A 44174-nucleotide genomic window follows, 5' to 3' on the forward strand; every position below is an offset into this window, starting at 1 on the left:
CGTCGCGGCCGCGGGCCGCTCCTACGGTAGGAGCGGCCCCGGCCGCGACGAGTGCCGGCTTGGGTCTGGCCGGATTAATGATCAAGGCCGATGTTTCATGGGTACCAAGGCCTGCGCAGAGGTGCGGGGGACGCGTCGTGCAATCGGATGCACGGGATGGATTTCGCTGCGCTCTGCCCATCCTCCAGGTGACTTTCCCGGTCCCGAAGCGACCTGATCCAAAGGGGGGGAACGACGACCGACGGCAGTACGCGTGGACCGATGCTATCCTGTGGTTGACGAGTGCGACCTTAGAGCAACGGCCCGAACGATCGCTTGAGTCAACACTCACGTCTTGATGATTTCAAAAAGTGTAAGCATTCTGACGCCCGGAAGGAAGGTCGGAGCCGAAACCGCTGCGCTCGTGCTCAGCCGCACCGATCAACCGGAGTAAAGGTACCGGCAACGGGTCGTTGCGCAACCTGCCGGTGCCGCCCCGGACCGGCAACACCATACAGCACAACAGGAGTCGATCTCATGTCAATCAGGTCCCTGCCCGCGGCCTTGGCCGCAGCGCTGCTGAGTCTGTCCGTCCTGCCGGTCTTGGCGGCAGAGACGGCGCCCGCCATGGTGACCTTCACCGGCGAGGCGAACATGCCGTCGCTTAAAGACGCGAAACAGCGCGACAAGTTCACCATCGGACTCACCGATAGTCAGGTGATCAGCACCTTCAACCTCGAGTGCAGAGCCGGCACCAGCGCGCTCGGCGGACTGGTCAAGGGCAATGAGGAATGCGCAATTTCCGGCAACGGGGCCATCATCAACCCGCGCGACGCCAGCCAGCGCTTCCCACGCGCCCAATACACCGGCGGATTCGTCGTCGAGACCGATGGGACGACGGATATGTCGAAGATCCTGGTGACCTATCTCCCGGTCGGCAAGGTTCCGGCGTCCTCCAGCAGCGTGGCCGGGATGATCAAACTCAAGCCCGAGAATCCGTCGGCCACTGCCGGGATGCTCAAAGACTCGGTCCTCAAACACCTGCGCGATACGGTCGGTGATGCCGGAACCATGGTCGATACCCGCGTCGACACGGTCGAGATACCCGATCTCTTCATCCCCTCCGCCGGTTTTGCCAGCGACAAGGGCTGCACCTGGCGCGGGAGTATGGCCTTCGCGTACCAATCGAAGAGTTGGTTCATGGATTTGACCGCCACCTGTGGCGACAAATCCTATGCCTTGAAAGGGAACATGCCGTGGGTCGACGTGCCGGGCGTCAAGGACCGCACTCAATACAATCTGGTCCTCACGCTCCCCAGTGCCGAAACGGCGAGCGACGATGCCATGTTTGCCGCGCCGACCGGGGACGGCGACATGTTCGCGGCGGCCGACGGTCTCGGCGGCGCGATCATGATGGACCAGGGCATGTACGTCGAGACGCTGGTGGACGGCAAGACCGAGCGCCTGCCCATGCACACCAAGATCAGCGGCAGCCTCAGCGGACAGGGCGTTCCGCTTGAAACGGTGCGTTCCTTCAGCCAACTGATCACGCTGCTGGCACGCACCTTTTTCGGTGCTTGAGCAATCGCGTTGAGGGCGGACATAGCCTTGATCTAGGGGCGGGTTTAAAACCCGCCCCTACGTCAGGTTATCACGTCCGATGGCTATATGATCCAGGCCCTGCGATCAAGACTCCGGCAACCAGTCCTCATCCAGGATTTGCTCGAGGCGATAGGGGCATACCACCGGAAACAGATGCTGCTCCAGATCCGTTTCAATCACCGTATCGCGCACCGCTTTACCGTAGACCTTGACGAGCACATCGGCGTTGAGTAAGTTGTTCAAACTTGGCGACTGTTCCAACAAACGCTCGATGGCCGTGCGTTGATGATTGATGGTCAATCGCCAACTCTTGCTGCGGCGCTCCGGCTGATACTGGTGTTTCAGCAGATGCAGAAGCAACACTTGCAAGCGGCTCAGCAACTCACGACGTTCGCTCGCACTCATGCCTTCCAATTCCTCGGCAATATGCTCGGTATCCAGTTGTGTCAGCTTGCCTTCACGCAGCAACCGAGCGCTCTGTAACGCCCACGCGTGGAAGTCGGTGTCATAGCGTGCCGTCTCTATCATGACTACCTCTATGCCAAACTTGAATCGCTTATCCGATTACGACAACGACAACGATTGTGTTTAAGTTGTTCTTGACTCGTTGCTAATCTTCCAAGGTCTTTGCCGCCACCTCATAGACATCCTTCGACAGCGCATCGACCGCCAGGATGCGCGCGATCTCGGCACGCATCAGGGCCTGACGCGCCGGGTCATAGCGCCGCCAACGACTCATCGATTTGAGCAGTCGCGAGGCGATCTGCGGATTCAGCGGATCCAATTCGAGAATACGGTCAGCGAGAAAACGGTAGCCTGCCCCATCAGCGGCATGGAAGCGCACCGGGTTGGCGGTACAGAAGGCGCCGATGAGACTGCGCACCCGATTGGGATTCCGCATCGAGAAATCAGCATGCGTCATCAGTCCCACCACGCGCTCCAGCACATCCGCGCGACTGCTGGTCGCCTGAATACTGAACCACTTGTCGATCACCAGTGGCTGCGCGGACCAGCGATCGTAGAAAGCGGCCAACGCCTCCTCACCCGCGGAACCGCCGTGGTCGACCAGCAGCCGCAGCGCGGCCATCACATCGGTCATGTTATGGGCGGCGGCGAATTGGTCATTGCACAATGTCAGGGCGTCCGGCGTGTCGGCCGCCATCAGATAGGACAGTGTCAGATTGTTCAGAGCACGCCGACCGATGGCCTCCGGAGTGAAGGCGTAGGGTCCGGACTCCGTCTGGGCCCTGTAAACAGACAGCAGGTCCGTACCGAGTTCTTCCCCGATGCGACGGCGCAGCGACTCGCCGGCACGGTGGATACCGTCGACGTCCACGACCGCCATCTGATCCGCCAGGTAAGACTCCCCAGGCAGAGTCAACACTTCGGCGCGCAGGGCCGGCTCGCCCCGGGCGTCGAGCAAGGTGTCACGAAATGCCGCAAAGAAGGATGTCGGCACCGACTTGTGCGGACTTGCGACCAAGCCGAGCAGAATGCGCTGCATCAGCGTCTGAGCGGCATCCCAACGGGCGAAGCCATCGGTGTCCTGTGCCATGAGGAACTGCAAGTCGTCGTCACTGAAGTCACACTGCAGCTTGACCGGGGCGGAGAAACCACGCAACAAGGAGGGGACTGGCCGCTCTTTGAGTCCGACGAAACGGAACCGCTCCAGTACGGCGCGGACCTCCAGCATCCGGGTACCGTGCGTGGCGGCGGCTTCGTCCTCGCCATCAAGACGCAATGGCAAGGCCTCACCGTCGCGACCCAGCAGCCCGACCGCGAACGGCAGGTGCAGCGGCCCCTTTTGCGGTTGACCCGGTGTGGCCGGGGTGTGTTGACGCACGGTCAGCGTATAGCTGCCGTCCGCCGCGACATAATCGCCTTTTACCCGCAGTTCGGGCGTTCCCGCCTGCGCGTACCACCGACGGAATTGCGTGAGATCGCGACCGCTCGCGTCTTCCATGCAGGTCACGAAATCATCCGTGGTCACCGCCTGACCGTCATGCCGCTCAAAGTAGAGATCAGTCGCCCGCCGAAAGATCTCGGGGCCAAGCAGATTCGCTTGCATGCGCACGACCTCGGCGCCTTTCTCATAGACCGTCGAGGTGTAGAAATTATTGATCTCAATGTATGACGTCGGTCGCACCGGGTGAGCCATCGGCCCCCCGTCCTCGGCAAACTGCGCCGCACGCAGCGCGCGAACATCACTGATGCGCGTGACCCCCCGCGAGCCCATATCGGCCGAAAACTCCTGGTCGCGAAAGACGGTGAAGCCCTCTTTGAGACTCAATTGAAACCAATCGCGGCAGGTGATCCGATTACCCGTCCAGTTATGGAAATACTCGTGGGCGATGACCCCCTCGACACCCAGAAAGTCCTGGTCGGTCGCGGTCTCCGGGCGCGCCAGGACAAACTTGTCATTGAAGACATTGAGCCCTTTATTCTCCATGGCCCCCATGTTGAAATGACTGACCGCCACGATCATGAAGAGATCCAGGTCATACTCACGGCCGTAGTGCTCCTCGTCCCAGCGCATCGCCTTCTTGAGCGAGCGCATGGCGTGATCGCACTTGTCCAGATTCTGGGGCTCGACATAGATGCGCAAACCGACCGGCCGACCGGAAGCGGTGGTGAAAGTGTCCTCGACCACGCCCAGTTCCCCGGCAATGAGCGCGAAGAGATAACTCGGTTTCGGGAACGGATCCTCCCAACGGACCTGATGCCGGCCGCCCTCGAGATCACGTGCCTCAAGCAGATTCCCGTTCGACAGGAGCACCGGGAACCGCGTCCGGTCCGCCGCCAGGGTCACGGTATAACGCGCCATCACGTCCGGCCGATCGAGAAAATAGGTGATGCGCCGGAAGCCCTCCGCCTCGCACTGGGTGCACAACATCTCACCGGACTGGTAAAGTCCCTCCAGCGCGGTATTCTGAGCGGGATGGATATGCACCCGGGTCTGCAGGCGGAAGCGATCCGGCACGCGCAGCAGCGTCAGGGACTCGGCGTCCACCCGATATTCCGCCGGGGTCAGGCGATGCCCGTCGATGGCGACCTGATCCAGCGCCAACTGCTCACCGTGCAGGGTCAGGCTGCCGTCGCCGCGGGTTGCCGCCGGATTGCGGCGGATTGTCAACTCCGCCGCGACCCGCGTGAAAGCCAGGTCCAGGTCGAAGTGCAGATCCACCTGGTCGATCAGAAACTCCGGCGGGCGATAATCTTCCAGGCGGGTCGGATGGGGGGCGTCTCGATACATGCTGCACTCGTATGGTCCTTGGCAGAGACAGTCTGCCTTGGGACAATTGTATTCCGGGCGCGGCAACCAGATTTCAAGATTCCGTACAAAATGCCGGCTCGGACCCTTCAACTTGCAACCACGAACCATCAACCAAGAAGCAACGACAGGGAGCGCTTCGATGCCCCAGATCGTGATGTACGCCAAGGCGTTCTGCAGCTACTGCACCCGCGCCCGGAAACTGCTGCATGCCAAAGGGGTCGAGTTCGCGGAAATACGCGTCGACGGCGACCGCGACCAGTTGCGGATCATGATCGAGCGCAGCCGCCGCCGCACCGTGCCCCAGGTCTTCATCAATGACCGGCACGTGGGGGGCTATGACGATCTGGCCCGACTGGATGCGCGGGGCGAACTCGATACGCTGCTCGGACGATGAACAGTGCCGCGCCACCCGACGAGGTTCGCCTGGACAAGTGGCTCTGGGCAGCGCGCTTCTTCAAGACGCGCCGGCTGGCGGTGGAGGCCATCAATGGCGGCAAGATCCAGGTCAACGGCCAGCGCGCCAAGCCCGGACACGGCATCCGTGCCGGCACCCGGCTCTCCATCCACAAAGACACCTTTGCCTGGGAGCTCGACGTGCTGGCGGTCAGCAACCAACGCCGCCCCGCCAGCGAGGCCGTGCTGCTGTACCGCGAGGATGAATCCAGCGTGCTGCGGCGCCAGGATCTGCTACGCCAACGGCGTGAGGCCGGGCCTGTCGATACCACGGGCGAGCGGCCCACCAAACGCGATCGGCGCCAGATCCAGCGCTTCACGAGCGCGGACTAGCGAACGCCCCGCCATGGACAATGACGCCTTCCGTGACACCTACCGAGCGGTCAACACCCGCGCTTGTGTGTTTGAGAAAACCATTCTGACCAGCAATGGTGCCTGTTCCCTGGCCCAAAAGTTCTGTATCGCCGAACGCGAGGGCGTCCGTTGCGCAGCAGACCAAGCACTGGCCGACTGCACCGAACTGCTGAGCACCCTGCGGCGTCAGGCGCGCTTCGCCCTCAAGACCCCCGCGGGTGTCGGGACCCCCGACGCCGCCGCCCTGCCCCACACCAAGGCCATGCGCATCCAGGTCGGCGGACTGCGCGGACTCCAGGCGGCGCTGACGCCGGACCAACCCATCCCCGTGCGTATCGCCGATATCCACGATACCGTCCGCACCGCGCTGGTCCGCTTCGGTGGACTGGACGCCCTACCCTTTCAGGACATCATCAAACAGATCGCCGCCTACCAGGGGCGTCGCCGCCGGCTGAAGAAACGCAAGTGACGCCCTAAGGCGACTTCCGGCAAAGGGTCTACCGATCGGTAGGGGCGAGATTAGCTGTCGGACGTGATAGCCGGACTTAGCGGCGGGTTTTTAGCCCGCCCCTACACGAGTGTCTGTCCGGATATCAGGTACGAGGGCTAATGTAGGGGCGACTTCAGTCGCCCCTAATGCCCTACCAATCGTACAGAAATGCGCTGTCGTGATATTGCCTCCCAGGAATCGCGTAAGGCGATTTTCATGAAAAGGTTTGGGCGCGGTGGCGCGCCCGCCGCGACGCAGCACCAAGCACGCTTGGTTTTGCCGCCTGAGGACGTCGGTCAGCCGGATCTGACGAGATCCCGAAACCTTCATGCCGCAGCAGGTGGGATCCAGATCGTCCAGGTCGCCAAATTCGCCGACCCCGTCGGTGCGTGCAGGCGGCCTCAAGCCGCACCTGGACCCGCAATCCGCCGCCGCGATAATCCCCCCCGACTGGCACGCGCCACCCGCGCCTTGGCCGTGGCCAGCAGGCGCCGATCCTCGTCGGTTTGAACCATGCCTTCCAGACTGGCGATCAGGGCATCGGCGGACGCGTACTCGCCCGTGGCGCGGTTGAGCATCGCCAGGACACCGTAGAGGGCAAACGCCTCCTGAATGTGGAGCCGCGGGCGGCTCCCAAGACCGCTCAGCAAGGTCTTGGCCTCCTCCAGATCCCCGTCCTCGATCAATAAGCCGGCCAGATTCACACGGGCGAACAAATAGTCGGGATGCGCCGTGATCGTCCGTCGCAACTGGTCCCGGCACTCCGCATCCCGTCCCTGCATGGAGCGGATAGCCGCCAGGTTACCCATGGCAGCCTGATGGTCCGGGACGCGCCCCAGGACCGCATGGACACAGGCCTCGGCGGCCACCAGCTCGCGATCGTGAATCAAACCCACCGATTCATCGAGCAGGGCCTGAAGATCCTCCGGCAGATCGGGCGGATCAGGCTGGCGATAGATTTCGGTCTCCAGCAGTCTGGCCTCACGCATCGCCGTACTGCCCCAGTATTGAACGGTCTCATGGTCCCCGACCAGACCGCACTCGCGGAGCGCGCGCAGCAACCCGAGGCGCTCTTGCTCGGTACCGACCGGCAACCGTGCCAGGTCGCGCAGGATGGTTGCCGCGCGCCGTTCGGGTTGACCGTCCGCCGGAGGCTCGGTCTGCGACTCGCGCGTCAGCCGATGCTTCAGCAGTTGCGTGGCGAAGAAACGCACCAATGAGTCGCCGGCCAGATAGCTCGCCTCCAGATAGGTGTCGGTCGCGCTCAGCTCGTCGAAGCAGGTATCCACGGACGCTGGGTCCGCCGCGCGCAGTCGGTTCACCCAATCGATAGGCAGCACATGGGTCCAGTTGAACAGTGCCGGGTGAGCCGGGGGCCCCCCGTCCCGTTCCAGGATGGCCAGATTCTCTTCCGCCGCCGCATGATGCGGGGCACGCTCCAGAGTCTGCCGCCACAACGCCGCTGCCTGCTCGGCCTGTCCCAGCCGACTGGCGGCACCCGCTCCCAGGTTGAGCCGTTCGGTAACCAGGGGATCGGTCTCGCTGTTGATCCAAGCCGCCTGATCGGCACCCGCGAACGCCTCCCAGGCGGCTTGGTCCTCCCGGATCAGCAACAGGCCGGAGAGCTGACCATAGGCATCCTCGACACGGCGCGCCTGGACTTGAGCCAAGGGGGCAACGAGCGCGCGGACGCCGGTTTCATCGCCCTGATACAGCCGCAGCCGCAACGCCCAACCCAGGGCGAAAAGGTTGCCCTGGTCGTGCTGCCAGGCATCCAGGAAACACGCCAGCGCCTCCGCGATACGGTCCTGGTGAAAGAAGGCGACCGCCCGGTTGTTGCGGGCCGAGGTGAGGGCAAGACCGTCCAATGCCCGGACGGCACCCGCGAAATCATTGGCTTCCAGGTACAGCTTGCCGATATCAAACTGTTCCATCTGCGCGCGGGTCGCCCGCGAACCGTCGGGCTGTTCCAACAACGCATCCAGGTTTGCGATGTCGGGGAGCGCACTCCCGGCCAGAGCACCCAGGTCCCGTAACTGGTCCGCGACCCGATTGGCCAAGAACAGATGATGGCCCGCGAGGGCAAACCGAAACAAGGTTTCCAGCGCCCGCGGACTCCGCGGCCGACGTTCCGCCCAATGATATGCGGCCAGGGTCGCCGCGCCGCGACTCTGACCCCGCTCCAGGGCCTGCAGCAACAGATGATTGGCGCCGCCGTGATCGGGAAACCGTTGGACCAGGATCTGCGTCCGCTCGACCGCCCGCTGGTAGTCACCGTCCCTGAGCAACCGTTCGATGGCCTTGAACTGGGCCGGCTCGGGCTGCGGGGTCTTGGCTTGCTGGGTCTTCGACGGCTTTTTCGGCACTGCGGTTTCTCCGGCGGCTTGGGGTTGAACAGTGTACTACCCCCGCGGCACCCCGTCCGCTCGGTGCGGCACCCTGAGCAAGGCGGTGAGGTTCTCGATGAAAGGCCGCCCGTCGGCATCCGCATCAGTCGGCCTTGTCGCGCCGATCTTTTGTCCCTAAGCTCACCCCATTCACAACAATTGAGGTGATTGACATGGTTCGTGAAGCCCCGGCGATGACGGTCCGGCAGAATCTCGGGGAGTTACTCAACGAGATTCAGTACCGTGGCGATTCGATCGTCATCACCAAGAGCGGGAAGCGGGTCGCGGCAATCGTCGATATCGCCCTCTTTGAGCGGTTGCATACCATAGACGAGGACCGCGCCCTGCAGCTTGGCAACCGCGCTCAGACACTCCCCCCTGCCCCGCCAAACGAGCACCTGGTCAGCATTGATGCGGCGCAAGCGGACGCTGAGGGATTCGGTCGCCTCGCGGCCCTGCTGGCCCAAATCGACCTGATCCCGGAACGAGAGGACGCCTATGATCCTCTGCCCTGGGATGAGCATGGCCTGCCGCAATGATCGTGGTTGATATCCGGCCATCAGGTGTGAAGGCTCTACTTCCCCCGCAGCACTGCGTCCGATTGGGGCGGCACCCTGAGCAAGGCGGTGAGGTTCTCAATGAAACGCCCCATAGGCGGCGTGGCCAGCGCCACCCGCGCCTTGGCCAGCGCGAGCCGGTGTCTGTCATCATCGGTTTGGGCCAATTGCTCCAGATTGGCAATGAGCGCGTCGGCTGATGCGTCCTCGCCTTGGGCACGGTGCAGCATGGCCAAGGCACCATACAAGGCAAAGACCTCCTGCAGGTGGAGCCGCGGCCGTTGCAGCAGACCATCCAGTAACGCCCCGGCCCTGGCCAAGTCGCCATCCTCGACCAGCAACACCGCCAAATTGCAGCGCGCGAACAGGTAGTCGGGGTGAGCCGTGACCACCCGAGCGTAGAGTTCCCGGCACTCGGTGTCCCGACCCTGCCGGGCCCGGAGTACCGCCAGGTTACCCAGCGCGATCGGATGGTCCGGAACGCGTTCCAGAATGGCGTTGAGACGCGCATCAGAGGCCGCGAACTCACCCATCCGAGTGAAGTCCGCGGCCTCGATGAGCAGCGCCTCGAGGTCGGCTGGAAGATCGGTCGGCCGCGGCGCCCGATCGATCTGGGTCGAGACCAGTTGAACCGAGCGCAACACCTTGCCGTCCCAAAACTGCACTGTCTCGTCACTGTCGACCACACCGCTCTCGCGTAGCGTGCGGAGCAATTCGCCGCGTTCCTGCGGGGTGCCGACGGGCCGGCGCGCCAGATCCCGAAGAATGGCTGCGGCGCGCCGTTCGGGCGGCCCGCCTGGGATGGGCTGAACCGGTGACTCGCGCGTCAGCCGATGGGTCAGCAATTGTGCGCCCAAGGCACGCACGGTCGCATCGCCGGCCAGATAGATCGTTTCCAGATAGGCATCGCGGGCGGTCAAGGCGCCGAGCGCTGACTCCAGGTGTGCCTCGTCAGCCTCCGACAGTCGACGCATCCAGTCGATCGGCAGCACCTGGCGCCAACCGAAGAGCACCGGACAGCTCAGGGGTGCCGCATCCCGTTCCAGGACGGCGAGGTTTTCCGCGGCGGTCGCATGCCGCGGATCCTGCTCCAGCGCCTCCCGCCACAGCGTGCGTGCCTGATCGGCACGCCCCAGCCGACTGGCCGCCCCGGCAGCCAGATGGAGCCGTTCAGCGACCCGGTGACGGCGCTCGCTCGCGGCCCACGCGGCCCGCTCCATACGCTCGAAGGTGTCCCAGGCCGCCTGATCTTCGTGGATCAACAGCAGCGCGGTGAGCTGCCCGTAAGCATCCTCGGAACGGCGGGCAGGTGCCTGAGCCAAGGGGACGCCAAGCGCCCTGGCGCCGGTCTCATCGCCCAGATACAGGCGCAGCCGCAGTGCCCAGCCCAGGGCAAACAGGTTCTCCGGATCTTGCGCCCAGGCCTCCAGAAAAGCGGTCAGTGCCTCCTCGACGCGGTTCAGATGAAAGAGCGCGAACGCGCGGTTATTGCGGGCGGAAAGAATGCTGCAGCCGTCCAGCACCCGCACCACGCCCTCAAAATCATCGGCATTCAGATGCAATCGACCGATATCGAACTGCTCCGCCTGCTCGCGGGTGATCTGCGAGCCGTCGGGCTGGCGCAGGATCTCCTGCAGACCCGCGGCGTCGGTCAGGTCGACCCCCGATAAGGCGCCCAGGGCCCGGGCGCGCTCCGCGACGCGGTACGCCAATGCGAGATGGCGGGCCTCGATCGCCAACGGGAAGAAGGTCTCAAGCGCACGTGGACTGTTGGGACGGCGTTCCAGCCACTGATAGGCGGCCAGGGCCGCCGCACCCCGGTCGCGGCCCAGGTCCAGGGCATCCACCAGTAATTGGTTGGCGCCGCCGTGATCGGGGAAGCGCTGGACCAGGACCCGTGCCCGCTCGATCGCCCGCGGATAGTCCCGGTCGCGGAGCAGCCGCTCGACGGCCTTGATCTGAGCCGGCTCGGGCGGCGGGGTCTTCGACGGCTTTTTCGGCACCGCGGTTCCTCTGGTGGGTTGGTGTTGAACAGGCGTCCAGTGTAGCGGAACTGGGGCGTTGCGCTGTCGTACCGGCACCGTAACGCGCCCGGCGTCTTCGGACACCGTCTTGCGTCGGCTAGGCCTGCAGCGACGCCAGATCGATGACGAATCGGTACTTGACGTCGCTCCTGAGCATCCGCTCGTAGGCCGTGTTGATCTCCTGCATCTTGATGACTTCGATGTCCGAGGTGATGCCGTGCTCGCCGCAGAAATCGAGCAACTCCTGGGTCTCGGGGATGCCGCCGATCACCGACCCGGCCACTGACTTGCGACCCAGGATCAGCGGAACCGTGCTGAGGGCGGGCTCCAGGTCGCCCACGAGCCCGACCAGCACCAGGGTGCCGTCGAGCGTCAGCGTGGACAGATAAGGGTTAACGTCGTGAGCATAAGGGACAGTGTCGACGATCAGATCGAAACGCCCTTTCGCCGCCTCCATCTGCGCCGCCTCGGTAGACAGCACGATGTGCTCGGCACCCAGTCGACGGGCATCCGACTCCTTGCCGGGGGAGCGCGTGAAGAGCGTCACCTCGGCCCCGAGGGCTTTGGCCAGCTTGAGCCCCATGTGTCCCAGACCGCCCAATCCGATGATGGCCACCCGGCTCCCCGGACCGACCTGCCAATGCCGCAGCGGCGACCACAGGGTGATTCCCGCGCAAAGCAGCGGCGCGGCACCGGCCAGATCGAGCCCCGCAGGTACCTTCAGCACGAACCTCTCGGAGGCGACAATCCGCTCCGAGTAGCCGCCATAGGTGGGGCGCTGATCATGGCGGTCGTACGAGCTATAGGTCAGGGTGTGTCCCTGCTCGCAATACTGCTCCAGCCCCTGTTCGCAGGGCGTGCAGTGCCGGCAGGAGTCGACCATGCAGCCGACGCCGACGGCATCCCCCGGCTGGAAGCGCGTGACGTCGGCGCCAACGCTGACCACCCGCCCGATGATCTCGTGACCGGGAACCAGCGGATAGAAGCTCCAGCCCCAGTCGTTGCGGGCCATGTGCAGATCCGAGTGACAGACGCCGCAGTAGAGGATCTCGATCACCACATCGTCGGGACGCGGATCGCGGCGCTCGAAGTGGTATGGCGTCAGATCATCGGTGGCGGATTGGGCGGCATAGCCGAAGACGTTCATCGTCATGGTCATTTCCCCGTAGAGACAGGTGTTGAAAGTGAGCGGCTGGAGTGCGGGCGCGGCGGCGGCAAGCCCGCGGAACGGGAGGCCGAGCCGGACGGCTCGGGATACTCACACGCGAGCCCGTAGCCCGTAGGTTGGGGTGAGGAACGAACCCCAACATCCCGGCCGCCGATCGTTGGGGTTCGTTCCTCACCCCAACCTAACAGGCTAGCTTAGGCCGCCCGGCTACGATTGCGAACCTCCCAGCCCTCGCACGCCAAGCCAATGTAGATCGGGATGGGCTTTTGACCGGTGTTGTAATAGACGATGGTTCGGCGGGACAGCCCGAGCGCTTGAGCCGCGGCGCTCAAGGTGAGCCCGTTGCGCTTCATCCAGGCATTGAAGCCTGCGGTGGGGAAGGCGGTGCCGGCCTGTTCGCGCGCCATGCGATTCATGGTCTCGACCGACAATCCCTGGTCAATGGCTGGCCATTCGATACCGTGGCCCCAATCCGCTACGACGATATTCGCGAAGCAATCAGCGTCCGTCAGCGCCTCATAGCCGGCAGAGCCGATGATCGTCGCAACCTCCAATTAACGTTCTGCCGTCGGAAAGGGTAGCTTCGATTGTCGCGGGCGCAACGGCCTTGACGGAAATAACGGTCAGCATCAGCGAATACCTCATAACTGAGGGTTGAGCTTGCGCCATTCGGCAAGCAGGTCGACCGTGTGTCCAGCGGACCATTGCCTAGCCTCGGCCAGCCCGTAGGTTGGGGTGAGGAACGAACCCCAACATCCCGGCCGCCGATCGTTGGGGTTCGTTCCTCACCCCAACCTACCGCGCTCCAGGCGCGATAACGGCGCACCTGCATCTCGATATTGCATTGGCGGCCCGCGGCGTCTTCGGCCCGCAGGTCCAGAATGATGTATTTGCCGTGCAGTTCCGCGGCATCGATAGCCGGATTCTTCACCGCGATGTGCGTGATCGGCGCCGCGCAGCGGCGCACGGCATTGATCAGCGCCACCAGCAGGTCCGGAGCGTCGGCGAACAGACGCTTGAATACATAGTCATTCTTGGGGTCGAGCAGGTCGCACATCGCAACGGATGACGCCGGTACGCGTGTGGCGTCGCGCTGTCACAGCGTCAGTGAGGCCGGGCGCTCGAACACTGATCGCAGCGATCGGCAGCGACGAACTCGATAATGGCACGCGTGTCGTCCGAGCAGTTCATGAAGACGATGCGGTCAAGAATATCGGGACCATGACGCAGGATCAGTGCGCCGATCAACTCATCAACAAAGGACTGGGTCACCGCCAGACCGGCGAAGTCGAAAACCACCTCATGGCCTTGCAGCAACGCCTCTTCAGCCTGCTGTCGAGGGGGCACGGCAACAGAGCGCAGGCCCGCAAAACGACCCTTCGATTGGGCGCTGAGCAGCAGATGTTTACGGTGGGTGGGCGTGTCCATGGCAGGATAATGGGGTCGAAGCCAGAGGAAAGTAAAGCACCTACGAAGAACGCAGCGGTCTGCGCACCCCCTCCGCGCTCGGCAGAAGTGTGGCAATGCGGATATCTCTGAGCCTATCGCGTCGTAACTCCAGCCCGATGGCAACCCCTTGCCAGAACGCCTGGTTCGTCAGCAACCCGGTCGCGCTCGTCGGATTGTGATAGGCATCGCCGCTGACGATCAATGCCTTGCCGCCCGCGCTCTGCGCAACACCGTTGTCAACCCGACCCCCTCGTTGGTCGTGTCCTCGCGAAGCCCTAAGTCCCGGTTGCAACTCACCCGCGGCTTCATCGCGGTCAGGATCGCGTCACGGTGGGTCTCCCCCCGAAGATCGGGATGATTCCGCAGGGTCGCCAGAAACCCGCAGCCGTTATCAGTGACCGCCAACCGCACCAGGTCATTGGTTGGGTAGTATTGCCCGGCGACCCAGACACGCGCCCCCTGGTACCCCACGCGGCGCGCGTGGGTCAGGGCATTTTCGAGCAGTTCGCTCAGGACGTACTGAATCGGCATGCCGAGTCGGTCCACTTCGGTAAGTCCGGTCATCTGGTCAGGCGCCTCGTCGCGATCGACGCCAGGAACGGCCCCAACCAAGGCGTTCGTCAAGCGCCCCGCCGCATCGCTGGCCGTGTCTCTGTCAAGAATACAGGTCAGTTCGACCAGCGCGTCTTGGCGATTGCGGCGTCGGGTCATGACAGGAGCGCAGTCGCGCAGTTCCACGCCCGCAAACAGGTCCATGCGCCGTAGATAGCCGCCCACGTCGGCGCTGAGCCCATGGACGACGACCCTCTGCCCCCATGTGATCAACTCCTGGAAACCGGCACCGAGGAGGGTCAGACCAAAAGGATCAACGAACTTTAGTCCGGAGGCATCAAGGACCACATCGTCCTCCGCTGCCTGAATCGCCCGGCAGATCGAGATGGTTTGCCCGCACGAGCGGGCGGACAGGAATGTGGGTAGGCGGATCACAACTTCAAACGCTCTGTTGCCTACGTTGATTGCAGCGCATCAGGGCCGGCATGTCATGGACAGAATGAGGAGATTCGCGGTTTCCATGATGGATATGTGCCATAAAATGCGCGGTTTCTGAAAGAGCAGGCAGTGTTCGCTATCCCCGGCGCGCCCGGTTAAACGTCTGCGGCCTTGGCCATGGTTCCGGCCAGCTCAGGCGCCGCCCGGCTGGTGTCCCTGGCTTCAGCCTTGGATCGGCAGGGTAAGGCTGGAGCCTTCCTGCCCAACTGAACGAGCAGGCTCGCCGCCACAGATCGCCGACTAGGGTTCGGTATCCTACGAATACAACAGTTGATTGACAGTACTCAGATCACCCGCAAGATGAGTTACCGAACGGCTATAGCACAACAAGAGATATTGCCGGGCCTGGCGCCTTGGCGCAACAACTTATCTTTCAAGGACTCGCGATCCGGCACCAACTGTTAGAGGGTCATACCATGTTACACTCCACCCTGGGTCACGTGAGAGAATCCGATGCCTCGGCGGAGAGGACGCTTGCGTGACGAAAAGTGACAGGTGATTCAGTCTGTGCGGACAGACAGGCGTGGTACCAACCTGCGTTCAATTGCGTTTATGGTGGGGGTCAGGTTAGGATGGCCAGCAAGGACCAGAGCATCCGTTTGGCGGCATTCACTCAGTGCGCTCGGCTGATGCAGGAATATAGTGGAACTGTGCCCTGGGCAGCGATTTCGCAGGGTTTCGACTTCGAGGGTGAACGGGTCTACCTCGGCAGCAGACCACGTGGCATCCACAGGCCGACCCAGATGACATGCGGCGTCCTCAGCATAAAGACAAACCAACCGCGGCAAGGTCGCAGCGCCCGCTATGACGACGCGCTAAGCGGTGATGGCTATTTCGTTTACGCATTCCAAGGAACCGACGCCGCCAATCGTGATAATACTTGCTTGCGGGAAGCGTTCGATGATCAGACGCCACTCGCATATTTCTATGGCATTAGCCCCGCTGTATACCAGATACTTTTCCCCTGCTATGTGACAGAATGGCAACCAACTCTGCTATCCTGCATGGTTGCTGTAGGCAGTCCGTATGAAATGAATCAGCGAGAGCCAGATCCGCCGGCATATCGAATCGACCGGCGATACAGCACGATCGAGGCAAAGGTGCGACTGCACCAGGCGGAGTTCCGTGAGTTGGTGCTCACCGCGTACGGACGGCGCTGCGCGATTTCCGGATTGCCGATCCCTGGTTTGCTGGAAGCCGCGCACATAGTCCCGGACCGAGATGAACGCGGGCACCCGGAAGTGAGCAACGGACTGTGCCTCTCGACATTACACCATGCCGCCTACGACCGAAACCTGCTGGGCATTGATCCCGATGGGGTAGTCCATATACCCGCCGCGGTCTTAGCGCAAAAGGATGGACCAACGCTCGAAAAGGCGATAAAGGCTTTCAACGGCGCTAGAATCTTTCTTCCGCACCATCCCTACGATAGACCGAATCAGGACTACCTGGCAGAGAGATTTGATGCTTTTCGACAAGCGTCGTAGTTAGGCAGACCGAGTCGGCGGCGGTTATTCAAGTTGAAGGCGCAACGACTGGGCTAGCAGGCGGCGCATCGGCGCGGGTCGAGCCAAGGGGTGGCGCAGGACGCGCGGATGAAGACAGTGGCGCAGAAAAACATACTAAGGCGATTTCCGACAATTTGGATACCGGTCAGTGTAGGTGCGACTGAAGTCGCATCGACATCCGAGCCGATGGTTGGTGGTATCCGGTGTTCCGGAAATCGCCTAAGTTATCGATAGATGTCACACAGGGACGAGCGAAGCGGCAGGGTGTTGAACAGATGCGTCAAGCGTATAAGGAAGTGTCCTTGCGCCAGTGCTTTGGGCCTCAAGCTGGTATCCCCCTACCCCTTTGAGGTGCTAATGATCGTCACTTGAAAGCATGGCGAACCCGCGGCCCGTGTCTGGAAAAGATCACCAGATGCGCGCAACCCCGTAGGCATTAATGTTCATCGCCGATCCGGCGCCGGGCCTCCGGGGAGAGTTGCGGGTCTTCGTCCCCCCACTACAGGAGGCTGTGGATATCAAGCAAGAGCCGCATCAGGTGTAATCCTTGAACTCTTCAGGGATGGCATCGAAATCCGTCGCCATCCAGAGCAATTGCCCTTTGCCTGAACCGGGCTGCCTGGGTCGCTTGGGTGGCTGAACCGGCACAAGCCGGACCAAGGAAACGCTGTCTCGGGCTATAACGATCTCTTCCCCGGCCAAGGCGCGGCGGGTCAATTCGGAAAGTTGGGTCTGGGCTTCGGCGATGTTGTACTGGCTCATGGTGGAGTCTCGGTGAGCATCTTTGCTCACCATTCTAACCTAAGCGTAACATCCTAGTTTATTCTACTTATAAGATCATCCACTTACAACGGATAACATCGCTAAGTGGCACTACAAGAGCGCGGCCTTGATCATGGTTACGGCGATTTCGGAACCGGTCACGACCCTGACCAGTTCCGAAATCTCTTGACAGGATTAACAAGATTTACAAGATTGAAAATGAATAACATCTTGTAAATCTTGTTAATCCTGTCTAGATGCATTGGCTTCGGCCTCGCCGTGCTGGCCTCGATCAAGATTCCGGCCACTTGAACTCGCCGGGTGCGTGGTCAGGCCATCCTGGCCTGACACCGTCAGGGCTGGAAGCCCTGACTACGCACGCCGCTGGCCGGGATTACGATCAAGGCCGCCGTGCTGTTCGGGATCGCCCCTAAGACGATTTCTATCATGTAGGGGCGACTTAAGTCGCCCCTACACGTCGGTAGATCATGTCCCGGAAATCACCTTAGACATGGGCGGTTGATGTTCGAGATGGCGGCGGCCGACCGGCCGCGAACAAGGCGATCAATGGACCGGCATCAACCAGGATGGTTTTCACGGAGCCTCGCTTTGACCTTGTCCGCGATGTTCTCCGAGGCGCTTGGATCGCCCATCGGCGTGAAACTGCACACCTGACGATAGATCTCGGCAGGGTTCTTCATGCCGAGTGCCCGCTCCAGAACCTCGTTGATGAAGTCCGATGGGCTGACACCGAGACGGCGCGCCTCCTCGGCGATGCGGGACTCCAGCAGTGGATCGAGTTGGAGATAGCGTCATGGCGTTCTCCCGTGCAGCAATTCCAAATTTGGGCGGCATCGCGCGACCCCTGGTGGATGCGGCGCGCGCGACCGCCGTGCCGGATCCCTGACACCGAGCGGCGCGCCTTATCCACCCTACAGCGGTGTCGGTTTTGTAGGGCGGATAAGCGCAGCGCATCCACCTTCAGCCTCGCCGCTGGCACTTTGGAACTGCTGTCTCCCGTGTTGCCCGCGATGGTTATTGGGGGTAGTAATCCAGGTCGCGGGTCTCTGTCAAAGAATAGGGGCAATCCCGCGGAAAGGTGCTCTCTTCAAGATTGGTCTCCTTGACCGCAAGCAGACGGGCCAGGCGGTACGCCTTTGGGATCGCCTGCTGCTCCAGCAGCGCCTCGAAGCTCGGATTTTCATCCACCAGATCTTGGAGCGACAGGCGCTGCTCCTTGATCGTCGCTTCCCAGCTTCGGCTGCGCAGGTGCGGTTGGAATTGCCATTTGAGTAAATGCGCCAGCAGCACCTTCAGTCGACTGATCAATTCCCGACGCTCGCGCGCGCCCATGGCATCGAGCTCCTCGATCAGATGATCCACATCGATCTCGGCGAAGCGCTGTGCGCGCAACAAGTCCGCCTGCTCCTGCGACCAGGCATGGAAATCTCGGTCATAGGTCGAGGTGGTCATTGGCTCACCGGCTTTAGGGACCGTTCACTTAGGTGATTTCCGACAATTTAGCTACCGGTCAATGTAGGTTCGACTTCAGTCGCACCTGCGTCCGCGCGTTGACGGCATCGCAACGACTCGTTGGTCCCGCTTGGCCTGGTACACCCCAGCTACGTCGCGAATCGAAACCCAATAGACATCGGGCTGCTCCATGCCCAAATGGAATCGCCTCTTCGATTACGACAACGACAACGACAACGACAACGACAACGACAACGATTGTATTCGTTGGTTATCCGATTTCCGACTCGCCACTGACCAGCCCAAAAACAAAGGGCGCCCTGAGGCGCCCTTCATTTTTTTTGGCGCGAGCCAAAAAAAGACTACTTGATCTGGGGATCAAGCTCTCCCTTGGCGTAGCGAGTGGTCATGGCATCCATGGAGAGCACCTTGATCTTGCCGGCGTTGCCGGCGGTACCGAAGGCTTCGTAACGATCCTTACAGATGCCCTTCATCGCCTTGGTGGCGACCGCGAGGAACTTGCGGGGGTCGAATTCCTTCGGGTGTTCCGCAAAGAACTGGCGGATGGCGCCGGTGGAGGACATGCGCAGGTCGGTGTCGATGTTGACTTTGCGCACGCCGTGCTTGATGCCCTCGACGATTTCGGAGACGGGCACGCCGTAGGTCTCACCCATGTCGCCGCCGAACTTGTTGATGATCGCCAGCCATTCCTGGGGCACCGACGAGGATCCGTGCATCACCAGATGGGTGTTGGGGATGCGGGCGTTGATCTCCTTGATGCGCTCGATCGCCAGGATGTCGCCGGTGGGCGGACGGGTGAACTTGTAGGCGCCGTGGGAGGTGCCGATGGCGATGGCGAGCGCGTCGACTTTGGTCTTGGCGACGAAGTCAGCAGCCTCTTCGGGGTCCGTGAGCAACTGGCTGTGGTCCAGCGTGCCCTCGGCGCCGACGCCGTCCTCTTCACCGGCCTGGCCGGTTTCGAGCGAGCCCAGGCAGCCCAGTTCGCCTTCGACCGAGACGCCGCAGGCGTGGGAGATGGCGACCACGGCCTTGGTGATGTCGACGTTGTACTCGTAGGAGGTGGGCGTCTTGCCGTCCTCGCCGAGCGAGCCGTCCATCATGACGGAGGAGAAGCCGAGCTGGATGGAGCGCTGGCAGATGGGCATGGAGGTGCCGTGATCCTGGTGCATGCACACCGGGATATCCGGCCATTCCTCGATGGCGGAGAGGATCAGGTGGCGCAGGAAGGGCGCGCCGGCATACTTACGGGCACCGGCGGAGGCCTGGACGATGACCGGAGAGTTGGTCTCGGCGGCGGCCTCCATGATCGCGCGCATCTGTTCCAGATTGTTGACGTTGAACGCCGGGACGCCGTAGCCATGCTCGGCGGCATGGTCCAGCAGTTGACGCATTGTGATCAAAGCCATGGTGGTTCTCCTCGTTCTTGGTGGAAAGGTGGGTTAGGGTTGGATTCGGGGGTTCGTCGGGCCGAGCTAGTCCCGTACCAGCAATTTGTGTTCGCCGACCCGCATGATCTTCATGATGTTGGTCTGGCTTCCGACACCGGAACGGTCACCCTTGGTGATGATGACCAGGTCGCCGTTGCGCACGGTGCCGCGCCGCAGCAGTTCCTCGACGACCTCCATGTTCAGTTCGTTCACGTCCTTGCTCGCCAGCTCGAAACTAACCGGGTAGACCCCGCGGAAGATCCGCACCTTACGGCGGGTCTCGGCATTGCGGGCCATCGCCAGGATGGGGATGCCGGAACTGATGCGGGACATCCATTTCACGGTGGAGCCGGTCTCGGTCAAGGCCGCGATCGCCTTGACGCCCAGGTGATTGGCCGTGTACATGGTGGCCATGGCGATGGCCTCGTCGACCCGGCCGAACACCGTGTCGATGCGATGCCCGGAGCGGGTGACGTGCCGCTCGGCCTCGGTGCAGATGCGGTCCAGTGCTTCCACCACCCGGGCCGGGTCCCTGCCGATGGATGACTCGGCCGAGAGCATCACCGCGTCGGTGCCGTCCAGCACCGCGTTCGCCACGTCGAACACCTCGGCCCGCGTCGGGATGGGGTTGTCGATCATGGACTGCATCATCTGGGTGGCGGTGATCACCACGGTGTTGAGTACGCGGGCGCGGCTGATCAGGTGCTTCTGCACCGCGGGCAGCTTGGCATCGCCGATCTCCACGCCCAGATCGCCGCGGGCGACCATGATGACATCCGCCGCCTGGATGATCTCGTCCACCGCGTTGAGCGACTCCGCCCGCTCGATCTTGGCGACGATGCCGCCGCGGCCGCCGGACGCCTGAAACAGCTCGCGTGCAAGCTGCACATCGGCGGCGTTGCGCACGAACGAGACCGCCAGGTAGTCCGCACCCAGTTCGGCGGCAAGACGGATGTCGGCTTCGTCCTTCTCGGTCAGTGCCGGGGCGGAAAGACCACCGCCCTTCTTGTTGATGCCTTTGTTGTTGGAGAGCTTGCCGCCGGCCACGACCGTGCAGTTGATGCGTCCGCTGCTGACCGATTCGACCCATAGTTCGATCGCCCCATCGTCCAGTAACAGGGTATCGTCCGGGTAGACGTCATCCGCCAGGGTCGCATAGGTGGTGCCGACCCGGGTGCGGTCGCCCTCGGTGAGCGGACAGGCGGTATCGATGGCGAAGGCGTCGCCCAGCGCCAGGTCGATCGGCCCGTCTTTGAAGCGGCCGATACGGATTTTCGGTCCCTGCAGATCCAGCAGGATCGCGATCTCCTGGCCGGCCGCCGCGGCCCGCTCGCGCACCAGGGCCACCCGCTCGCGGTGACGCTCATGGGTGTCGTGGGAGCAATTGAGCCGCACCACATCGACACCAGCGGCGATCATTGCGTCCATCATGGCCGGCGGATCCGTGGCCGGCCCCAGGGTCGCGACGATCTTGGTACGTCTGGGTATGCGCATGGTCATGCCCCCCCGGCGCGCCGCGCTCAGCCCTTGGCCCGCGCTTCGAGCATTGCCACCGCCGGCAGCGTCTTGCCCTCCAGGTACTCCAGGAAGGCGCCGCCCGCGGTGGAGATGTAGGACACCTTGTCGTAAATGTCGTACTTCTGGATGGCCGCGATGGTGTCGCCGCCGCCCGCCAGGCTGAAGCCCGCGGCATTGGCAATGGCCATGGCGATGGTCTTGGTGCCGCCGCCGAACTGGTCGAACTCGAAAACGCCGACCGGCCCGTTCCACACGATGGTCCCGGCCTTGGCAATGATGTCGGCCAACTGCTGGGCGGACTTGGGGCCGATATCGAAGATCATGTCATCGTCGACCACGTCGTTGGCGTCCTTGGTGACGGCCGGCTCGGTCTCAGCGAAGTTCTTGCCGGTGACCACGTCGACCGCGATCGGGATGGTGGCGCCGCGTGCCGTCATCTTTTCGATCAGCGCCTTGGCCGTGGGGATCAGGTCATGCTCGCACAGTGAATGACCGATGTTGTGACCAGTCGCCGCCAGGAAAGTGTTGGCGATGCCGCCGCCGACCACGAGTTGGTCGACCTTCTCCGACAGGGCTTCGAGCACCGTGAGCTTGGTGGAGACTTTGGAGCCGCCGACGATGGCGACCATGGGCCGGGCCGGATTGGCCAGGGCTTTCTTCAGTGCATCCAGTTCCTCGGCCAGCAGCAAGCCGGCGCAGGCGGTCGGCGCGAACTTGCCGACGCCGTGGGTGGAGGCTTGGGCGCGATGCGCGGTGCCGAAGGCGTCCATGACGAAGACATCGCACAGGGCGGCGTATTTCTTGGCCAGTTCCTCGTTGTCCTTACCTTCGCCCTTGTTGAAGCGGACGTTATCGAGCATGACCAGTTCGCCGTTCGCGACCTCCGGCGCATGCTCGAAATAGTCACGAATCAGGCGCACCGGCTTGCCGAGCTTCACCGCCAGGTCATCGGCCACGGGCTTGAGCGAATCCGCCTCGGAGAAGACGCCCTCCTCCGGCCGGCCCAGATGGGACATCACCATGACCTTGGCGCCGGCCTTGATGCAGTGCTCGAAGGTGGGCAGGGAGGCGGTAATGCGGGCATCCGAGGTGACCTTGCCGTTCTTGACCGGGACGTTCAGGTCGGAACGGATCAGCACCCGCTTGCCGGCGAGGTCCAGGTCGGTGAGCTTGATGAAGGACATGGGGGCAACCCTCTTATTTGGTGGTGAATCGAGCCATCTGGAAAGCCGCGGGGCTTTCCGGAGGACTCTCCGGCCTGGTCGCAGAGCGCGCGAGGTGCTCCGCGATCAGGCCGGGACGTCCGTGCCGGTGGTGGGTTACGGCGCGCACAGGACTTGGAGCTAACCCCAAGCCTGGTTCCGGCGCGCCTAACCCGAATCGGCGGGTTACGGCGCGCGCGGAACTCGGAGCAGATCCCAAACCTTGTTCCGGCGCGCCTAACCCACCCTACGTTACTTTGCGACGTGCTCGACCAGGCGCAGCATGTTGCAGGTGTAGCCGTACTCGTTGTCGTACCAGGAGACGACCTTGACGAAGGTGGGGTCCAGCGCGATGCCGGCGCCGACGTCGAAGATCGACGGGGTGCCGCAGCCGCGGAAATCGGTGGAGACCACCTTTTCCTCGGTGTAGCCGAGCACGCCCTTGAGATCGCCTGACTCGGAGGCGGCTTTCATGGCGGCGCAGATTTCCTGGTAGGAGGCGCCCTTGTTCAGCTCGACGGTAAGGTCGACCACCGAGACGTCGGAGGTCGGAACGCGCAGCGCCATGCCGGTCAGTTTGCCGTTGAGTTCAGGCAGCACCACGCCGACGGCCTTGGCCGCACCGGTGGAGGACGGGATGATGTTCTCCAGGATGCCGCGGCCGCCGCGCCAGTCCTTGGAGGACGGGCCGTCGACGGTCTTCTGGGTGGCGGTGGCGGCATGAACCGTGGTCATCAGACCGCGCTTGATCCCCCAGTTGTCATGCAGGACCTTAGCGACTGGAGCCAGGCAGTTGGTGGTGCAGGACGCGCCGGAGATGATGGCCTGACCGGCGTACGTCTTGTGGTTGACGCCGTAGACGAACATCGGAGTGCTGTCCTTGGAGGGGGCGGACTGCACCACCTTCTTGGCGCCGGCGGCGATGTGCTTCTGGCAGCTTTCTTCGGTGAGGAAGAAGCCGGTGGACTCGATGACGAGGTCCGCTCCGATGTCGCTCCACTTCAGGTTGGCCGGATCCTTTTCCGCGGTCAGGCGGATGGACTTGCCGTTGACGATCATGGTGTGGCCATCGACCGAGATGTCGCCGGGGAAATTACCATGGACCGAGTCGTACTTGAGCATGTAGGCCAGGTACTCGGGGTCCAGCAGGTCGTTGATGCCGACGACCTCGATGCCGGGGAAGTCCTTGGAAATGGCGCGGAAAACCATACGCCCGATACGACCGAAGCCGTTGATGCCAACTTTGATTGTCATGCAGTCTCTCCTGTGGAGTGGTAAAAATCGTGCCCCGCCGACGGACGGGGCTGAGTAAATCGTGCGACTATAGCCTTACCGGATATCCAGGCAGACCCTTGGTGTAGGGGCGGGTTTGAAACCCGCCTCTACGTCCGGTTATTACGTCCGACGGCTATAAGCCCCAGGCCTGCGGCTTAGAGCCCGGCCGCAAAGGGGGTGAGGTTAGAGGACGCGCCGGACCGTGGCAACCACATTGTCTACGGTGAAACCGAATTCCTTGAACAGCGCACCGGCCGGCGCGGACTCGCCGAAGCGGTCGATGCCGACCACGGCGCCGTTGGAGCCGACATATTTCCACCAGCCGTCGGTCACCGCGGCCTCCACGGCCACCCGCGCGGTCACGGCCTTGGGCAGTACGGATTCCTTGTAGGCGGCGTCCTGGGCGTCGAAGGCGTTGGTGCTGGGCATGGAAACGACCCGGACTTTCTTGTCGGTCATGGCCTCGGCTGCCTTCACCGCCAACTCCACCTCGGAGCCGGTGGCGATCAGGATGGCGTCCGGGGTGCCGGCGCAGTCGCGCAGCACATAACCGCCGCGGGCGATATCGGCCACTTGGGCCGGGGTCCGCGCCATGTGGGCCAGGTTCTGACGCGAGAAGATCAGGCAGGAGGGCCCGCTGCGCCGCTCGATGGCAAGCTTCCAGGAGACCGCAGACTCCACAGCGTCGCAGGGGCGCCAGACGCTCATGTTGGGGATCATGCGCAGCGTCGGGATCTGCTCCACCGGCTGATGGGTGGGGCCGTCTTCGCCCAGACCAATGGAGTCATGCGTATAGACGAAGATCGTTGGGATCTTCATCAGTGCCGCCATGCGCAGCGCATTGCGGGCATACTCGGAGAACATCAGGAAGGTGGCGCCGTAGGGGATGAAACCGCCGTGCAGCACCAGGCCGTTCATGATGGCCGACATGCCGAACTCGCGCACGCCGTAATAGACATAGTTGCCCGAGGCATCGGTCTTGCTCACGCCCTTGCAGCCCTTCCACAGGGTCAGGTTGGAGCCGGCGAGATCAGCCGAACCGCCCAGAAACTCGGGCAGCAGCGGGCCGAAGCCGTTCAGGGCGTTCTGCGAGGCTTTGCGTGAGGCGATGGTCTCGGCCTTCTCGACGACAGCGGCGATAAAGGCGTTGGCCTGCTCATTCCAGTCGGCGGGCAGTTCACCGGCCATGCGGCGCTTGAATGCGGCAGCCTCCGCCGGATGGGCGGCGGCATACGCATCGAGCCGCGTGTTCCACTCCGCCTCGGCCTTGGCGCCGCTCTCCTTGGCGGACCAGCCGGCATAGATGTCGGCCGGGATTTCGAAAGGCGCATAGGGCCACCCTAAGGCCTCGCGGGTCAAGGCAATCTCAGCGTCGCCCAGGGCCGCGCCGTGGCATTCTTCCTTACCCTGCTTGTTGGGCGAGCCGAAACCGATGATGGTCTGACAACAGATCAGTGAGGGCCGATCCTCGACCGCCCGCGCCTCTTCGATGGCCGCCTTCACGGCTTCGGCGTCGTGCCCGTCCACCTTGGGGATGACATGCCAGCCGTACGCCTCGAAGCGCTTGGGAGTGTTGTCCAGGAACCAGGCGGGGGTGGTGCCGTGGCCGCGCACCTCACCGTCGATGGAGATGTTGTTGTCGTCGTAGACCGCGATCAGCTTGCCGAGCCCCAGGGCGCCGGCCAGCGAGCACGCCTCATGGGAGATGCCTTCCATCAGACAGCCGTCACCCAGGAAACAGTAGGTGTGGTGATCGACGATCGTATGCCCCGGCTTGTTGAACTGGCCTGCCAGGATTTTCTCCGCCAGGGCCATTCCCACCGCGTTGGTGATGCCCTGACCCAGGGGACCGGTGGTGGTCTCCACGCCGGGGGCGTAGCCGTACTCCGGATGACCGGGGGTCTTGGAGTGCAGTTGGCGGAACTGCTTCAGGTCCTCGATGCCGAGCCCGTAACCGGTCAGGTGCAGCAGTGAGTAAATCAGCATGGAGCCGTGCCCGTTGGAGAGCACGAAGCGGTCGCGGTCAGCCCAATGCGGGTTGCCCGGATTGTGCTTCATAAAGTCGTTCCACAGAACCTCGGCGATGTCCGCCATGCCCATGGGTGCGCCGGGGTGGCCGGAATTGGCCTTCTGGACCGCATCCATGCTGAGCGCGCGGATGGCGTTAGCGAGTTCTCTGCGTGAGGACATGGCCCCTCCTGATCGTTGTAAGCTGACTCATTAAATTATGCGGCCCGTCGCCCCCGACCCGACAGGTCGGGGGCGACGGCACGAATGCGGGTGGCGCAGTGCGGGAAGTCTGAGGCCGGGCGCTCGGCCGCGACCGACGCCGGGCCTGCCCGTTCGCGGCCCACGGGCCAAAACGGGATGACCTATCGCCGAGCGGACTCAACGGCGACCTTTCCAGCGGCCCGGTATTGTGACCGAAAGGCCGTATCCGGAACATCAAAACAAATTGATGCCGGCACAAGACGATTCATCATATCAGAATATTCAATATTGACAAAGATCATGGCGAATTTTGGAATCAGCGCGACAGGCGGGCGCGCGTGCCGCGCCGGCATCAGGTCTTCCACTTGATCGAGCATCCCATACTCGGGATTTGATCGGCGGGTCCGCGCCCGGTTGCGGCGACCTCCCGCATCGCCTCGAACAGGTCCCGCCGCACCCCGGCGGGCGCGGCTTCCTTGCGGCTCTCGTCGAGCCGCCCGCGGTACTGCAGACCCAGGTCCGCGTTGTAACCAAAAAAATCCGGGGTGCACACCGCGCCATAAGCACGGGCGACCGCCTGCGTCTCGTCGAACAGGTAGGGGAAGGGATAACCGAAGGTCTCGGCCACCTGCCGCATGTTCTCAAACCCGTCTTCCGGGTAGTCGGCGGGATCGTTGGACATGATCCCGACACAGCCGATGCCAAGCGCCTGAAGCTCCCGGACGTCCCGCACGATACGCTCGCGCACGGCCTTGACGTAAGGACAATGGTTGCAGATGAACATCACCAGCAACCCACGCTCACCTTTGCACTGGTCGCGGGTCCAGATCCGGCCGTCCACGCCGGGGAGTGAGAAATCAGGCGCGGCAGCGCCAAAGTCACAGACTGGGGTTTGCAGTGAAGCCATGGCAGTCCTCCGGGCTCTTGAAGTGACGGTCGGGGCCGGGCGACCCAGGTTCCCCATGGTAACCAAATTGATCGGGATTCCAAACCCCGTGCGCGCGGCACTGCAACAGTCTCCCGTGGGAGCGGCCTCCGGCCGCGATGAGGTGCCGCGGTCAGCGCCCGATGCTCGCTCATTCGCGAGGCCCCATCGCGGCCGGAGGCCGCTCCCACGGGGTCGCGGTGTGGTGTGACGGCCGCCCTACTGCGTTTTTGGATGTTCCGGCCGAAGCCGGGCGCGGCGCACCGCGGCGGCGTTCATGTGCGCGAACAGTGCCCGATAGAGCGCGCAGTAAGGGTCCTTCTCGAACAGGGTGCCATGGACGGTGAAGGCCCGCACCGGGCATCCGCCGTGGCAGAGCGCCAGGTAGTCGCAGGCGATGCAGTCGCCCTGCAGTAAGGCTGCGGGGCGTTGACGGAAACGCTCCCTGGCGGGGCTTCCGGCCAGCAGCGTCCCCAGGTCCGCATCGGCGAACAGGTTACCGAACCGGTGCTCGGGGTAACTCGTGACCCAGCAGTCGCATTGGGCCACATGGCCGTGCGGGTCGATGGCGACCAGATGGTTGGTGCAGTCGTCGGTCCAGATACAGGGAAGGACCGCATGAGCGCCGCTGAAATACCGCAGCAATTCGTCGAACGGGCCGACCCGGACGCCATCGGCCTCGCCGCGCTCCAGCCAGACGTTTGCCAGTTCGATGAAAAAACGCACCAGCGCCTCGGTCTCCAGGGGTAACAGCCGTTTGACCGCGTTGGCTTGCCCCCCCGGAAAAGGCGTGTTGACCTGGAAACTGTCGACCCCGAGTGCTTCGACGAAATAGCGGTAAAAGCGCTCGGCACCGATCTCCAGGGTGGCGGGGTTCGCCACCGCGATGACCTGGACCTCGATCCCGGCGGAACGGGCCAGGCGGACGTTACGCTGCAAAATCCGGTCATAGTCGGCCGGGTCCCGCCCCCGCCGATGTCGGTAGTGATTGGGATAGTCCAGCGAGGTGCTGACGCTGTTGTCGAACATCGCACGGATCACGCCGTCCCAGGCCGGGCTGTAGCCGATCATGTTGGTCTGCAGCGCATGGATTACCGTCCGCCCGCGCGCGGCTGCGGCGGCGTCGATCAGATCATGCGCCTGGGAGAACCAGGACGGCGGCAACGTCATGACCTCGCCGCCCTGCCAATGGATCTGGAGTTCGGCGATGCCCTTGGCGACCAGATGATCCAAGACTTTGCCGATCAGCACCGGCAGACGGTCCAGGGTGATCCAGCTCCCGTCCTTGTCCTCGAAGCAATAGTCGCAAGCGGCATTGCACCGCAGCGTCGGCAGCAGGATCAGCGAGAAGACCCTAGACCCCATCGCCGGACCCGTCCCGCTCCGCGGCATAGGCCGCCAGACTCTGGCGCAGTTCGGCGGCGGCGGCATCGAGATCCGCGAACAACCGCTTGACGCCGTCGCAGGCAAAATCGATCCGTGGCCACTTGAAATAGCCGCCGCAGGAGGCGAGCCACGGACACGCGCAACACTCGGCGGCGGCAGCGCGCAGCGATTCACGGAAGCCGGACAGGGACTCAGGCCCCTGATCGGACAGCGGTTCACCGCGCTCGTCCAGGACGCGGATCTGTGCCGGATCGCGCTCCAGCAAGTCCCAGAGATCGACCGGCGTCTGGTGGAGGAACGCGATGAGCAACCCGTGAAACGGCTCCACGGGCTGGGCCACGGTGGGGTTATGCAGGAACATGTCGAGTGCCTGCCGCGCCTCTTCGACTGTTGCCGCAGACGGCTGAGAACCGACCAGACGGACCGCAAAGCCCAGTGAGACCGCCAGCTTGACGGCCCGGGCCAGACCCGGAAGCCAGGGAATGGTCACGCGCACGGGATGGCGTGCCAACAAGGGCGTGCAGCGGTAGAGCAAGGGCAACTCAGCCTCGGGATCGGCCATGACCAGATCGACCGCCAGCCCGTCGCCCCAGTCCGCAAGCGGTGCCAGGTCCCCGGTGAGGGCGGTGAGTTGCACGAACGCGACCCCGTCGGGGATCTCAGCCCCGAATGCGGCCCGCAACTGCCCGCCGGCAGCGGCGCGCACAATGACGGGGCGATCGGGAAAGGCGCGAAACAGGGCCGCGGGGATGTTGTGGACCATCATGACCAGCCCCTTCAGGATCGCGTCCGGTGCCGCCGTTCGACCGGATGATCGCGGTGGCCGCAACGGCGATCATGACCGTGGCGGCACCATCGAGTCGGAGACCAGGACAAAACCCAGGTCAGTCCGAGCCGCGACGATCAGCGCCGGTTGATCCAACTGCCGCCGCCACCACCCCGGCGGTTGATCCAACCGCCGCCCCCGCCATTGATCCAGCCACCGCCGCCGCCCCCATTGACCCAACCGCCACCACCGCCGCGGCGATTGATCCAGCCGGCCTCGGCGTCCGTCCCGCCCCCGGCCATACCGCCAAAGACCGCGACACCGATCGCGATCTTCGACCAGCGACCCAGGCCGATCAGGAAGTCCCGACGGCCTGGTTCGTCGAGGTGATCCAGGTCGGGATCGGGCACGGTTACAGGCTTATCACTCATCTCGGTTCTCCGCAACGGACTTCTGTTGGCCTCACAATTGGACTCCCGATTGGCTTCTAAGGCGGAGTCGGATTGGAGTAGTGCATGGTGCGCAGCTTCCAGGCCCCGTCCAGTCTCTGGAGGAGCGCCGAGACATTCAATGCAAAGGTGCGGGGTGCACCCTTCAGCGAGTCCTGATAATCGCAGGTGGCCGTGAGCCAGCCGACATCGCCGCTGCTGTCGCTGATCACCCAGGGGCAACTGCGCTTCAGGGTGCCGGCGTCGAAGTCCGCGAAGAAATTCCGGTACGCCTCCTCGATCTGCGTCGTGCCGACCCAGCGCTCGGCGGGGATAGTACCCATGACCACGGTCGTCTCGCCCGGGGCATACAGCTTCATCACGCCGGCCAGGTCGTGGGCGTCGAGTGCCTGTTCGTGGGCCTCGAACACCTCACCCAAGCCAGGTACCGGTGCGTCCGCGGCGATGGCCGGAACCCAGCACGCCGAGAGGACGGCCGCGAGCAATAAGGGTCTGGAAGTCATATCTTGCACCTATGGTCGACTGGGACCGGCCATTGCCGGAAACCCCGGGAAGCGGTTGGCAGTCCGGCCGGCGTCGAATCGGCTGCACGACGGGTCTGCGCCGGCTCGAAATTCGTTGCCCCGACTGTGTGAATCAGCATAGCAGTATTTCCGGTACTGAACCTGAAAGCGCACCGGGCACCCTCAGGGGCACGCATCAGGTGCGGCGCAGGTCACACGATTGCGCCCATTCTGTTTGGATGCATAAAGGGCGCCATCCGCAATCTTGAACAGCGTCGTGATATCGCGCCCCTGAAGCGCGGGGACAGCGGTGATGCCGAAGCTCAAAGTCAGGTTCAAGGGGTCACCGCCCCCATCGGTCAGGACGGTCGCGGCGATGATCGAGCGGGCCCGCTCGACCCGCTCGCACAACTCGGCCGGGGTGCCGTTGCGCAACAACAGCCAGAATTCCTCACCGCCCACGCGAGCGACGATCCCGTCAGGTTCGAACAGCCCACGCAGCAGCTCGGCGATCTGCTTGAGCACCAGATCGCCGCGATCGTGCCCGCGGGCATCGTTGATTCGTTTGAAGTGGTCGATATCCGCCACCACACATCCGAGCGGTGCGTCCGCCGAACCGCTTTGCGCCAGCGTTTCTTGCAGCCCGCGCCGATTCAGCAGCCCGGTGAGGGGGTCGGTCATCGCCAGGCGTTCCAGCCGCTCGGTGAGTTCGATAATGCGCTGTCCGGCGCGGATGCGCACCGCCAGTTCCTCGTTATCGAAGGGTTTGTGGATGAAGTCGTCCGCACCCGCGTCCAGCGCTTCGACAATACCCGACTTCTCGTCGCGGGCGGTCAACAGGATCACATAGACCCAGCGGTCGAGGCTGCGCCCGCGGATGGCGCGGATCAGTTCCAGTCCGCTCATACAAGGCATCATCCAGTCGGTGATGACAAACCGGATCGGTTCGCGGGCCAGCACCTCCATGGCCTCGCAGCCGTCCTGCGCCTCCTCCACCGCGTAGCCCGCGTTGGTCAGAAAGCGCACCAGCATACGCCGGGTGAAGCGCTGATCTTCAACCACCAGGATCTTCATGACGGCGCCCCGTCCAGATACGCGCGCAACCCGGCAAGCAGGGCGTCGATACGCCGGGCGGCCCGTGTCACCAGGGCCTCGACCGTCCCGTCGACACCACCGGCGCCCAGTCCCTCGAGGCGGCTGAACAGCTCACCCAACTCGCTCAATCCGACGTTACGGATCAGCCCCTTGAGCGAGTGTGCAAGCCGCACGATGGTGGCGGCATCGCCGACCGTCACGGCCGCCTCCAGCGCCGCCAGATCCCGCTCGGCATCTTCGATGAAAAGTGCGACCAGTCCCGCCAGGCCCGACGGATCGTCGCCGAAGGCCGCCGCGATCCGCTCAATGGCCACGGCGCTGTCCGGATGCATCGGCGCCACCGCCGCCCCCGGCGATGGCGTCTCGATCCCCGCGGACACCGGCGACGGCACCCCCTCCGAGCGCCCTGACCACAGGCGGACCTTCTCGCAAAGCCGCTCGGCATCAATGGGCTTGGTCAGGTAGTCGTCCATGCCGGCGGCCAGACAGCGCTCGCGATCACCCTTCAGCGCATGCGCGGTCATCGCGATGATCGGTGTGCGACGCCGGGGCCGCCCCGGCTGGCCGACGGCCGTGGCGGACTCCCGCTCCCGGATCGCGCGGGTGGCGTCAAAACCGTCCATGACCGGCATCTGCACGTCCATCAGGATCAGATCGAAGGGCACCGACGCGTGAATCTCCAGCGCCTGCCAACCGTCATCCACCGTGGTGACCAGGACCCCGCGCCGGGCCAGGAGTTGGACCGCCAGACGCTGGTTGAAAGGTTTATCCTCGGCCAGCAGGACGTGTAACCCGGCGAGACTGGTATCGCGGCCCGCACGCACGGGCCCGGCGAGCGCCGGCGGCACGCTCCCGGCCGTCCCCAACGCGGGCACCCGCTGCATGGCCTGGGTCAATGTCTCAAAGAGCAGGGCGCGACGGATGGGTTTGAGCAAACAGCCAACGACACCCTGACCGGCCAGACGCTGCGCCTCCCCGCGATGACCGACCGAGGTCAGCACGATGACCCGCGGCCGGCCGCTGGCGGGATCGGCCTGAATCAGGCGGGCGGTCTCCTCGCCGTCCAGATCCGGCATCATCATGTCCAGGAGCACCAGATCATAGGGCGTCCCCGCCGCGGCCGCCCGCTTCAACTCGGCCAGCGCGTCCCGCCCGCCGGTCACCGCGACGGCGCGGCAGGACCAGGCACTCAGGGTCCGCTCCAGCACCAACCGATTGGCGCGATTGTCGTCGACGATCAGACAGTGCGCCCCCGCGAGCACGGCGGCCGCTCCCTCCGTCGGCACGACCGGCGCCTCGGCCGACCCGAAACGCGCCGTGAACCAGAACCGACTCCCCCCCTCCGGACGATCCTCCAGCCCGATCTCCCCGCCCATCATCCGCACCAACTGGCGACTGATGGTGAGGCCCAGCCCGGTTCCCTCATAACGACGGCGCGTCGTGTTGTCGGCCTGGACGAAGGCCTCGAAAATGGCAGCGCGCCTGTCCACCGGCACGCCAACGCCGGTGTCGGTAACCGTGAAGCGCAGCATCAGGCCCGGACCATCCTGAGCCGCCGGAGTCACTTCGAGCAGGACTTCGCCCGTCTCGGTGAACTTGAGTGCATTGCCGATCAGGTTGACCAGAATCTGGCGCAAGCCGCTGGGGTCCCCACACAAATTGGCCGGCACCGCCTGCTCGATCAGGTGAACAAGCTCGACTCCCTTCTGGGCGGCGCGGTAGCCGAAGCTGTCCATCACGTCCTCGACCACCGCGGCCAGTTCGAAGTCCACCGCCTCCAGTTCGACCTGGCCGGCTTCGATCTTGGAGAAATCCAGCACGTCGTCGATCAGCGACAGCAGGGCCTCGGCCGAAGCCTCCACGATCTCCAGGTTCTCCCGCTGCTCGGCGTCCAGATCGCTATCCAGGGTGAGCTTGGTCATGCCGATGATCGAGTTCATGGGCGTGCGGATCTCGTGGCTCATCTTGGCCATGAACTCGCTCTTGACCAAGGCTGCCTGCTCCGCCTGTTCCTTGGCGGCACGCAGCTCCTGCTCGGCCCGCTTGCGTTCCGTGATATCAACGAAACTCTCCACCAGCAGGCGCCGCCCGTTCAAATCCAGAGCGACCCCGCTCTTCAGCACGGTGATCGCGCGCCCATCAAGACCACGCAGGCTGATCTCGCTCTGCCTGCGCTGGTGAAGGTCGGACAGGAAGGGACAGGCGAGCGGGTCGGTGCAGAAATGCTCGTAGCAGCGCGTACCCACCAGCGCCTGACGGTCGATCCCCAAAATTTCAGATGCCTTGTCGTTGGCGTCGACGACGCGGTGCGCCTCCAGATCGATGATGGCGATCCCGGTCTGCACGGCGGTGAAGACCGCATGCAGGCGGCGCTCATTCTCCCGGAGCTGATCGGCAACGCGCTTGCGTTCGGTGATATCCGTGTGGGACCCGGCCATGCGCAGAGGCCGGCCGTCGGCATCGCGCACGCAGGCGGCACGCGCCAGGATCCAACGCCAGGTGCCGTCCTTGTGGCGCATCCGGAACTCGATGTCGAGGTGATCGATGGCGCCCCGCAGATGGGCATCGATAGCCGCCAGCGCACCCGCCAAATCGTCGGGGTGCACCCGCGTGCGCCATTCCTCGAAGCGGCTGGGAAGCTCCGCATCGTCATAGCCCAGTATCGCCTTCCAGCGCGGCGAGTAGTACACCTGATCCTCGGGAACCTTCCAATCCCACAGACCGTCGTTCGCACCGGCCACGGCCAGGGCGTAACGCCCCTCGCTCTCGCGCAGCGCCGCCTCGACCGCCTGCGCCTCGGACAGGTCGGCGATCACCCAGACCACCCCGCTGCCCAGATCGTGGCCGTTCAGCGGCTTGCCGGACAACTCGGCCGGGAACACCGAGCCATCCGCGCGCCGCATGGGAAAGCGGATATTGACGACGCCCGCCTCGCCGACCTGTGCAAAGAACTGGACGCCGAAGCGCCGGTAATGTTCGGGGGAGCAATGCAGCAGCGCGACCGAACTGCCGACCGCCTCCTCGACGCTAAAACCGAAGATCTCACAGGCGCGCTGATTGATCTCTTCGATCACCCGCTCGCGATTCACCGTGAAGATGCCGATCAGGCTGTTCTCGAAGACCGACTGGTAGCGGTTGCGGATGGACACTTGGGCGCGATCCGCCGCCACCCGCGAGGATTGATCCTCGAATACTGTCGCCAGTTCCCCCGAAGCCAGGCGGAACACCCGGTTGGCGGCCCACAACTCCAAGTGATCGTCCTGATACCGGCTGGCTTCGAGCAGCCCGGGCTCGCCGGTGGACTGGACCTGCCGCAACAACTTCAGCAACCCCATGGCTGCCGCACCGGGGAAGGCCTCGCGCAGTGTCTGCCCGATCAGTTCGGCAGGGTCGCGGCGCACCAGGCGAGCCGCCGCTGGATTGAGGTAAGTCAGCAAAAAATCCTGACCATCGGCGGTCGGTCGGTAAACCGCCACGCCCTGAGTCAGACCCTCGATGATCTCTTGAGTGAAATGCACTTGAACTCCCCGTCGCCCGAGCGCAAAACGCACGACGCCCAGACCGGACGGCCCGATTTGGCGACAAGCATAAGCCACCCGAGGGACAAAATGGCAGCCGCGATGCGCCTTCAATGCATCATTCGGCGGTTGTTGCCGATCAGGCAGGCACATTTCCAAGTTCGCCGGGCTGGAATCTGCATCGGCTAACCGTTATCATAATCGGCTGAATGTCAGTACCACAGCACCCCACACCAGTTTCAAGCCAATGAGCAAAGACTACATCTTCACCTCCGAGTCCGTTTCCGAAGGCCACCCTGACAAGATGGCTGACCAGATCTCCGACGCGGTGCTCGACGAGATCTACCGGCGCGACCCTAACCATACTAAGGCCCGGGTGGCCTGCGAGACCCTGGTGAAGACTGGCTTCGTCATGCTGGCCGGAGAGATTACCCTCACTGACGCGGACCTCAAGATCGACTACGAGCGGGTCGTGCGCCAGGTCGTCAACGAGATCGGCTACGACAACTCGGAGGTCGGCTTCGACGGTCACACCTGCGGTGTACTGGTCGCCCTCGGCGAGCAATCCAAAGACATTAATCAGGGCGTGGACCGGGAGACCGAGGAAGCACAGGGGGCCGGCGACCAGGGGCTCATGTTCGGCTACGCAACCAACGAGACCGACCTGTTGATGCCGGCGCCGATCGACTACGCCCATCGACTGTGCAAGCGCCAGGCCGAGGTACGCAAGAACGGCACCCTGCCCTGGCTACGCCCGGACGCCAAGTCTCAGGTTACCTTCCGCTACCAGGATGGCCGGCCGGTAGCGGTCCAGGCCGTCGTGCTCTCCACCCAGCACAGCCCCGACGTCAGCCAGGAAATGCTCCACGAAGCGGTGATGGAAGAGATTATCAAGCCCGTACTGAGTGAGACCGGCTGGCTCAAGGGCGAGACGCAGTACCACATCAACCCGACCGGCAAGTTCGTCATCGGCGGCCCCGTCGGCGACTGCGGCTTGACCGGACGCAAAATCATCGTCGACACCTACGGCGGTATGGCCCGGCATGGCGGCGGCGCCTTCTCCGGCAAGGACCCATCCAAGGTCGACCGCTCGGCGGCTTACGCCGGGCGTTATGTCGCCAAGAACATCGTTGCCGCGGGCCTGGCCGACAAGTGCGAGATCCAAGTCTCCTATGCGATCGGCGTCGCCGAGCCGACCTCGGTCTCGATCGACACCTTCGGCACCGCCAATGTCAGCGAACACCGGATCATCGAGCTGATCCGCGAACACTTCGATCTGCGGCCCTACGGTATCATCCGCATGCTCGATCTGGGCAACCGCGACCTGATCAAGTACCGCACCACCGCCGCCTATGGTCACTTCGGACGCACCGAGCCGGGTTTCTCCTGGGAGCGCACCGACAAGGCCGAGGCGCTGCGCGCGGCGGCAGGAATCTAAGGCGGTCGCAACGAAACCCCATAGAGAGATACGGGGCGGTAGGGTGATTTTCGGGAAAGGATCTGCCGAGGTGTAGGGGCGACTTAAGTCGCCCCTACAGTCGCCCCGACAACCCTGCGGATTTTGCGGACCTGCGCAGTCGGGACATGTACTCCCGGGAATTGCCCAGCAGCCGCTTACCGTCACGACGTCGCCACCAGCGGGTGTCGGATGACAAGCCCAGACTTGAATTGCGCTGATTAGCGTCCATTTGCGGATTGACATTTTTCCAACACCTCGCCACCGAGGAGCGTTGCGACCTGGGACCTGGCGGTCCCAGGCCAGGCTCGGCGGCCGGGTCGACTCTGACAACGGCGCTCACTCACGTTTAACACTGGAGCTTAAACCCATGAGTGAGTTCACCGACTACAAAGTGGCGGACATGTCCCTGGCCGATTGGGGCCGCAAGGAAATGCGCATCGCCGAGACCGAGATGCCGGGCCTGATGGCCCTGCGCAAGAAATACGGTCAGTCCAAACCGCTGACCGGGGCGCGCATCACCGGCAGCCTGCACATGACCATCCAGACCGCGGTGCTGATCGAGACCCTGGTCCAACTCGGCGCCCAGGTCCGCTGGGCTTCCTGCAACATTTTCTCCACCCAGGATCACGCCGCCGCCGCCATCGCCGCGGCCGGCGTGCCGGTCTACGCCTGGAAGGGTGAGAGTCTGGAAGACTACTGGTGGTGCACCGAGCAGGTGGTCAACTGGCCTGACGGCGGCGGCCCCAACATGATCCTGGACGACGGCGGCGATGCGACGCTGCTGGTCCATAAAGGCGTGGAATTCGAAAAGGCCGGGCGCGTCCCCGCCCCCACCGCGGACGACAACGAGGAATGGACCGCCATCCTCGGCGTGCTCTCCCGCACCTTCCAGCGCGATCCGCGCCACTGGCACCATCTGGCCGAGGCGATCAAGGGCGTGACCGAGGAGACCACCACCGGAGTGCATCGTCTCTATGAGATGGCCAAGGCCGGGAACCTCCTCTTCCCCGCCATGAACGTCAACGACTCGGTCACCAAGTCCAAGTTCGACAACCTCTACGGCTGCCGTGAGTCGCTGGTGGACGGCATCAAGCGCGCCACCGACGTGATGATCGCCGGCAAGATCGCCATGGTCTGCGGCTACGGCGACGTCGGCAAGGGCAGCGCGCAGTCGCTGCGCGGTCTGGGTGCCACTGTCTGGATTTCCGAAATCGATCCGATCTGCGCCCTGCAGGCCGCGATGGAGGGCTTCCGCGTCGTCACCATGGAGGAAGCCGCGCCACTCGCCGACATCTTCGTCACCGCCACCGGCAACCTGGGCATCATCACCCACGATCACATGGCCGCCATGAAGGACCAGGCGATCGTCTGCAACATCGGTCACTTCGACAACGAGATCGACATCGCCGGCATTGCCAAGTACGAGTGGGAGAACATCAAGCCGCAGGTTGACCACATCATCTTCCCGGACGGCAAGCGGATCATTCTGCTGGCCGAAGGGCGTCTGGTGAATCTGGGCTGCGGCACCGGGCACCCGAGCTTCGTCATGTCCAACAGCTTCACCAACCAGGTGCTGGCGCAGATCGAGATCTACGCCCACACCGAGAAGTATCCGGTCGGGGTCTATATCCTCCCCAAGCAGTTGGACGAGGAAGTCGCGCGGCTGCACTTGGGCAAGATCGGCGCCAAGCTCACGACGCTCTCCAAGACACAGGCGGACTATCTTGGGATACCGGTGAACGGGCCTTACAAGCCCGAGCACTACCGGTACTGAGGCAACGCCGCCAGCCGCCGACGGGCCGCACGGCCCGGTCGGCCGCAGCTGGAACTGGCACCACCGATCGCTTAACCGCCGGCCACCCGCAGCCACGCGGGGCTCAGGGTTTCACCCCTGATCCCGAGTCGGCGGCTGGCGGTCGGCGGCTGGAGGCTCTCCACGTATGTCCTCGCCAACCGGCTCCAAACCCTCGTTCAGTTTCGAACTCTTCCCGCCCAAGACCCCCGAGGGTATGGAGAAACTCAAGGGCGCGATTGCGGAACTCAACGCCGTCGGTCCTGAGTATTTCTCAGTCACCTACGGCGCCGGCGGCTCCACCCGCGACGGTACCTTCGAGACCGTCGCCTGGCTGCGCGGCCAGGGTATCGAAACCGCCCCGCACCTCGCTTGCATCGGCTCGAACCCGGACGAGGTCCGCGCCATCCTCGATCGCTATCACACGCAGGGAATTCACCGCATCGTCGCGCTGCGCGGCGACCTGCCTTCCGGCACCGGAACCGGTACCGCCGGGGCCTTCCGCTACGCCAATGAACTCGTCGAATTCATCCGCGCCGAGCGCGGCACGACCTTCCATATCGAGGTCGCCGCCTACCCCGAGTACCATCCCCAGGCAGCCAACCCGGCGCAAGATCTGCAACACTTCAAACACAAGGTCGATGCCGGGGCCGATTCCGCCATCACCCAGTACTTCTACAACGCCGACGCCTATTTCGGCTTCGTCGACAACGCCCGCGCCCAGGGCATCGCGATCCCCATCATCCCGGGCATCATGCCGATTACCAACTACACCCAACTGGCCCGCTTCTCCGATGCCTGCGGCGCCGAAATCCCGCGCTGGGCACGGCGTCGGCTGGAAGGCTGCGGGGACGATCTGGACGCGGTGCGCGCCTTCGGACATGAAGTTGTCCTGCGCCTATGCCGCAACCTGCTGGCCGGCGGCGCGCCGGGTCTGCACTTCTACACCATGAATCAGTCCGGTCCGACGCTGCGATTGTGGAATGACCTGGGCCTGGCGGCCTGACGAAGCCAAGGAGTCCAAGGCTTCAGCCTTGGCGCCCCATCACCGGGGGCTGCCTGGCTATCAATAATCCCGGGCCAAGGCTGAAGCATTGGACTCCTGCGACGGCCTGGTCTCTACTCCTCGGTCCCGCCGCAGGCCGGATTGCCGCAGTACAGAAACTTGAGATTCCCATTGGTCTCGTCGTAATAGCTCACGATCGGCAGTCCATCGGCACCGATGGCGATGCTGATATGCCACCCCACGGACCCGTCGGTGTCCGGGGCGGAGATCCGCACACGGGCACAGCCAGGGTCTTCGCAGTAAGCGATCTTGAGGTCACTGTTGGTGTGGTCGTGATAGCTGATGATGGGATTGCCGTCGCGGCCCAGGGCAATGGCGGCGTTGGAACCGACCGCTCCGGTGCTGTCGATGACCCGCAACTGTGCCTTGGTGCACTCCGGGTTGGTGCAGCGTGCGAGTTTGAGGTCATCATTGAAGAAATCCCAATAGACGATGAACGGCAGTCCGTCGCCAGGTACGATGATGCCGGTTCCCAGACCCACACCGCCGGTATCCAGCACCGTGATGGTCGCGGACGAACAGGCGGTGTTCTCACAATGAGCCACCTTGAGGTCGCGCCGCGTCACGTCGAAATAACTGATGATCGGGTAGCCCTTGGCACTGATGGCCATGCTGCCGTACCAGCCCACGTTACCCACGCTGTCCACGATCGAAAGGGTGACCTCCGCGCAGTCCGGATCACCGCAATGGGCCACCTTCAGATCGCCGCGGGTCTTGTCGTAATAACTGATCACCGGCAACCCGTCGCTTCCCAGCAGCAGTGAAATATGCTGACCGACCTGACCTTCGGTATCGATCGACCGCGGCTGGAAGTCGCGGCACTCCGGGTCGCGACAGCGTGCGAACTTCAGATCCTTGAGGGTATTATCGAAATACGCGATGCGCGGCAGGCCATCGGCCCCGACCACCACCGCGTTGCACCAACCCTGATCTCCATCGCTATCGAGCACGCGCGGGCTCGCGCTGCCGCACGCCGGAGTCCGACACTGGATGAACTTCAGGTCGCGCTTGGTGTAGTCGAGATAGGCAACCAGGGGATTGCCGTCGGCGCCCACCGCGGTCGCGGTGTGCCAGCCCACATCCCCGGCCGAATCCAGAACCTGGATCTGATTCTGCCGGACGGGCGCCGGGCGCGTGACCGCCGCGGATGGTTGGCCGATGATCAGATTGTAGACATCAAAGCGGGTCCGGTCGTTACCCGCCACCACCGTCACCAGATGGGTGCCGACATCCAGTACCTGCGGCAGCGGGTCGGTGACCAGCATGTTATCGGTGGAGCGGGACAGGCTCAGGAAAAGCGAATCCAGCTTGACCGTCGGCAGACGGTGACCGCCGAAGTTCTGGCCATTGATGGTCAGCCGCCGCGTCTCCGGGTCAAGCGTGACGGCGGTGATCAGCAGTTGCGGCTCATCCGACCAGAACTCGTCCGCGGGCACACGTTTGCCCTCCGGCACCGTAGCCGCCGGGGCACCGTCAGAGGGCGCGGCGACGGTGTACGCCATCACGGCCGCCAAGATCAGACAGATACTGCGCATCTGTAACCAGTCGACGATTAGGGATGAAGATCTTTGATGGATGTTAGGCCGTCAATCATTCGCGGAGTGTCGCCCAGGTCTGCTATTCAGCGAATAATCGCTTCTTTTTCCGCATCGCCGAGGCCGATCGCGCCTGGCGCGGTTGCATCGGGGCGACTCCTGTCCGGTCAGACGCGCTGACACGGCCGCGTCGCTGGGCATGCGCGCGACTGCCCAACACGCGACCGCCATGCTACCGTTGTATCTTAACCCGCGAGGACTGCGTCCATGGCCGCCAAATATCCCCTCCTGTTGATCGACGGTTCAGGCTATCTGTTCCGCGCCTATCACGCCCTGCCCAAGCTGACCAACGCCCGGGGCGAACCCACCGGCGCCGTCGTGGGCGTGCTCGCCATGCTGCGCAAGCTGATCGAGGCGCAGCGCCCGGAGTTCATCGGCGTGGTCTTCGACGCCCCCGGCCAGACTTTCCGCGACCAGATCTTCCCCGCCTACAAGGCCCAGCGGCCGCCGATGCCGGATGAACTGCGCGCCCAGATCGAACCATTGCAGGCCGTCGTCCGCGCCATGGGGCTGCCGCTGCTGGTCATCCCCGATGTCGAGGCGGACGACGTGATCGGCACCCTGGCCACTCAGGCCGCCGCGCAAGGCATCCCGACCCTGATCTCCACCGCGGACAAGGATCTGGCGCAACTGGTCGACGCGCAGATCACCCTGGTCAACACCATGACCGACACCCTGCTCGACCGTGCCGGGGTCATCGCCAAGTTCGGCGTGCCCCCGGAGCGGATCATCGACTATCTGAGCCTGGTTGGCGATACCGCCGACAATATTCCTGGTGTTCCTAAGTGCGGTCCGAAAACCGCCGTTAAATGGCTCCAGGACTACGGCGATCTGGACGGCGTCATCACCAACGCCGACCGGGTGTCGGGCAAGGTCGGCGAAAACCTGCGCCAAGTGCTCGACCAACTGCCGCTCGCCCGCCGCCTGACCAGCATCAAGCGCGATGTCGCCCTGGAATGGGGGCCGACCGACCTTAAACCCACGGCGCCGGACAACGCCGCCTTGCGCACCTGGTTCGAGCGGCTGGACGCACGCCGGCTCCTGGCCACCCTGAACGATGTTCCGGCCGACAGCGGCCCGGACGCGCCCGCCGCGTTCGCCGGCCCGACCGCGGATTACGAGACCGTACTCACCACCACCGCACTGGACGCCTGGATCGAGCGCCTCACCGCGGCCGACCTCTTCGCCTTCGACACCGAGACCACCGGTCTCGACTACATGCGCGCCGAACTGGTTGGGCTCTCCTTCTGCATCGAGCCCGGCCGCGCCGCCTATGTGCCGGTCGCCCATGTCTACCCCGGCGCACCGGATCAGTTGCCCCGCGAGCAGGTTCTCGAACGCCTCAAGCCGCTGCTGGAGGATCCGCGCCGCCCGAAGGTCGGCCAGAACCTCAAGTTCGACATGAGCATCCTCGCCCGCCACGGCGTCAACCTGCTGGGCATCGCCCATGACACCATGCTGGAGAGCTATGTCCTCGACAGCACCGCCACCCGTCACAACATGGATGCGCTGGCCAAGAAATACCTGGACTATGACACCGTCCAATTCGAGCAGATCGCCGGCAAAGGCGCCAAACAGCTCAGCTTCGACCAGATCCCCCTGGAACCGGCCGCCCACTACGCGGCCGAGGACGCCGACATCACCCTGCGTCTGCACCAGGCGCTGTGGCCGCGGCTGGAAAGCACCGGCCGCCTGGCGCTGCTCTACCAAGAGATCGAAGTCCCGCTGATCCCGGTGCTGTCGCGCATCGAGCGCACCGGCGTGCGCATCGACTCCGACCTGCTGGCCGAACAGAGCCAACAACTGGCGGCGCGCATCCACGCGCTGGAGTTGCGCGCCTATGAGAGCGCCGGACGCCGCTTCAACCTGGGCTCACCCAAGCAGATCGGCGAGATCTTCTTCACCGAACTCAAGCTCCCGGTGATCGCCAAGACCCCCACCGGCGCCCCGTCCACCGGCGAGGAGGTTTTGGAGCAACTCGCGGCGGACGGGCACGAACTACCCAAGCTGATCCTGGAACACCGCGGGCTGTCCAAGCTGCGCTCGACCTATACCGACAAGCTTCCGCAGCAGATCGACCCCGACACCGGCCGCGTCCACACCTCCTATCACCAGGCCGTGGCGGCGACCGGCCGGCTCTCCTCCACCGACCCCAACCTGCAGAACATCCCGATCCGCACCGAGGAGGGTCGGCGCATCCGCCGCGCCTTCATCGCCGAGCCGGGCTACCACATCCTGGCCGCCGACTACTCACAGATCGAATTGCGCATCATGGCCCACCTGTCCGGCGATGAACGCCTGCTTGCCGCCTTCGCCGGCGGCCAGGACATCCACCGCGCCACCGCCGCCGAGGTGATGGGCATTCCCCCGGATCAGGTCACCACTGATCAGCGCCGCTCGGCCAAAGCCATCAACTTCGGACTGATCTACGGCATGTCGGCCTTCGGCCTGGCCCGCCAGCTCGGCATCGAGCGCGGTGCCGCCCAGGACTATGTGAACCTCTACTTCCGCCGCTATCCGGGGGTGCGCGCTTTCATGGACAACATCCGCGCCCAGGCGCGCACCGACCGCTATGTCGAAACCGTCTTCGGCCGCCGCCTCCATCTTCCCGAGATCGGCCACAGCAATCAGGCGCGCCGCGCCGCCGCCGAGCGCACCGCCATCAACGCCCCCATGCAAGGCACCGCGGCCGACATCATCAAACGCGCCATGATCACCGTCGACCACTGGATCGAAACCGAACGCCCCGCGGTGCGCATGATCATGCAGGTTCACGACGAGCTCGTGTTCGAGGTCGCCGAAGAAACTCTGGGCACCGCCGCCGCGCGTATCCGCACCGCCATGGAAGGCGCCGCCGACCTCGCCGTCCCGCTGGTCGTGGACATCGGCATCGGCGAGAACTGGGATCAGGCCCATTGACCCGATGAACGGTCGAAAAAATTTGACGAACAGCCGCCAACAGCAGAGGAACTCTGTCGGAATTCGGCGCTCTCATCCATCAAGCCATCAATGCTCGGAGCCGCTGATCCCCCCGACAGCGGCTCCTAATTCCCGGCCGGCCAAGCCGGGGAGGCGATTACCCCGTAGCCCGCTCGCGGACTACGGGGTTTCTTTTTTTTGTCTTCGCCCAATTTCCACCGAAACCGTTCGGAAGATCCCGACCGGGGCCTCCCGGCGCTGCTTCCATCACTCCCCCCAGCCGGACCGCAACGCGGCCAAGGTATCAGTCATGAGTATGTTCACGCGAATCGTTGAGGGTCTGCATGGCGCAAAGATCGAGGGTCTGGCCAAGACTTTTTCCCGTTTGGGGAAGATCGGTTTTTGGCTCCAGGTGGTGCTCGGCTCGATCCCCCTGGCTGTTACCTTCTTTGTCTTTGTGTTTTCAGGCAGCATCTCAGGCCCGCGCAGCGGCCTGCCGATTGTCGGGCTGCTGAGC

37 protein-coding genes and 1 riboswitch are annotated in these 44174 nt (G+C 63.8%); of the genes, 11 read left to right on the forward strand and 26 right to left on the reverse strand.

Features of this window, described 5'->3' with window-relative positions; genetic code table 11:
* Positions 1-516: 516 nt before the first annotated feature.
* Entirely contained in the window at positions 517-1560 is a 1044-nt protein-coding gene (locus QZY03_RS06910; RefSeq protein ID WP_295579453.1) for a hypothetical protein, read from the forward strand.
* A gap of 105 nt (positions 1561-1665) precedes the next feature.
* On the opposite strand, the gene QZY03_RS06915 is transcribed toward QZY03_RS06910, so the two are convergent.
* Positions 1666-2109, reverse strand: coding sequence for a DUF29 domain-containing protein (locus QZY03_RS06915; protein ID WP_295579455.1), 444 nt, complete (start codon positions 2107-2109; stop codon positions 1666-1668).
* Positions 2110-2191: 82 nt separating this feature from the next.
* A complete protein-coding gene (gene pepN / locus QZY03_RS06920; protein ID WP_295579458.1) occupies positions 2192-4834 on the reverse strand; it encodes an aminopeptidase N in 2643 nt (880 codons plus the stop codon).
* A 160-nt stretch (positions 4835-4994) separates the two neighbouring features.
* Here pepN and grxC point away from each other — a divergent pair, with 160 nt between their 5' ends.
* Genes grxC through QZY03_RS06935 form a run of 3 tightly spaced genes read left to right on the forward strand, consistent with a single transcriptional unit; the run spans position 4995 to position 6131 of the window.
* Positions 4995-5249, forward strand: a complete 255-nt coding sequence (grxC, locus tag QZY03_RS06925; RefSeq protein WP_295579460.1) for a glutaredoxin 3 — start codon at positions 4995-4997, stop codon at positions 5247-5249.
* The gene (locus QZY03_RS06930) at positions 5246-5641 is read left to right on the forward strand and encodes a S4 domain-containing protein (RefSeq protein ID WP_295579463.1); all 396 of its coding nucleotides are present in this window, start codon (positions 5246-5248) and stop codon (positions 5639-5641) included. Before grxC ends, QZY03_RS06930 begins: the two co-directional genes overlap by 4 nt.
* Before the next feature lie 13 nt (positions 5642-5654).
* Positions 5655-6131 (forward strand): hypothetical protein, encoded by a 477-nt coding sequence (locus QZY03_RS06935; protein WP_295579466.1) that lies wholly within the window; start codon positions 5655-5657, stop codon positions 6129-6131.
* 422 nt (positions 6132-6553) lie between these two features.
* Here QZY03_RS06935 and QZY03_RS06940 read toward each other — a convergent pair whose 3' ends face one another.
* A complete protein-coding gene (locus tag QZY03_RS06940) occupies positions 6554-8518 on the reverse strand; it encodes a hypothetical protein (protein ID WP_295579469.1) in 1965 nt (654 codons plus the stop codon).
* Between the two features lie 194 nt (positions 8519-8712).
* Here QZY03_RS06940 and QZY03_RS06945 point away from each other — a divergent pair, with 194 nt between their 5' ends.
* Positions 8713-9078, forward strand: a complete 366-nt coding sequence (locus QZY03_RS06945) for a type II toxin-antitoxin system prevent-host-death family antitoxin (RefSeq protein ID WP_295579472.1) — start codon at positions 8713-8715, stop codon at positions 9076-9078.
* Between the two features lie 35 nt (positions 9079-9113).
* Here QZY03_RS06945 and QZY03_RS06950 read toward each other — a convergent pair whose 3' ends face one another.
* The 6 genes from QZY03_RS06950 to QZY03_RS06975 form a co-directional block, all read right to left on the reverse strand.
* The gene (locus QZY03_RS06950; protein ID WP_295579474.1) at positions 9114-11099 is read right to left on the reverse strand and encodes a hypothetical protein; all 1986 of its coding nucleotides are present in this window, start codon (positions 11097-11099) and stop codon (positions 9114-9116) included.
* 118 nt (positions 11100-11217) lie between these two features.
* Complete coding sequence (locus QZY03_RS06955) at positions 11218-12273, reverse strand: NAD(P)-dependent alcohol dehydrogenase (protein WP_295579476.1); 1056 nt, start codon at positions 12271-12273, stop codon at positions 11218-11220.
* A 209-nt stretch (positions 12274-12482) separates the two neighbouring features.
* Positions 12483-12842, reverse strand: a complete 360-nt coding sequence (locus QZY03_RS06960) for a hypothetical protein (protein ID WP_295579479.1) — start codon at positions 12840-12842, stop codon at positions 12483-12485.
* Complete coding sequence (locus tag QZY03_RS06965) at positions 12797-13345, reverse strand: PD-(D/E)XK nuclease family transposase (RefSeq protein ID WP_295579482.1); 549 nt, start codon at positions 13343-13345, stop codon at positions 12797-12799. The genes QZY03_RS06960 and QZY03_RS06965 overlap by 46 nt, the downstream gene beginning before the upstream one ends.
* Positions 13346-13392: 47 nt before the next feature.
* Complete coding sequence (locus QZY03_RS06970; protein WP_295579485.1) at positions 13393-13716, reverse strand: STAS-like domain-containing protein; 324 nt, start codon at positions 13714-13716, stop codon at positions 13393-13395.
* Positions 13717-13935: 219 nt separating this feature from the next.
* Entirely contained in the window at positions 13936-14724 is a 789-nt protein-coding gene (locus QZY03_RS06975) for an ATP-binding protein (protein WP_295579488.1), read from the reverse strand.
* A gap of 635 nt (positions 14725-15359) precedes the next feature.
* Here QZY03_RS06975 and QZY03_RS06980 point away from each other — a divergent pair.
* Positions 15360-16274 carry an HNH endonuclease gene (locus QZY03_RS06980; protein WP_295579491.1) on the forward strand — a complete coding sequence of 305 codons (915 nt, stop codon included), beginning with the start codon at positions 15360-15362 and terminating at the stop codon, positions 16272-16274.
* Positions 16275-16829: 555 nt separating this feature from the next.
* Here QZY03_RS06980 and QZY03_RS06985 read toward each other — a convergent pair.
* From QZY03_RS06985 to QZY03_RS07060, 16 genes are all read right to left on the reverse strand, one after another.
* Entirely contained in the window at positions 16830-17057 is a 228-nt protein-coding gene (locus tag QZY03_RS06985) for a type II toxin-antitoxin system prevent-host-death family antitoxin (RefSeq protein WP_295579493.1), read from the reverse strand.
* Positions 17058-17635: 578 nt separating this feature from the next.
* Positions 17636-17758, reverse strand: coding sequence for a hypothetical protein (locus QZY03_RS06990; protein WP_295579495.1), 123 nt, complete (start codon positions 17756-17758; stop codon positions 17636-17638).
* A gap of 334 nt (positions 17759-18092) precedes the next feature.
* Entirely contained in the window at positions 18093-18530 is a 438-nt protein-coding gene (locus QZY03_RS06995; protein WP_295579497.1) for a DUF29 domain-containing protein, read from the reverse strand.
* Positions 18531-18892: 362 nt separating this feature from the next.
* On the reverse strand, positions 18893-19957 hold the full coding sequence (gene fba, locus QZY03_RS07000) for a class II fructose-bisphosphate aldolase (protein ID WP_026199608.1): 1065 nt from the start codon (positions 19955-19957) through the stop codon (positions 18893-18895).
* A gap of 66 nt (positions 19958-20023) precedes the next feature.
* Entirely contained in the window at positions 20024-21466 is a 1443-nt protein-coding gene (pyk, locus tag QZY03_RS07005) for a pyruvate kinase (RefSeq protein WP_295579537.1), read from the reverse strand.
* Between the two features lie 32 nt (positions 21467-21498).
* Positions 21499-22680 carry a phosphoglycerate kinase gene (locus QZY03_RS07010; RefSeq protein WP_295579501.1) on the reverse strand — a complete coding sequence of 394 codons (1182 nt, stop codon included), beginning with the start codon at positions 22678-22680 and terminating at the stop codon, positions 21499-21501.
* Positions 22681-22950: 270 nt separating this feature from the next.
* Entirely contained in the window at positions 22951-23952 is a 1002-nt protein-coding gene (gene gap / locus QZY03_RS07015) for a type I glyceraldehyde-3-phosphate dehydrogenase (protein WP_295579503.1), read from the reverse strand.
* Positions 23953-24156: 204 nt separating this feature from the next.
* Complete coding sequence (tkt, locus tag QZY03_RS07020) at positions 24157-26163, reverse strand: transketolase (RefSeq protein WP_295579505.1); 2007 nt, start codon at positions 26161-26163, stop codon at positions 24157-24159.
* Positions 26164-26345: 182 nt separating this feature from the next.
* Positions 26346-26561 carry a hypothetical protein gene (locus QZY03_RS07025; RefSeq protein ID WP_295579506.1) on the reverse strand — a complete coding sequence of 72 codons (216 nt, stop codon included), beginning with the start codon at positions 26559-26561 and terminating at the stop codon, positions 26346-26348.
* Positions 26537-27091: a thioredoxin family protein gene (locus QZY03_RS07030; protein ID WP_295579508.1), complete on the reverse strand. Its 555-nt coding sequence runs from the start codon at positions 27089-27091 to the stop codon at positions 26537-26539. Before QZY03_RS07030 ends, QZY03_RS07025 begins: the two co-directional genes overlap by 25 nt.
* 237 nt (positions 27092-27328) lie before the next feature.
* Entirely contained in the window at positions 27329-28474 is a 1146-nt protein-coding gene (locus tag QZY03_RS07035) for a radical SAM protein (protein WP_295579511.1), read from the reverse strand.
* On the reverse strand, positions 28464-29261 hold the full coding sequence (locus tag QZY03_RS07040) for a hypothetical protein (protein ID WP_295579513.1): 798 nt from the start codon (positions 29259-29261) through the stop codon (positions 28464-28466). The genes QZY03_RS07035 and QZY03_RS07040 overlap by 11 nt, the downstream gene beginning before the upstream one ends.
* 137 nt (positions 29262-29398) lie before the next feature.
* Positions 29399-29692 (reverse strand): hypothetical protein, encoded by a 294-nt coding sequence (locus QZY03_RS07045; protein WP_295579515.1) that lies wholly within the window; start codon positions 29690-29692, stop codon positions 29399-29401.
* A 56-nt stretch (positions 29693-29748) separates the two neighbouring features.
* On the reverse strand, positions 29749-30213 hold the full coding sequence (locus QZY03_RS07050; protein WP_295579517.1) for a nuclear transport factor 2 family protein: 465 nt from the start codon (positions 30211-30213) through the stop codon (positions 29749-29751).
* Between the two features lie 183 nt (positions 30214-30396).
* Entirely contained in the window at positions 30397-31287 is an 891-nt protein-coding gene (locus tag QZY03_RS07055; RefSeq protein ID WP_295579519.1) for a diguanylate cyclase, read from the reverse strand.
* The gene (locus QZY03_RS07060) at positions 31284-34826 is read right to left on the reverse strand and encodes a response regulator (RefSeq protein ID WP_295579521.1); all 3543 of its coding nucleotides are present in this window, start codon (positions 34824-34826) and stop codon (positions 31284-31286) included. The genes QZY03_RS07055 and QZY03_RS07060 overlap by 4 nt, the downstream gene beginning before the upstream one ends.
* 247 nt (positions 34827-35073) lie before the next feature.
* Between QZY03_RS07060 and metK the strand changes: the two genes are divergently transcribed.
* The 3 genes from metK (at position 35074) to metF (ending at position 39083) form a co-directional block, all read left to right on the forward strand.
* Positions 35074-36264 carry a methionine adenosyltransferase gene (gene metK / locus QZY03_RS07065; protein WP_295579523.1) on the forward strand — a complete coding sequence of 397 codons (1191 nt, stop codon included), beginning with the start codon at positions 35074-35076 and terminating at the stop codon, positions 36262-36264.
* A gap of 278 nt (positions 36265-36542) precedes the next feature.
* Positions 36543-36630: riboswitch (S-adenosyl-L-homocysteine riboswitch) on the forward strand.
* Positions 36631-36652: 22 nt separating this feature from the next.
* The gene (ahcY, locus tag QZY03_RS07070; protein WP_295579526.1) at positions 36653-38059 is read left to right on the forward strand and encodes an adenosylhomocysteinase; all 1407 of its coding nucleotides are present in this window, start codon (positions 36653-36655) and stop codon (positions 38057-38059) included.
* Positions 38060-38225: 166 nt separating this feature from the next.
* The gene (gene metF, locus QZY03_RS07075) at positions 38226-39083 is read left to right on the forward strand and encodes a methylenetetrahydrofolate reductase [NAD(P)H] (protein ID WP_295579528.1); all 858 of its coding nucleotides are present in this window, start codon (positions 38226-38228) and stop codon (positions 39081-39083) included.
* 113 nt (positions 39084-39196) lie between these two features.
* On the opposite strand, the gene QZY03_RS07080 is transcribed toward metF, so the two are convergent.
* Complete coding sequence (locus tag QZY03_RS07080; protein WP_295579530.1) at positions 39197-40678, reverse strand: hypothetical protein; 1482 nt, start codon at positions 40676-40678, stop codon at positions 39197-39199.
* Positions 40679-40945: 267 nt separating this feature from the next.
* Between QZY03_RS07080 and polA the strand changes: the two genes are divergently transcribed.
* Both polA and QZY03_RS07090 read left to right on the forward strand, forming a co-directional pair.
* Positions 40946-43657, forward strand: coding sequence for a DNA polymerase I (gene polA / locus QZY03_RS07085; RefSeq protein ID WP_295579532.1), 2712 nt, complete (start codon positions 40946-40948; stop codon positions 43655-43657).
* 310 nt (positions 43658-43967) lie between these two features.
* On the forward strand, positions 43968-44174 hold a 207-nt coding region (locus QZY03_RS07090; RefSeq protein WP_295579534.1), incomplete at its 3' end, for a DUF3611 family protein.

This window comes from uncultured Lamprocystis sp., from assembly GCF_903933125.1.
GTDB lineage: Bacteria > Pseudomonadota > Gammaproteobacteria > Chromatiales > Chromatiaceae > Thiodictyon.

What these genes read in the sequence shown, in the direction of transcription:
- pepN (WP_295579458.1), bottom strand. Translation starts at nt 4,834, where the DNA reads ATGTATCGAGACGCCCCCCATCCGACCCGCCTGGAAGATTATCGCCCG.
- QZY03_RS06995 (WP_295579497.1), bottom strand. Translation starts at nt 18,530, where the DNA reads ATGACCACCTCGACCTATGACCGAGATTTCCATGCCTGGTCGCAGGAG.
- QZY03_RS06990 (WP_295579495.1), bottom strand. Translation starts at nt 17,758, where the DNA reads ATGAAGAACCCTGCCGAGATCTATCGTCAGGTGTGCAGTTTCACGCCG.
- QZY03_RS07035 (WP_295579511.1), bottom strand. Translation starts at nt 28,474, where the DNA reads ATGGGGTCTAGGGTCTTCTCGCTGATCCTGCTGCCGACGCTGCGGTGC.
- tkt (WP_295579505.1), bottom strand. Translation starts at nt 26,163, where the DNA reads ATGTCCTCACGCAGAGAACTCGCTAACGCCATCCGCGCGCTCAGCATG.
- QZY03_RS06980 (WP_295579491.1), top strand. Translation starts at nt 15,360, where the DNA reads ATGGCCAGCAAGGACCAGAGCATCCGTTTGGCGGCATTCACTCAGTGC.
- QZY03_RS07050 (WP_295579517.1), bottom strand. Translation starts at nt 30,213, where the DNA reads ATGACTTCCAGACCCTTATTGCTCGCGGCCGTCCTCTCGGCGTGCTGG.
- QZY03_RS06955 (WP_295579476.1), bottom strand. Translation starts at nt 12,273, where the DNA reads ATGACGATGAACGTCTTCGGCTATGCCGCCCAATCCGCCACCGATGAT.
- grxC (WP_295579460.1), top strand. Translation starts at nt 4,995, where the DNA reads ATGCCCCAGATCGTGATGTACGCCAAGGCGTTCTGCAGCTACTGCACC.
- QZY03_RS07080 (WP_295579530.1), bottom strand. Translation starts at nt 40,678, where the DNA reads ATGCGCAGTATCTGTCTGATCTTGGCGGCCGTGATGGCGTACACCGTC.
- metK (WP_295579523.1), top strand. Translation starts at nt 35,074, where the DNA reads ATGAGCAAAGACTACATCTTCACCTCCGAGTCCGTTTCCGAAGGCCAC.
- QZY03_RS07030 (WP_295579508.1), bottom strand. Translation starts at nt 27,091, where the DNA reads ATGGCTTCACTGCAAACCCCAGTCTGTGACTTTGGCGCTGCCGCGCCT.
- gap (WP_295579503.1), bottom strand. Translation starts at nt 23,952, where the DNA reads ATGACAATCAAAGTTGGCATCAACGGCTTCGGTCGTATCGGGCGTATG.
- QZY03_RS07025 (WP_295579506.1), bottom strand. Translation starts at nt 26,561, where the DNA reads ATGCTCGATCAAGTGGAAGACCTGATGCCGGCGCGGCACGCGCGCCCG.
- QZY03_RS07040 (WP_295579513.1), bottom strand. Translation starts at nt 29,261, where the DNA reads ATGATGGTCCACAACATCCCCGCGGCCCTGTTTCGCGCCTTTCCCGAT.
- QZY03_RS06930 (WP_295579463.1), top strand. Translation starts at nt 5,246, where the DNA reads ATGAACAGTGCCGCGCCACCCGACGAGGTTCGCCTGGACAAGTGGCTC.
- ahcY (WP_295579526.1), top strand. Translation starts at nt 36,653, where the DNA reads ATGAGTGAGTTCACCGACTACAAAGTGGCGGACATGTCCCTGGCCGAT.
- QZY03_RS06985 (WP_295579493.1), bottom strand. Translation starts at nt 17,057, where the DNA reads ATGAGCCAGTACAACATCGCCGAAGCCCAGACCCAACTTTCCGAATTG.
- QZY03_RS06945 (WP_295579472.1), top strand. Translation starts at nt 8,713, where the DNA reads ATGGTTCGTGAAGCCCCGGCGATGACGGTCCGGCAGAATCTCGGGGAG.
- metF (WP_295579528.1), top strand. Translation starts at nt 38,226, where the DNA reads ATGTCCTCGCCAACCGGCTCCAAACCCTCGTTCAGTTTCGAACTCTTC.
- QZY03_RS07010 (WP_295579501.1), bottom strand. Translation starts at nt 22,680, where the DNA reads ATGTCCTTCATCAAGCTCACCGACCTGGACCTCGCCGGCAAGCGGGTG.
- QZY03_RS06970 (WP_295579485.1), bottom strand. Translation starts at nt 13,716, where the DNA reads ATGGACACGCCCACCCACCGTAAACATCTGCTGCTCAGCGCCCAATCG.
- polA (WP_295579532.1), top strand. Translation starts at nt 40,946, where the DNA reads ATGGCCGCCAAATATCCCCTCCTGTTGATCGACGGTTCAGGCTATCTG.
- fba (WP_026199608.1), bottom strand. Translation starts at nt 19,957, where the DNA reads ATGGCTTTGATCACAATGCGTCAACTGCTGGACCATGCCGCCGAGCAT.
- QZY03_RS06965 (WP_295579482.1), bottom strand. Translation starts at nt 13,345, where the DNA reads ATGTGCGACCTGCTCGACCCCAAGAATGACTATGTATTCAAGCGTCTG.
- QZY03_RS06910 (WP_295579453.1), top strand. Translation starts at nt 517, where the DNA reads ATGTCAATCAGGTCCCTGCCCGCGGCCTTGGCCGCAGCGCTGCTGAGT.
- QZY03_RS07055 (WP_295579519.1), bottom strand. Translation starts at nt 31,287, where the DNA reads ATGAAGATCCTGGTGGTTGAAGATCAGCGCTTCACCCGGCGTATGCTG.
- QZY03_RS06935 (WP_295579466.1), top strand. Translation starts at nt 5,655, where the DNA reads ATGGACAATGACGCCTTCCGTGACACCTACCGAGCGGTCAACACCCGC.
- QZY03_RS07045 (WP_295579515.1), bottom strand. Translation starts at nt 29,692, where the DNA reads ATGAGTGATAAGCCTGTAACCGTGCCCGATCCCGACCTGGATCACCTC.
- QZY03_RS06915 (WP_295579455.1), bottom strand. Translation starts at nt 2,109, where the DNA reads ATGATAGAGACGGCACGCTATGACACCGACTTCCACGCGTGGGCGTTA.